The sequence below is a fragment of the uncultured Nostoc sp. genome (assembly GCF_964245445.1).
Lineage (GTDB): Bacteria > Cyanobacteriota > Cyanobacteriia > Cyanobacteriales > Nostocaceae > Nostoc.
In genome coordinates, this window is the sequence record NZ_CAXTNE010000036.1 from 1 (window position 1) to 41,687 (window position 41,687).

The window sequence follows — 41,687 nt, forward strand, 5'->3', positions numbered from 1 at the left end:
GGGGACAAGGAGGATGGAAAAGAAGAATTGGGGCAGGGGAGAAAGTTTCCCCCTTTCCCCCAGCTAAGAGCCCTTCTGCCTCTTCCCCACGCCCATTTACCGAGAACTACCCTCCAATATCATATTGGAGTCCCAAGTATAAAAGCCAATTTGGTTAGGAACCCTAGAGAATCTGCCTGTTCGATAGCCTCTAGATAATTCGTTCAGCACTTTATTTTTGACCTCTCGAAGTTGCTGAGAATCTAGTTCTCCATAAATTCCGGCAATGACTTCAGCAACGCTGAAAACTTTACCTGGATTTTCTTCAAACAGAGAGGTGAGGGCATCAATTAAGAATTGACCCTCAAAGGTTTTGAGCATCGGTACTGCTTTTGTCGGGGGTACAAAAGGCTTCTTGTTTTTGTTTTTGATGCTCTTAGAAGCACCATTACGGTTACTTGGGGCTACCAAACTTAAATCCAGAGTATAACAACCTGGCTCATCAGGAATAGTTACCCAGTAATTCCTTTCTCTGCCTTGGGTGAGGGAAGATTGAACCCGACCTTTAACTACTTTGAATAGATTGGAATCTAACTCTCCATAAAGCGATCGCACGATAAAATCGATATGACACACAGTACCTATCTGCTCTTGCAATAGCTGTTTTATGGCTTCCATTCGGGTAACAGCGTGATTATACTGGGGTAGCATGGGGATTTCGGCCACCTTTGTTGAACTATCGTTGTTCTCTGGGGCGATCTTTGGATCTGGCGATGTAATTGAAGGTTGACCCTCTTTTGTATCAACAGCAGAAAAAGAATTATCGATCTCAACCAAGTCTTTGTCTGTAAGTTCTGACTCTACAGGCTTCACCAAGTTGATTTCGTCGATATCATCAAGAGGTGATAAAAACCGCAGAGGACCTTCTTGGGGAACATCTGAAGTTTCATCAGCCGCCGTCAGACTTGATATCTGTTTACTGTCATCAGAAAAAGACCAGTTAGACAACAACGCTTCTACATGATCCAGCTGCGATCGCGCCTGCACAAAGAGGCGTTCATACTCTTCTGTGAGGCGAGCATAATAGTCTCGCAATTCCAACAATGGTGAGAGAAAAGTACCTGGAGGTGGTTCTAATTGTCCATTTTGAGTCATAAGGCTTTAATCAATTTAAATCGATGTCACTTTTGTAAGACATTGCTCTGGGTTTTGCTTTGTGAGATGCTGGCTGGGATTTCTTAGGCGGTTGGGGAGGGCGACATCTCTCACAATATAAGGGTCGAGGCCCGAAAGTCTCGCGCTTTGTCAGATCGTTACACTCTTTACAGACAAACTGGAAAACACGAGTATGAATCTGTCTTTTGTGTGCCCTGACAGTATATTCCCTAACATCAATGAATTTACTTGCCATAATCAGGATTGTGAATTGCTCTCGTATCAATGTCCTATCAATATAGCTATTCAAGCAAATCAAGCTGCATCAGTGTGTGTTTATGTAGAAGTTTTATTCAAATCAGTGAATTTGACACCTATCATAAAGTGCAGATGACGAACTTGATAGTTAGTTATTGACTATCCTCTCAGCATATAATTGGTGATGAGGAAACACCACTACCATTTTTTAGGTGCAGGCAATTTTCATTGCTATCATCAAAGAAATTGGGGTTAGGGAAGTGCAGGATTATTTACTTCCACTGTTTGTCAAATCAAGTTGTTGCCAGTTTGTCTGCATTGGTAAGGTTTACGATATTCCCGCTCTTCAATCCATCTTTGAGGGCTAGTACCGCAAGGCGGAAGTCAAAAATTTAAAGTCAAAAGTCAAAAGTATTATGGAATAAGCTCTTTAGGGATTTTAAATCTTTAGGGATTTTAAATGCTTGCTCAAATGTAATGCATTTGTCGCTGATATGCTTCCATTGTAGGGCGATCGCTTCTGATAGTCTGCACTGGGGTTGCGTAATCAAGGGATGAATTGAGGCATTCTACTGTATATTGTCCAATTCGATTATTACTTCATTATTTTAAGTATAGCGAAATACCTGTATTTGAGTGATTCATCCCGCATTTATGCAACGTCTATTTTTTTAGTTTTTCAATTTTTCCGAACAATAGCCAGTTTCTCATGTATTTGAGCTATAGCTCATATATTAGGACTCGTATTTGATTTCTGAAAAAAATCAGTACATCCCGAAAAGGCTTCTTTCCCACTCCCTACTCCCTCCCTACGCAAATAATTTCAAAAATCAAAAAGAACTATGATTTATCTCTATATTCCCAATTGCCAATAAAAGTATAGGCTAGCGTATCTATTAAAAGACCTCCTATTGGGACACAATTGCTTTGTAGGCGATCGCCTATATTTTAATTCAACAAATTTATAATTCTGGCATCTGTAGGTTACGTTTATTACCTGCGTAATGCTTGTAAATAATTTCTGGAGAGTTACCAACCCACCTTCCTACATCCTTCGCATCAATATCAGCTTCTAGGCAAAGAGTAATAAAAGTATGCCTGCATTGGTAAGGTTTGCGATATTCGCTTACTACACGTTGTTTTACAAGTTGAGTTACGATTCCATCTATATGTGTACCACGATGATTTTTATAACCTTTCCAGACATGATTGAGAAAATCTCCAAAGTTTACTATGCCGCCTTTCTTGCTTCTAAAGATAAAATCATCCGGATTACAGTTCTCAGGTTTGATAGAGTCTAAAATTTCACGTTGCTGATTATTAATCGGAAAACGTCTTTGGCTTTGGGTTTTTAATCCATCTTTAAGAGCTAACCCTTTAGTACTGATTGTAATTGCTTGCTCAAAGGTAATGTATTTATCACTGATATGCTTCCATTGTAGAGCGATCGCTTCTGATGGTCTGCACCCAGTAAAAAATAATAATTTTACTAAAGGAGCATAGTAGCTGTAGAGTTTGCTCTCCTCAAATGCTTGAATTATGCTATCCCGTTCTTCCTTAGTAAAGGGATTAATTTCATATTCTGCTGATTCTGACTTCGGCATCTGAATGTCTTTTGCCATACTTTGAAAGGGATTGGATTCAATTAGCTGACTTTTAAGTGCCCAATCACAGCAAGCATTTATATTTGTCAAAGTACGTTTGACGGCATTAGCACCGAGATTTGCAAGTAAATAGTCTCGAATTGCGATCGCATCATCTAAAGTTTTAGTTGGTAACTTAGCAATGTGATTGCGATACTTGCGGTAGTCAACCGCATAAGTAGAAGGACTAATCTGTGGTTTTTTAAACTCAGCGTATTTTTTCCATAATTCTCCCAAGTCATATTGGGGGGTAGCTGAAGGACTAATTGGCGTAATTGGGCTAACGGTGCTTAATGAAGCTGCTGGTTTGTACTTAGCTAAACTGGCATCAAACTCTCCATAGTCAATATCCCTCTGAATTGTTGCCGCTAAAGTCGATGCTTGGTGTCTTCCTAAAGGTGTATCGTAGTGCCTTGTCGAAAGGTAGAAACGCTTGGTTTTTAGCTCTCCCGTCGGTGTACAATAGGATGAGAAAAAACTAATTGGAGACTGCCGTTAGAGTTCTTAATCTACACTGAACCCCGACGGGCAATACTTTGAGATTTTTGAGATTCCATAAGGGTAATTAACTGGGGTAAACACCTTTATCCTTTCACTTTACCCCAGTTTTACCCCTGTTCTTTACCCAAACTACCCAAAATTACCCCAAAAATATTGGAAGGCTCTGGAAACAAGCCCTACAACTACCATTAAAAAAGGGCTTTTAAGCCCTGTAATGCTTATATTTCTTTGAAGGCGGCACCCGGATTTGAACCGGGGGTGGAGGTTTTGCAGACCTCTGCCTTACCACTTGGCTATGCCGCCACAGCACAATTCCTTGAACTACTTTAATATTTATAAGATATCTTAGTAGCCATAGGGCGCTAGTTAACCCATAATAGCATAGGATTCTGACGTAGAGATAATGGCTTAACTAGAGTTTCTGGTAGTCTTTAGGCGATCGCTAAATGGACATCATGAACCAAATCCAAAGTTTTTGAGGTAGAGATGGTTAGGATGGTAGTCTTTAGGCGATCGCTAAAAAGTCCTGATCCAAGTTGACCATAAATAAGTTATGAGTTATGAGTTTTAATTCCTCACTCCTCACTCTTCACTGCTAACTCCTCACTCCTCACTCCTCACACCTTGACTTCATCGGCAAAACTACCCCATCGGACAAAGTGAAATGGGCCGGCGATAGAACCCCAGAGACGTTCATCGGTGTCTAAATCTCTTCCGCGATCAAGGCTGAAAAATTCTTGAGCGTCAATCTCAAATTCGTTATCCAGATAAGTATTTTTGCCGTCACGAACCACAATGCAGCATTTTCCAGGTTCAACCCTGCCTTTAAAGCTGTTACCTGTCCACTCTACAACCATGTTGCAACCTGACATTTTTTCCAATTGGTCAACGGATAAAACTTTTAAACGTTCGGGATCACGAGATGCGCCGTAAAATTTTTGTTCTTCTTTAACCGTGTAGTGTTCAATAACAATGTGGTTTTCTGCCGGAATCAACTTCATTACCCGCATCCGGTAGGGTTGATTGAGCATAAAATCATAAGCTTGTTCGAGAAACAAACTTACTCCAGAGAACAATTCCAACGGAAGGGGACGGATACACACACGAATGTGGGCATAAAAAGGCGGATTTTCAAAAGCTTGTTCTTGATTGCTAAAGTCAGCTGCCATCCACCGGGCTAAAGTGGCAATATCAGTAGAATGAGTCACGTCGCTTCCCTCCGAATTCAAAATTCACGCATTCAAAATTCAAAATTAATAATCCCCATAAATAAATTTAGAGGCTTATATCATGAGTCTGTTTCGGTCATTACAAGATGATCAACTAGTTGTTTAAAAATTACCTAGGATTATTTTGACACTCCCCAGACTGAAAAATCCTGGCTGTGATAGCTTTAGTGGGGTTTGCCTACGCAATTTTTCAATTAGCTATTACGATCGCGTTTAGTTCCAGAGTACTTAAAATCCCATTGCTTCGGCTACTGCACCCAATTTTGCTGCAATACCCTGTTTAAATTGACTGTGATTGTGTTTAATGGCTGTATCTGGGTCTTTTAAACCATTACCAGTGAGGACACAAACCACTGTCGCCCCTGTAGGAATTTGGTCTTTTACCTGCAATAACCCGGCTACAGAAGCGGCGCTAGCAGGTTCGCAGAAGATACCTTCTGATGCTGCCAAAAGTCGATAAGCTTCGAGAATTTCGGCATCGGTAACGGCGTGGAAATTACCCTGACTTGCGGTTTGGGCTGCGATCGCTAACTCCCAACTAGCAGGGTTGCCAATCCTAATTGCTGTCGCTAGGGTTTCGGGATTTGCTACTGGCTGACCAGTCACTAAGGGGGCTGCACCTGCGGCTTGGAATCCCATCATTCGGGGTAAGCGATCGCACTTTCCATCTTGATGATATTGACAAAATCCCATCCAATATGCTGTGATATTTCCCGCATTGCCCACCGGGATACACAGCCAGTCTGGCGCATCACCCAGCGCATCGACGATTTCAAAGGCTGCTGTTTTCTGTCCTTCTAGGCGATAGGGATTGACGGAATTTACCAAAGTCACCGGATAGCTTTCAGCCATCTCGCGGACAATTTCTAGCGCTTGGTCAAAATTACCTTTAATTGCCAATACTTCTGCACCGTACAGTAAAGCTTGGGCTAATTTGCCCAGCGCTACATAACCGTCGGGAATCAGCACAAATGCATTCATGCCCCCACGCCTTGCATAAGCGGCGGCTGAGGCTGAGGTATTACCCGTGCTGGCACAAATTACTGCTTTTGCGCCAGCTTCCTTGGCTTTGGAAATTGCCATAGTCATCCCCCGGTCTTTGAAGCTGCCGGTGGGATTGAGACCGTCGTATTTTACAAAAACCCGCACTTGTCTGCCAATGCGTTCTGCGATCGCAGGCGCTGGTATTAGGGGTGTGTTACCCTCCAACAGAGTGACAATCGGAGTTTTTTCGCTAACAGGCAAATATTCTCGATAGGCTTCTATCAGTCCGGGCCAGGGTTGGCGATGAGATTTAGCTACAGACAGGCTCAAAGTCACGGGATTTAAAATTTTTTAATGTAAAGGATTGGATATTTAGAAAGGCTCGCATAGGGAAGGGCAAAATCGGGAAGAGGAAGAAAACGAATTTTTCTTTACTAATTTCCAGTTAAAAGTCCCTAATTCCAAAAGAATATTATTTAAGAATATTATTTTTTGTGGTGCAGGCGTTTGATTTTGCCATTTTTATTTTATTTCGACTGTCAGTTTATCATAACCGCCACGGCGACCTGGGGATGCTGACAAAGTGAAAAATGATAGACAAATCTGTGGTATTCACGTAATAACTCCCTGAAACACTTATTCCTACTTTGCAAAAAGCCACTTTTGTGACAGGCGAGCCGCGACTATTTTATGTGTATTTTAATACCTTATTTCATTCATTTTTGAGTTAAAATACGCAGTAACCTATGGTTTCCTTTGCGGTAGTTTTATCCTTCTCCTGACAAAGACGCTCTTGCTAACTTGCTTCTACGTTCGCGGAGTGTGCGATAGGCAAGTGGTACAAAGACTTTACACGAACGGCAAGTGGTTTGCCCTACATTTTTTTCTTATTTGGCGTAATTTAATATAATTTACAGGGAATTTTTTACGTAAATTGCTCAAGAACAGCAAGAAAAATTAATACAACTAGAATTGGCAGGCTATTAATTAAGTATTGCTAAGTACCATTGAGTGGACGGAAGCTTTGCACACTTCGGGCAATGTTTTCTCAGGAACACAGCCATTATGATCGCCGTCTCTTATGATTGAACCTGAAATCCATTAGAGTAATTGATTGAAAATATACAATATTTTAATAAAGCTTAAAAAAGCAATATTATAATATTTCTAATGGTGTGAGTTAAGTTTTGGATTTGATTAGCGATGCCTACTTGTTTACCTAGTGTTTCCGATCGCGAGTCCCAGGCTAACTGGGTCAGTAAGTTAACCAAGTCTTATTATCAAGAGGATCAGCAAGCTAAATTTATGCATTTACAAGCAGAGGTAGACTCTCTGTTGCAGCAGTTGGAAAATTTAAAGCACCAACGTCTAGCCGAAACCGACCAAAAAGAATAAGTCAGTTTTGGAGATAGCGATGTCTACGACGGGCTACGCCTACGCTTTTCCCCTCTCTAATCTAAATTTAAGTGAGGGGTAAATTTGAGTAAGGGGCGTGCTATTCAAAGCGCTGATTTTTCTCTGACCAGCGCCTCAAACTGTAGTTATGAGCATTCTCGACTAATAAAGCTAAGGATTGCACCCCTGAAAGCTTGGCGATCGCAGATAGTCTTTGTAAGTCATTTCCTGTAAAATCAGTGTAGATAACTTTATTGCTATCAGACAAAATTATAGTCCGGTCACGTCGTTGCTCTGGGTTTTTCCCCTGACTTTCAGGTGTAGGCTGATTCAAAGATGCTATTGCGCCTGCTGAAATAGTCAGTATTATTTCTGGTTGAGCATTATTTGTTAAATCAATCACTTGAACGGGCCAATCACCCAATTTTTCCTGCATCTGCTCAAAACTAGGAATAGCACCACCCGGAACTTCATCAGATTGCTGTAAAGATTTCCACACACTCGATAACATTACCTTCACCGCTTGAGGATTTTGTTGATGCAGTTGTTGTAGAGTGATGGGAGATGGTTGTACCCATTCCAGTGCTGCATTTGTCAAGGCTAAAGGTTTGGGTTGGAGAACATCGTTTTGATTCTCTGGGATTTTTGGGCCAGCAGCTAATAGGCGCAAAACTTTACCCCGTAGTTGCACCGCTTTGATAGCGGCTATAGTAATTTCTTGTTCTCCATTTGGCAACCAGACCACAATTTGAATTTCTGGGTCAGAACTAATTCCCAAAGTTTTCCATAAAAATTTGGCGGTGTCAGTTTTGGGTGGGTTGAAATTCTCAAAAGGTGAATTTAGCCAGCGTTTACCGTCATGAAATGTACTTACCTCCACCTGATACCATTGGTTATCTGTGAGTTTCAAATCTACTGAGGAATTTGGTTGTAGCCAGTCGGTGTTGGTAACTTGAGTGATTGGTTGGACTGTACCAACAATTTGACTAGGGTGAGTAGAGGATATTTGCGATGTACCCTCACCATTGAGTCTGGCTAACAGACCTTGAATATAAGCGAGATTATCTTTTGTTATTTTTGGTTGCGCCTTTAACCATGAATTAGCATGTTCTTCTCCCTGCTGAACTTTTAAAATCAAGGCGAACCAAGCTTGCACCTCTAGTCTATCTGGGTTGACCCGCAACGCCGCCACTGTGCGATTCCACAATCGTTTTTTATCAACTTTCAGTAGGGTAGCAATTTCTTGGGCGTTATGTGGCGATGCTTCAAATACCTGTAAAGCTTTCCCCCAGCGACCATCAATCAAATCTGCCAGCACTTCTTGACTAGGACTTGCCCAAATTTTCTCGGCTTGGGTTTTAGTAAGTTGAGAGTGCAAGCGAATCAAATCCATTTGTGCTTGCGCCTCCTTTAGTAGAACTCCTTTGTACTGTTTCTTGATAAATTTTAACCATTCAAAGGCTGGTGTCCACAGTCCACTACGGGCAATTGACAAAGCGTTTTGGTATGCATAATCCTTGAGAGCTGGTGATTTGAGGGTAATCGCCTCCAATTGAATTGGTTTGAGGAATAACTTTAGAGGCTTGACTTGGTAAACCTGAAGGTGGGGTTCTAAACCTATAGTTTGATCGAGAACTAACTCTTTTGTACCATCACCAGTTACCTGCCGCCATTTGGGCAATTGTCCATTAGGACTAGTCCAAGACAGCATTTGTAGTAAATTCCTGCGTTCTGGATTGTAGTAGACGACGTGACCGTAGCGGATTGCAGCAGTTCCTTGTTGGCGTTGACCGTGCAAATCAAACCAAACCCCTGGTGATGGTGTCGCACCTTCAAAGCGTTGCACTTCAGTTAAAGGTAGGGGAATGCTGATATCCTGGAGTTCTGATGTCCCATCAAGCGAAGAAGAAATTACAAAGGATTCTTCTGGCCCAGTTACAGGTAATTGAGTTGCTAAATAGTAGTAATTTTCTGACTGAGATTTAAACTCTAACTCTTCTGAGCGTTCATAAACCCTGAGTTCCACCAGTTCTTCACAATCAGATTGACAATTAGCACGCTGTTGAAAAACTGGCAATAAAAAGGAGTTTTCCACATTTTGATTTAAAGGCAGAGTTTCGCCAAATATTTGGTTTTTTTTACTCAAATCGAGTTGAATTTGTTTGAGAGTTTGGGGGCGTTCGTTCTTACCAAGAGGGATTTGTGCCCATACAGGTAAAATTTTATTTAGCCAGCTTACCTGATCTGGATTGAAGATGAAGAGAACACTAATCCAGGCAAAAGCCATAATTAGACTAGCACTACTGAAGAGAAGTGCGATCGCTAGCATTGACGACAACCAACTTCCCCGTTTTAGCTTTTTCTGGCGTTTTTTAACGACGCGTTTCACGATACCTGCATGAGGTTTATTTTGTTTAGAGGTTTTTGGCGTCAGCTTACGTGAGCGATTTGGCATATTAGTTTTCAATCAATCCAGTGGATATTTTTGGGCATTGAGCATTGAAAACAAGCAGAGGGGCGGGAAAACTCTTCTCCTTTTCTCCCTACTCCCTGCTCCCCTGCCTCTTCCCCACTCCCCATTACCTAATACCCTGTTATACTCGTCCTTTCAGAAGTTGCCCAGAAAGATTAAGTCTAATTTGGGACAAAATCCGTAAATTTTCCCATGTGAATGCTAGATAATCGCGAATACACTTTTCACTTAAGTATGTGAGCAGAGTGTAAAAAGTTGAAAGGTAGACTTATTAGCCACAGTCATAGCAAAATCTGGATGCTCGCATGGTTACTAATTGCGGGAGTAAATGGAGTTGCACAAAAAGCACTAGCACAAGAGTACACAGGAACTACTCAGGCGCAGGAGAGTATAGATTTAAATTCTTCTTCCCTCTCCCCAGTAAATCCGATGGCGCAAGTTACATCGGTTTCTCAACTCAAGGATGTACAACCCAACGATTGGGCATTCCAAGCATTACAGTCTTTGGTAGAACGTTATGGTTGTATAGCTGGCTATCCAGATAGCAACTATCGCGGTAATCGCGCCTTAACTCGGTATGAATTCGCCGCCGGGGTGAATGCTTGTTTAGATAGAGTCAACGAATTAATTACTACAGCTACCAGCGAGTTGGTCACCCGCGAAGATTTAGCAATATTACAAAAATTGCAGTCAGAATTTACACCTGAATTAGCAACTTTGCGGGGTCGTGTCGATAGTTTAGAAACCAAAACCGCCGAAATCGAAGCCAACCAATTCTCAACAACAACCAAACTCAGTGGACTACTAATAGTTGGTATTCAAGGACGGACTAGCAATCGTGGTGATGTAAATCTTAGAGATGGACAAAAAGATACAGATGATGCGGGGACAAACACTAATGTCATATCCCTGGCGCAACTATATTTAACTAGTCAAATCACTCCCCGTAGTTATTTATTTACAGGTCTTTTAGATGGTAAAGGAAAAACTACACCTAGATTTACCAATAGTGTTTCCCGGAATGATGTTTTACTTGGCTACGAATTTCCTACAGATAGCTTAATTGTAAGTGACCTCAATTTTCATTGGCTGGTGACAGATAAATTAGCAGTAATGGTGGGAACAGAAGGCGTAAGTATGCCATCTGCTTTCCGAGGCCCCAATCGGGTAGAAAGTGCTGCAACAGGGCCGTTGTCTTATTTTGCCCAAAGAAACCCAATTTTAAATATGGGATACGGTCACGGTGGTATAGCTATTGATTGGCAATTTGCTAAACGCGCTAGTTTGCAGGCAATTTATACTAGTTATCAACCAGGAAATCCCGGTAAAGGTAGCGGTTTATTTGATGGAACCACCACTACAGGTGTGCAATTGCTGCTGACACCAACCGATACTCTAGATTTAAGTTTGTATTACGTTAACAATTACTCTTCGGATGGTTGTTTGCTAACCTTTGTTGGCGATGAATGCTTAACTACAGTTAATACCACTACCGGAAAATCAGCACCACTGCAAACTAACGCCGTAGGTGCGACTGTAACTTGGCAAATTTCTCCCCGCATTAGCGCAGGTGCATGGGGTGGTTATACTAAATCTTATATTCCTGGGCAATCGGGAAATGTAGAGACGACAAATTATATGGTGTTTCTGAATTTCCCTGATTTATTTGCTAAAGGAAATTTGGGGGGAATTTATGTCGGTCAACCTCCTAAAATCACCAGTAGCAACTTACCTGTAGGGAATAATGTTCCTGATTTTATCAATACTGGTTTAGGACGTGCAGGTGGACAACCAGGTACGACCACTCAAATTGAGGCATTTTATCGTTTTCAGCTAACAGATAATATCAGCATTACACCAGGAATAATTCATATCATCGAGCCTGGTCACACACCAGATAGTGACTCAGTTACTGTTGGCATTCTACGGAGTACTTTTCTTTTTTAATTCCGTTTGCACATAAATATTATTTAACTTAAGTATTGACAAATACTTGTAGCCAATTGACCACAAAAACCAATGAAATTTCTTTTTCAATCCCCAATACTCAATTTTCTATACACCATGCCGCATTTTAAATAGATATAAAAATAAGGTTTGGCGGTGAACCAAACCTCTATATAAATCCAGTGCATAACAACATCCCGAATTAATTTACTCATTATTTATTCATGGGGCATCTTCCCATAGGATGTGTGCAAAGATCCTGAAACTTGATATAAAATTACTTTAGTATAGCCGAATACTAAAATAGAAAATCAATCTGCCATAAGCTAAAGGCTATGGCAGATTGATTAGATGTTAAATTCAATAAAATAACTAGAAGGATTTTTACGTCCAGAACTTGCATTAAAACGATTTTTCCAACTAGCAAGCCAAATAAAAGACGAGATAAATAGTATTAACCACCAGCGACAGCAGGGACAATACTTACTTCATCACCATCTTTCAGTGTTGTGTTGATACCATCTAAATAGCGGATATCTTCGCTATCAACGTAAAAATTTACAAACCGACGTAGCTTTCCTTCTTCATCGCACAACCGCGATTTTATCCCAGGAAAGCTTTGTTCTAAAGAGTCTAATAATTCAGCAATAGTGCTACCGCTAGATTCGAGAGTAGCTTGATTATTAGTCAAATTCTGAAGAGTCGTAGGAACTAAAACTGTTACAGCCATAGAAGTACAAAGTGAAAAATGAGGACTGAGGAGTTAGGAATAAAGTTAAGAGTTATGAATAAAAAACTCATAACTCTTAACTCATAACTAAACGAGGACTTGTTGCCATTCCAAGCGATCCAGAGTACGCGATCGCTCTAGCGCACGTTCAAAACTATCGAGTTTAGCATCAATAGTCAAGGGTTCGCCAACGTAGCCTTGGATTGCTTCTTGAGTTTTCAGACCATTACCGGTAATGTAAATCACGGTGGTTTCATCTGGATCAATTTTGCCAGCTTCTACAAGTTTTTTCAGCACGGCCACAGTTGTACCACCAGCTGTTTCTGTAAAGATGCCTTCGGTTTCTGCCAGCAGCTTGATGCCATCAATAATTTCTGCATCATTGACTGATTCAATGTTACCACCAGTTTTCTTAGCTAACTCCACAGCATAAATGCCGTCTGCTGGATTACCGATCGCTAACGATTTAGCAATTGTATTTGGTTTTACTGGCTTAATAAAGTCGCGTCCTTCTCTAAAGGCTTGGGCGATAGGTGAACAACCTTCAGCTTGAGCGCCACTGAAACGGACGCTCTTGTTTTCTACCAAACCAACTTCGATAAATTCTTGGAACCCTTTATAAATTTTTGTAAAGAGTGAACCAGAAGCCAAGGGAGCAACAACATGATCCGGTAGTTCCCAGCCTAGTTGTTCCGCAACTTCAAAACCTAGCGTCTTGGAACCTTCAGAGTAATAAGGACGCAGATTAATGTTGACAAAACCCCAGCCATGTGTATTAGCAACTTCCGAACAAAGGCGATTTACTTGATCGTAGTTGCCCTTGACGGCCATCAGAGTGGGACTGTAGATCAGGCTACCGATAATTTTACCGGCTTCTAAATCTGCGGGGATGAACACACAGCAGTCTAAACCGGCATGAGCTGCGATCGCAGCTGTAGAATTTGCCAAGTTACCAGTGCTAGCGCAAGAAACGGTAGTAAAACCCAACTCTCGCGCCCTCGATAGAGCAACTGAAACTACCCGATCCTTAAAGCTAAGGGTGGGCATATTAACGGCATCATTTTTTATATAAAGCTTATTTAGACCCAGGCGACGGGCAAGGCGGTGAGAACGAACCAAGGGAGTCATACCCGTTCCCACATCTATAACATTGTCAGTTGCAACAGGCAAAAAGGGACGATAGCGCCAAATTGAATTTGGCCCGGCTTGAATAGTTTCACGAGTGACAGTTAGACGGAGGGCGCTGTAGTCATACTTGACTTCTAAAGGGCCAAAACATAACTCACAAACGTTACTGGCTTTGAGTTCATATTCCGCACCACATTCTTTACACGTCAAGGCTTTAAAGTAGGCAGTGCTGGTTTGGGTTTGGGTTTGGGTTTGGGTTTGGGTTTTGATTGCCTGAGTCATAAACTAGCTTTTCCCTGTTTGTCTGTCTGCTGTCGCCTGATACTAACACGAGCAAAAATACCAGTCAAACATACCCGACTAAAAATGTCGGGTATTCTTAGTATTGAAAAAATAATTTCTGTAAATTTTTATATTCATGAACGTTATAACAAGTATCTATACTTATGCAATCATTGTTGCAAAATCAAATAATAGCTTCAGGTACTCAGTCTTAACACCGATCTTTAATATGATTAAATTGCATTACATCTATGATTAGTTTGCATTTATTGAAATCACTATCCAATTTTCAGTGATCTAGATCACTTAGTTAAACTTCTATTTTTTTATCTAAATGACTCTACAAGGTAGGAAGCATACATGATAGCAAAAACTCAAAACAATTTCTATATATAAGTTTTAGTCTTTTTAATGTCTGATTAAACCACCAAAATTGCTATATGTGTCGCCAAAATGGAGTTTATTTTTCAGCTTTGATGCACTAATTCATCGATCAAGAAATTACTTATTTCTACGGAAGTTTTTTTTTGCTACAAAAGCTACATTTCTATTTACATCAACGATTCAGCAAAACACAGTAGTTAAGTTACCCATATTTGCGATCGCTTATCTTGATAAGCAACGTTAAGCGTAAAACAAGTAGGCAATAACTTTTCTGCCTATTGCCTTAATCTAGTTTTTCAGGAGTAGCCAATAAGTTAACTCCTCAAATAGACATCCCCGAAACATTAAGGTTTTGGCTCGTCTAATCGGTAATTCTTTAAGGAATTGCCGAACTTTATCCTGTCTCAAAATCCAAGATACAAGTTCAGCAAATAAACAAACTATTTCTATGGTAAACCGAAAGAAATCTGTCAACAAGCAGCGCCAGCGTTATCAATCTCTAGTAGCAACAGCATTGTTAACTAGTAGCCTTTTCCAATTTATTGCACCTGTACTAGCTGAAGGTACAGCTGGTGGTCAATCTATCAGTAACACGGCGACAGCAACCTACGAAGATCCCAACGCGCCAGGGACAACCATAAATTCCACCTCTAACACTGTTACTGTGACTGTAGCAGAGGTTGCTGGTATTACTGTCACCGCGTCGGGTGTTACAGATAACAATGGTGGCTCTGTTGCAGTTGGTGATTTACTAACCTACACCTACACCCTAACGAACGTAGGTAACGACCCCACCAAATTCCACATTCCTAACCAAGCAACAACAACTGGGCCTGGTACAGTTTCTGGTGTACTTCCTGCTGATAAAAATAATGCAACACCAGCTAGTGGCACACTGCAATACAGTACTGATGGTGGTGCAAGTTGGACAAACGTAACAGCAGGTGGTGTAGATACACCCTCAATTCCGGTTAGTGGTACTGTGTTGGTGCGTGTGCCAGTGACTGTACAGACTGGCGCTCAATCGGGTAACCTAATTAAAGTTACCCTTGGTAACACTCCTGGTGATGCCCAAAACCAACTGCGGAGTCCCGATGGTGGTGACGTTTATACTGTAGATAACGCTGATGGAAGTGCTGGGGAAGTTACTGGCGCACCAATTAACGGTACACGAGAAGCTAGTATTACCCAGCAAATTCAAGTGGGCAACACTGTTCAAACCGTTGCTCTAGCCACAATACTCAAAACTCGGACAGGCTACAACGCTGGTGTTCCTTCCGTACTCAATGATGATGTGCTGACTTATGGCTTAAGCTTGCGAGTTGAGAGCAATGACGTAACCAATCGGGGGCTAACGCCCGCAGCTTTAGCTGGTACAAGTATCAATGTAGATAATAGTACAGTTACTCGCATCTTAGTTTCTGATGCACTTCCAGCATCCACAACTCTTAATGGGACTCCAACCGCTCCTCCAGGATGGATAGTCGTTTACACTGCCGATCCTACAACTACAACTGCTGATCAGGCTCAGTGGAACACTACAGCACCAGCCAATGTGACACGGGTTGGTTTTATTAACAATCCTAGCTCTATCTCTTCAGTTGCCACAGGGACAACCGTTACAGGCTTTACAGTCCAAGTAACGACCACTGGAATTACAGGAACGACAGCAACAAATGTTAACAACATTGCTCAAGTGTTCGGTAAAACTGCTGGTAATCCAACTAGCGCCCTACTCTTCGACGATTCAGGTGACCAAAACCCAGATAATATCAACCCCACTACTGGAGCCTTTCCTACTGCACCTGACTCTGGTTATTATGCCAGTACTCCCGCCAATACTGACACAGGTAATAACAACCAAGGTGCTAATTCTGTAACAGGAAATGTCAACGTTTATACTGTTTCAGTCGCCGCAGCAAACTCAGTTTTAAATGGGCCAAATAATGCACCGGATGCCACTGGGCTAACGGGGAACAACGACGACTTCACGAACAAATCTGCCTTTGTTCCTCCTAACACAGCACCTGGTAGTACACTTGACCCACAATCAGTTGGTTTCACTAACACAATTCAGAACAACGGTACTGCCACTAACGACATCACAATAGTGCCAACCGCACCAGCAACAGCTACAGATTTGCCAACTGGTACAAAGGTGACTGTTACCTATAACAATCAATCTGCTGTTTATACTTACAATAGTACTACTGGTATTTTTACCATAGCAACCGGTAATACACCAGTTAAAGTCTCTGGTGTTGCTGCTGGTGCCAGTGTTAATTATGGTCTAGAAGTTGACCTACCAGCTGGTACGAAACTATCGACTGATATCGGTAAGGGCTTCCCAGTATTTGTTACTGCCTTTATTGACAGTAATAGTAATGGTGCAGTTGATACTGGTGAAGTCAATAACATCTCCATTGATCGCGTCTACACTGGCTTTTTACAATTGGTGAAAGTGTCACGAGTTTTACAAGGAACTGGGCCAGCTGTTGGTGCAAATCAGGGTGATTTTGAGTCTACACCATCTTACACAAATCCTATTACTGGCGCTGTTATTGATCCAAATTCAGCAGTTGCTGATGTACCCAGAAATCCTGCTCCAGGCAACATTATTGAGTACCAGATTCGGTACAAAAATATTTCTGATGCTCAAGCTGGAACCGGTAACGTGATTTTGAATGCTAACAAAGTTGTGATTACTGAAGACGGTACAGTAGGGGCAGGAGGCAACAACTGGGCGCTAGACAACGACAACAACACTCAAATTGATACTAGCAACATTGTTGGTTCAGCTAAGGATTCTGGGGCTTCAACTATCCAATTCTTCAGTGGCAATCCAGCTAGTAACCCTGGCGTCGATCAAACTGGAACCACGGTAAACAGTGATGTCACAAAGTATGTAAATACTGCTACTGGACAGGTTGCACCTGGTGTTCAAAGAACATTTACCTTCCAACGCAAGGTTAACTAGATAGCTTGATTTCACCCCTCTTTGCAAATAAAGAGGGGTGTGATCGCACATCTGTGTTTGTAGTTAGCGCTTTAGTCCTAAATCGCCAACTACAAACTGATTATTTCCCAGCGAAAACAGGGAAAGATAAATCAGCAATCGACATTGTGAAAGTTTTTTGAGGTTATTTATATGAAGCGTCTTTCTTTTGCAGGTTTAGGAGCGATCGCACTCATTGCTACCGTTCCATTTGTCAGTCAAGTGCCGGGAATGGCTTCTCTATGGCATTCTACAAGCGCGATCGCTCAAAATGTCAAACCTCAAGGGCAGTTACAGCTGCGCTTAGAGGCAGAAAAGCAAGTAGTGGCACAGGATCAACAAGGTAAGCAAAGCAAGACATGGCAACCTTTGAAAGGTCAAGCTGTGGTACAACCAGGGGATGTGTTGCGTTATACGTTGATTGGCGAAAACAAGAGCGATCGCCCAGTGAAGAATTTGGTTCTCAATCAACCTATTCCTAAAGGAATGGTGTACGTACTGAAATCTGTATCTGCAACTAATGGTACTAAAGTTATTTACAGCATTGATGGCGGGCGCAGCTTTGTCGAAAATCCTACTGTAAAAGTTACTCTTCCTGACGGCAAAGTGGAAACAAAACCAGCACCAGCGAATGTTTACACCCATATCCGTTTGCAAGTTCCGTTAGTTGCAGCAAAGACAACAGTCAAGGCGACTTATCAAACCCAAGTGCGCTGATTCGCTATGCCTAAGATCCCCCGACCCCCTTTATAAGGGGGTAAAGGGAATGAAACAGCCCTGCTTTATAAGGAGAATCGGAGGGATCTTCGATAGATAAACAAATGCTTTTGTTAACAAAAAAAGCGGCATTCCAGAGGAGATATGTTCAGTGAGCCGTCCTCAAAACCAAAACCAAATTACTTCTAGCAGTAGCTGGTATCAAAGGTTAACGGCTACTGTTCTTCTGGCAAGTGTTTTGCATACTACTATACCTATACCAGCGATCGCGCAACCGACTAACAATCTGGCTGCGTCTGTGCCATTAACAAATCAAGCTGCTTATACTTATACAGATTCTGCTAGTAATTATAAATATGAAGGAACTTCTAGTCAGCTGAATGTTAGTCCTAACCCATTAGTTGACCCATTAGGGCGGATTTTAGGTTGCGGTGGCGAACTTTTACCTGACTATACAGGTTTTTCAGTTGGTGTATACGAAGCTAATCCCAGCGATCCAACGGGGACAGAATTGGGAAACTTAGTGCCTCTAACTCGAACAGAGTTACCTGATATTCCTAATAACAACGTTTCCGGTGGCAAATCGCCAAATATCGAAAATAGTAATCCCTATTTTATTACGAATAACCCTGCGGGTGTCTACAATTTTCTCCTCGATCCCAACAAAGGTCAAACTAATCCAGGTAGAAGCTACATTTTTGTAGTCAATCCACCAGCAAATTCTATCTACAAACAACGACGCATCAAGATTGAAATCATTGCTAGCACTGCCAGTGAAGGTAATAATCTTGTGCGGTATGTCGCTACTTCTTTAGATGGTCAGCCAATTAGTCTTCTAGGTGAGACAAGGGTCGAAGATACGGTTGTTTTAGTTAACAATGCTGAAACCCAAGCACTGAAGTTATTTGCCTTTGATTTCAGTACAAATTTGTGTCAACCCAATCAGGTGCAGATTATCAAAACAAGCGATCGCGCTACTGCTGAACCTGGAGATACAGTGATCTACCGTCTCTCGATCAAAAATATCGCTGATGCTGGTTTGAATAATTTAGTTGTCACTGACAACTTACCTTTAGGATTCCAGTTCTTGCCTAAATCTGTGCGGGGAGAGTTGGATGGTCAAGCGATAGCTATCACCTCAGAACGCAATGGCAACACTGTGACATTCCGCACAGATGTAACAATTCCTACAGAAAAAGTCTTGAATATTGCTTACGCGGCTCAATTAACAGCCGATGCTTTGCGTGGTACTGGTCGTAATAGTGCGATCGCTAATGCCCGACGAGCTGACAACGGTTTTAGCACTAAGGATGGCCCAGCAACCCACCAGTTAAAAATTCGTCCAGGAATCGTTTCTGATTGTGGCACAATCATCGGTCGCGTGTTTGTTGATAAAAACTTCGACGGTGAACAACAGCGTGGTGAGCCTGGAGTACCAAATGCGGTGATTTTTCTGGAGGATGGAAACCGCATTACCACAGATCCGAATGGTTTGTTTTCATTAGCCAATGCCTTACCAGGAAACCATACGGGTGTACTAGACCTCAGCAGTCTTCCTGGTTATACTCTGGCTCCCAATAACAAATTCCGCGAACGGAATAGCCAATCTCGTCTAGTGCGTTTAGAGCCTGGTGGCTTGGTACGCATGAATTTCGCAGTTACCCCCGCCTTTCAGGAGCCAGTCAAGAAATGAAACCTAGACTGCACTATATAAATAGATTTAACTTGAGGTTGATGGGGGCGATGCCGATAGTAGCTCTCAGCCTTATTTTGTACCCTGCAATAGTCAAAGCAGAACCTATAAGTAAAAATCTCTTTTTCTCTGATTCCCCTTCGCAAGTAGATAAGGGTGTTGAAGATCCTAAGTTTTCACCGAATCTGGAAAACCTCTCTCCAAACCTCTCCCCTACAAGGGGAGAGGCTTTGAATTCTCTTCCTTCTTTACAAGGAAAGGGCACTAGGGGGTTAGGTTCCGCTTTGGTTTTTCCAGATGACGTGAAAAGTTCCAAGCAGCAGTTTCCACCTCACAAATTTCCTTCCTCACTAACTACTGATACTTCAATTCCAGATGCCCAGGCAAATGAAACGGAAATACAACCATTTCAACCAGTACCTTCCGTAGATTTACCCAGAGGCTCACGCAAAATAGCCGAAATCAAGAACGACAGACACAAAGACACTGAGATACAGTTGCAAGCTTCTCCAAGGCAAATACAACCATTTCAACCAGCAAGTTCCGTAGGTTTACCTAGAGGCTTAAGCAAAATAGCAGGAGTAGAGAAGGGGCAAGGGGTAAATGAAAATCTTCCTGTGTCCCCCACTCCCGCCATTTCCACAGCAATTAAAATTCTGAATCCGACGGCTGACAGCGTTGTAGATGTACCAGCTACCACAGTTACTGTGCAATTTCCCGTTGGAAGTCAAGTGGAATTGCGGGTGAATGGCGTTTTGGTAGATTCTTCATTGGTGGGACGGACGGAAAGTGATGCCACTACTAATTTAGTAACGCAGATATGGTATGGTGTCTCGTTAAAAGAAGGTAAAAATATCATCTCTGCACAAGTAGTTGGAGGAAAAGAATCTCCAGTAACGGTGCAAGTCGCAGTCCGGGGAGCGCCACAGCAACTAACTTTAGAAACTGTTGAGTCTCGTATCCCAGCAGATGGACGTTCCACAGCCACAATTCGGGGTCAACTCATCGATGCAAATGGCAATCGCTCTAATCGTGATGCTGTTGTCACTTTGATACCTACTGCTGGGGAGTTTGTTGAGAAAGACTTTAAACCCGATGAACCCGGATTTCAAGTGGAGGCGAAAGCGGGGCAATTTACAGCTACGTTACGATCGCAACTCAAAGCAGAAACTGTCCGAATTCGGGCGATCGCTAATGATTTAGAAGCCTTTACTCAACTACAATTTGAAACGGCACTGCGTCCGAGTTTGGTGACAGGGGTAGTGGATTTACGTTTGGGCGCTAGAGGTACAAATTATTACGGCAGTTTCCGTGATTTCCTCCCTCCTGACAAAGACAATGGAACGCAATTAGATTTCCACTCAGCGATATTTGCCACTGGTGCGATCGGGCAATGGTTATTTACAGGTGCATATAACAGTTCTCGTAGCCTCAATGAAGATTGTGACTGCAATAATCGTCTGTTTAGAACTTACCAATTCAGTGAGCAAAATTATCCTGTCTATGGCGATAGCTCGAAAGTTGATGTCGTCGCTCCTTCCATTGACAGTGTATATCTGCGTTTGGAGCGCTCAACTGGTATCCCCGGATCTTCCCCTGATTATGCTATGTGGGGTGACTACAATACAGAAGAATTTGCGCGGCGATCGCAGCAATTTACTTCTATCACCCGTCAACTCCACGGCTTTAAAGCTAACTACAATTTAGGAAACCTACAAATTACAGGTTTGTATGGCAACCATTTAGAAGGGTTTCAACGGGATACTATCGCTCCCGATGGCACTAGTGGTTATTACTTCCTCTCTCGCAGACTCTTACAACCAGGCAGCGAAAATGTCTTTATCGAGTTAGAAGAACTCAATCGTCCTGGTACTGTACTAGAACGCAAACAGCTTAACCGAGGCCCAGACTACGAAATCGACTACGATCGCGGTACTTTATTATTCCACGAACCCATCCTCCGCACCGATATTGATCAAGTCGGACAAGTATTGGTACGCCGCATTGTTGTTAGCTATCAATATGACAGCCAAAACTCTGATAGCAATATCTACGCTGGTCGTTTGCAATATAACTTTTCCCGTAAACTTAACTCCGAAAGCTGGATTGGAGCAAGTTACGTCCAAGAAAATCAGGGAGTGCGTGACTTTCAACTCTACGGTGCAGATGCGCTGATTTCTTTGGGTAATCAGGGTAACTTAATCGCAGAATATGCCCATTCCACTAATGATTCTGATGTTGTGGGAAAGGTTAGCGGTGACGCTTACCGCTTGGAAGCTGAGGGACAGATTACTAATGGAATTCAAGGTCGTGCCTATTATCGCTTTGCTGATACAGGTTTTGCCAATAATGCCACTATCAGCTTTGTCCCAGGACAAACTCGTTATGGAGCGCAGGTTACAGCTAAACTGGCCTCAACCACTAACGTCAGAGTGCAATATGACCACGAAGACAATTTTGGGATTGCTCCCCAACCCCTAGATACCTTTGAAGAACTGTTTGCACCCCGTTATGAGGCGATACCTGGGAGCAAAGTTGATAATTCGCTGACGACAATTTCCGCCGGAATTCAACAACGTTTGGGTAGCGCCACTATTGATCTAGATTGGATTCATCGTCATCGGGAAGACCGCATCCCCGACAGCGCCTTAAGTAGTACTTCTGATCAACTGCGATCGCGTTTTTCAGTTCCCATTGCGAAAAACCTGACTTTTCAGGCGCAAAATGAACTAAGTTTATCTTCCCAAAAAGATACTGTTTACCCAGACCGTACCATCTTCGGGTTGAATTGGGCAGCAATTCCTGGTGTGAATATCAGTCTGGCCCAACAGTTTTACACTAGCGGTCAATATTCGGGTAATTCCATCACTAGTTTGAGTGTCAACGGTGAACACAAACTCGGATCAGATACTACTTTGACCGGTCGTTATTCAATTTTGGGTGGTGCTAATGAAATGACTACTCAAGGAGCGATCGGTCTCAATAATCGTTGGACTATTGCTCATGGATTGCGGCTGAACTTAGCTTACGAACACGTATTTGGCAACTTCTTCGGACGGACTGGAGCAGGTCAACAATATGCCCAACCCTTCGCTGTTGGTCAATCAGCATCTGCGATCGGATTTGATGGTGGTGATAGCTACAGTGTTGGGCTGGAATACTCTGATAATCCGCAGTTTCAAGCCAGCGCTCGTTATGAACATCGTTCTTCTTCTAATGGTGGTAATACAGTAATTACCGCAGGTGCTACGGGTAAAATTTCTCCGGCTCTCACAGCTTTGGTACGTTATCAACAAGCCGGTTCTTCCAATCAAAAGCTTTCAGGATTGGGAGATACAGCTAACTTGAAGGTGGGTTTAGCTTACCGCGACCCCAATAGCGATAAATTTAATGCCTTATTGCGTTATGAATATCGCAAAAATCCATCAACTATCCCTGACACCATTCTGTTAGGAAGTGGTACAGGTTCCCAAGACCATACCTTTGCTTTAGAAGCGATTTACGCTCCTAACTGGCAATGGGAATTCTATGGTAAGTATGCCTTACGTAACAGTACTTCTTACATAGCTAGTGATTTAGCAGGTACTAGCACAGTAAATCTGGCGCAATTACGGGCTACCTATCGTTTGGGATATAGCTGGGATTTGGTGGGTGAGGCTCGTGTAATTAGTCAGTCTAGCTACAGCGAAACAGGGTTTGTTGTAGAAACAGGCTATTACCTCACGCCTAACCTGCGCGTTTCGGCTGGATATGTATTTGGTAAAGTTGACGATCGGGATTTTTCTGGCACACGTTCTGCGGGAGGTGCGTATTTAGGCTTCACGGTTAAGCTCAATGAATTGTTTGAAGGCTTTGGACAACAAAAGATTCCGCCACGCCAGCCACAGGAATCTGCAATGAAAACTTTGGTAAGTAAACTCAAGGCCGCAACAACAGCAATGCAAAAACGTGGAATATAAAACGGTTATTTGTAGAGATTTAGTAATGCTAAATCTCTACAAAATGTCAATTTTTAGCCTAGATTTTATTAATTTTGATTATTAAGATTATTGCTTTTAAAATCAAATCTTTATTTAACTATTTAAAAGCGAGCGCCACAGGAAATCTGAATACAGATGGTAGATTATCAATGATTTTGGGCAAGCTAAAGACTGGAGCTTTATTTGAGGTAAATCAGCCCTCATTAATGATTAGGGTTAAGGTGATCAACATTTTGTAAAGGTTATTTTATGGTGATTTACTAATGAAGAATTTATGGCAAAATTTTCATATTTTTGGTTGGGGGCTGATTGGTGCGACATTAGTACTTCAACCTACCTCAGCACAAGCTCAATATATCCAGCGATCATTTTTAAATCCCAGCTTTGAGCAACCTGTTTTTGGTACTAGTTGTTACATTCAAGTGGATGAAAGCCAGATCCCTGGGTGGACGACAACCCATAGTACCAAGCAAGGAACAGCTTCTTGTGCAACTACTGGTTTCACTACATTAGGTCACATCATTGAAATTTGGACAAAAGGATTTAGTAGTGTTAACACAGCAACTGGTGCAGGAAATCAATTTGCTGAGTTAAATGCTGAAGAGAATTCTGAGTTGTATCAGAGTATATGCTTAATTCAAAATGAGACGATTACATTCTCTCTTTTACACCGTGGGCGGAATAGTTCAACCACCCGAGATGTTGCCCAATTTTTAATTGGTACAAGTATTTTTGGTACTTTCTCAACAAGTAACAGTGGAGCTACAGATCCACCTGTCGCAGGCACTGGTGCAGGTTCGATTTCCCAATCATCCGCAGCAAATGGCTGGGTGCGTTACTCTGGCACTGTGAATTATTCTGGTGGCAGTAGCAATCAAAATGTAGGATTCAAAGCCTTTTCCGCAGCGGGTGGAGCCACTCAAGGTAACTTCCTTGATGAAGTCCAATTTGCTGGTAAACCTGTGGTCGAGTTTACAGCGAGTTCGGGTGGTGCAGCAGAATCGGAAACTACCCCTACAACTAACCCTCCCAAACTCAGAATTGTTGGTTTAGTGCCAACTGGAGGGATCTCTGTTCCAATTTCTGTTTCTGGTACAGCAGTTTTGGGTACTGACTACACTACAACATCAGGCACATCTACTTTTAATCTTAATATTCCTGCGGGTAACTACGACGGTAGTGATGCCACTAGTGTCTTTACCATTCCCTTTACTGTCATTAATAACAATATTCCTCAAGGTGTGAGGACAATAGTATTCACCATACAAACTTCAACTAGTTTTTTCGCTAGTTCAACAACAACTTGTGGTGGTTCCCCAACGAGCGCTTCCAACTATACCATATATGATGATGATTTCCTTAGTGGCAAGGTTTGGAATGATGCCGACAATAGCGCTAACGGGACTTTTACTAATATTAATACTGGCTCAGAAACCGGCACTAATGCAGGTGGGTTGTTAAATGCTATTCTTGTGGATTCTAACAATAAAGTATTAAAAACAACAACTGTCGCAGCAGACGGTACTTACACTTTTCTCGATGTTCCCCTGAATCAAAGCAACGTTAAAATTCTTTTAAGTACAACTGCTGGCACAGTAGGTAATACTGCCCCTACAGCATCGCTCCCTCCTAACTGGGTCAATACTAGCCCATTAACAACAGCTGCTTTTAATACTGGCACAAACATCTCTAGTAAAGACTTTGGGATTGAGCGACTCCCGGATACAACCAACTTAAATCCAGCGTCTCAAACCAATCCTGGCGGGACGGCAACGGTTCAAGTGCCAACCTTAGCGGGAACTGACCCCGAAGATGGCGCATTGGGCAGTGGTAATAAATTCAAAATTGTTACCTTACCGACCAATGGGACGCTGACTTACAATAACGTAGCTGTAACTGCGGGGCAGATCATTAGTAACTATAACCCAACGTTATTGAAGCTTGACCCTCAAGATGGAGCGATTACCGTTAGTTTTACCTATGCGGCGATCGATGCTGCAAGCAAAGAAGATGCGACTCCTGCGACAGTGACGATACCCTTTATCACTCCTGCCAATGTTTTATTAGTCAAACGGATTACGGCGATTAATGGCGATCGCACCAAAAACCCCAATGACAACACACCGCTAAATGCCTTCGTTGACGATACCACCTCGACTCGTAAAGCCGACGATAACAATGCTAACTGGAAGTCTGGTTATCTCCTGGGGGCAATTGATGGCGGTAAAGTCAAGCCTGGAGACGAGATTGAATATACAATTTATTTCCTGAATGCGGGTAGTAGTAATGCCAATACTGTGAAAATTTGTGATCGCATTAGTGCTAACCAAAATTTTAAGGGGAGTGCTTATGGTACTAACAAAGATATCCAATTGCAGCTAGGAACGAGTACAGTACTTGATTTAACGAGTGCGTCGGATACAAGCGATCGCGCTCAATTGATTAGTGCTGGTGGTACTGTTCCCGCTAATTGTTATCTCAAGGCGGCTAATGATAACGGCACTTTAGTTATTGATGTTACTGGTAATACTGGAGTCCCAAATTTAACTACTATGCCAGGGTCAACAGCGCAGGGTTCACCTAATGATTCCTATGGTTTCTTGCGCTTTGTCACGAAGGTGAAGCCCTAACTGTTAACTAACCTCTAAGACGCGAAATTGGACTGGGCTTTGCCCCGCAACCCTTTCGGGTCTCTACAATCCAGGAAAGAATTTCAATTTTTCCACTATTACAAAACCAAAACTACTTATGTTCAAACATCAATTCATTGAGAAAAAGTCTAATAATCAACGCCAAAAAGACCAAAAGGGTAAATCCTACTCCCCTGTAATTATACTGTTATATCTATTTTTAAATAGTACTTTACTACAAGTCTTACCAGCATTAGCGGCTAGTCCGACACCTGGTACTGTAATTGATAACCAAGCAACTGGTAGTTTTGTTGATTCTACGGATAATACTGAAAAACAAATTGAATCTAATACAGTTAAAGTAACTGTGGCAGAAGTTGCAGGGATTACAATAACATCCGCGAATACACCTGGGGCTTCAACGGGTAGTACTAGCAACTTCGACTTTACAGTAACTAACGTTGGTAATGACCCAACCCAGTTCTTTATTCCCGACGCCCCATCGGCGATTAGCGGGGGTACAGCAGGGACACTGAAAATTGTTGCTTATGACCCAGACGGTACTGGCCCAGCAGCAGCAGTTGACCTGACCTCCAACAACATTACTGTGCCGAGTGGGGGTAGCAGTACAGGGACATTGTTAGGTGTGATCGCTTCTGCTAACAACGGTTCGATTCCCGCCGGTGCGTCGATTGTGGTGCGGGTTCCAGTGACCGTCACGGCAGCGGATGGCCAGACTGTGAGTGTGACACTAGGTAATACGAGTGGACAACCCAGTAATAGCAACACTCCTTATGTCGTGGGTGCGAATGGAACTGGAAGCAAGGATTTATACACTGTTGATAACGCGGATAACATTTCTGGTGAATCGGCAGGCGCACCGATAAATGGCGATACGACAAATCATCGCCAAGAAGCGAGTGCAATCCAGACGGTGACGGTAGTCAATACTGTTGTCACGGTGAGTGGAACTGTGTTTAGGGATGCCGATGGTAACGTTACCATCAATGGCAGCGATGTGGGAACCAATGCCGGATCAACTAACCTCACTATTTATGCGATCAATACTGCTGGCAATGTAGTCGATAAAGCCACAGTCGCATCTAATGGAACTTACAGTCTGCCGAATGTCCCAGTAAATTCCAGTGTGACGCTGCGGCTGTCTAACGTCTCCACTGTAGCAATTGGGGCAACGGCTCCCACAACGCCTAGCTTGCCGAGTAACTGGGTGAATACTGGTGAGAACAAAAATGGCACTACTGAAACCATTACGCCCGGTGATATTGCCATCACTACGACGACGGCCAACATCACTAATCAAGATTTTGGGATTGAGCAACTCCCGGATACGACCAACTTAAATCCAGCGTCTCAAACCAATCCCGGCGGGACGGCAACGGTTCAAGTGCCAACCTTAGCGGGAACTGACCCCGAAGATGGCGCATTGGGCAGTGGTAATAAATTCAAAATTGTTACCTTACCGACCAATGGGACGCTGACTTACAATAACGTAGCTGTAACTGCGGGGCAGATCATTAGTAACTATAACCCAACGTTATTGAAGCTTGACCCTCAAGATGGAGCGATTACCGTTAGTTTTACCTATGCGGCGATCGATGCTGCAAGCAAAGAAGATGCGACTCCTGCGACAGTGACGATACCCTTTATCACTCCTGCCAATGTTTTATTAGTCAAACGGATTACGGCGATTAATGGCGATCGCACCAAAAACCCCAATGACAACACACCGCTAAATGCCTTCGTTGACGATACCACCTCGACTCGTCAAGCCGACGATAACAGCCCCAATTGGAAGGCTAATTATCTGTTAGGGGCAATTGATGCTGGCAAAGTTAAGCCAGGGGACGAGATTGAATATACAGTCTATTTTCTGAATGCGGGTAGTAGTAATGCCAATACTGTCAGAGTGTGCGATCGCCTTAGTGCTAACCAAGATTTTAAGGGGAGTGCTTATGGTACTAGCAAAGATGTGCAATTGCAGCTAGGAACGAGTACAGTACTAGATTTAACTAGTGCTAATGACGCAGCCGATCGCGCTCAATTGATTAGTGCTGGTGATACTGTTCCCACTAATTGTTATCTCAAGGCAGCTAATAATAATGGCACTTTAGTTATTGATGTGACTGGTAATACTGGAGTCCCAAATTTAACTACTATGCCAGGGTCAACAGCGCAGGGTTCACCTAATGATTCCTATGGTTTCTTCCGATTTGTGACGAAGGTGAAGCCCTAACTTTAACTAACTCCTACGTTGTAGAGACGTAGCAGTGCTACATCTCTACAATCTAGGAAAGAATTTAAATTTTTCAGTATTGAAAAAGCAAAACTAATTATGTTAAAACATCGATTCATCCAGAAAAAGTCTAATTATCAACGCCAAAAAGACCGAAAGGGTAAATCCTACTCCTGCGTAATTATACTGTTATATTTATTTTTAAGCGGTACTTTACTACAAGTCTTACCAACATTGGCTGCTAGTCCGACACCTGGTACTGTAATTGATAACCAAGTAACTGGTAGTTTTACTGATTCTACAGATAATACTGAAAAACAAGTTGAATCAAATATAGTTAAAGTAACTGTGGCAGAAGTTGCAGGTATTACAATTACATCAGCGAATACACCCAGTGGAACAACTGGCAGTGCTGTCAACTTTGACTTTACAGTGACTAACGTCGGTAATGATCCGACACAGTTCTTTATTCCCGATGCACCTTCGGCGATTAGCGGGGGTACAGCTGGCACACTACAAATTGTTGCCTATGATCCAGATGGTAGTGGGCCAACGGCAGCAGTTGACCTTACTGCCAACAATATTACTGTTCCTAGTGGTGGTCAAAATACAGGGACGTTGTTAGGTGCGATCGCCTCTGCTAATAACGGTTCGATTCCCGCAGGCGGTTCGATTGTTGTACGGGTTCCAGTGACAGTAACGGCAGCTGGTGGACAAACTGTAAGTGTGACACTAGGTAATACTAGTGGACAACCCAGCAATAGTAACACTCCATATATTCTGGGTGCAAATGGAACTGGAAGCAAGGATTTATATACTGTTGATAACGCTGATAACGTTTCTGGTGAATCGGCAGGCGTACCGATTAATGGGGATGCGACAAATCACCGCCAGGAAGGCAGTGCAATCCAGACTGCGACGGTTTTTAATACTGTCAGTGGGACACTTTACCGGGATAATAATCGCAACAGTACGAACAATGGTGAGCCTGGGATTGGGAATGTGCGTGTGATTCTCTACCAAGATACCGACAACAATGGTGAACTTGCTACTAGTGAAATCATCCAGCAAGTAACAACTCTCGCTGACGGTAGTTATCAATTTCCCAACGTCGCTGCTGGAACTTACAAAATCAAAGTAGACATTGCTGATACAGATGTGCCTGTAGGGTACACCCTGGGTACTCCTGATAATTTGCCAGTTACGGTTAGCACTACCAATATCACCGGACAAGATTTTGGCTTCTATCCTGCTTCTACCTGTGAATGGGACGCTCAACTCTATAGTGGTCACTACCCTATTCCAAGCGCATCAGATGGAAAAGATATTGGATCTGTTGGCCTCTTTGGTCAAGGTGGATTACCGACGCTGCGTGGCACTGCTAAATTTGGAGCGGCAAGTTCTGCATTTACTTTTAACGATCAATCTATAAGTGTAACTGACCATCCGTTGAAAACAATTATCAACGGCAGCTTTCCAACTGAGGGTTATGTTCCGATTAACGGAGACTACAATTCACCAGGAAATGGTAGCGATCAACCCAACTGGGCAATCGTGTTTAAGCGGCAGGCACTCGCCAAAGGCCGAGTTAGCTTGGGGCAAACAGGAGCTTACATTGATGATTCAATGGAAGTTTATATTAATGGAGTGCGGGTCGGGAATCCTGTTCTAACTTATACTAGCAGCCTACCAGCAAGTAGCGTCTCAACAGTTTCTGTCAATGCTGGCGATATTATTGAGATTCGCCTATCGAACTATGGCAATATTGGTGGCTTTAAGGTGACTACTGATTTTGTCTCTGACTTTGGCGATGCACCAAACAGTTATGGTGAAGCTGCACATTCATTAGGCTGTAATAATCCCACCCTCGGCGCGACTGTAACTGGAGAATACAGTTCGTATTACAGTGCCAATGCGGATGGTGATAGTGGGGATGATGGTGTGACTTTACCTTCAGGACTAACTGTAGGAAAGTCTGTATCAATTACCGTTAACGCTTCGACAGCAGGATATCTCAATGCTTGGATTGATTTTAATAAAAATGGGGTGTTTGATAGTGGCGAACAGCTGAGTTTGACCAACGTCACTAAAGGCACACCTGCAACGGTTAATAATGTTCCGCTCAATGCCGGAAACAATACTTTAACGTTTACCGTACCCAGCAATGCAACCCTTGGTAGTAGCTTTGCTCGTTTCCGGTTTACGCCTAGTGCAGTTACAACACCTAGCCCAACTGGTTCAGGGGGAACTGGAGAGGTAGAAGATTACCCAGTGACGTTAACAGGCCAACCCAAGCTAGTTTTAGTTAAACGGATTACCCGCATTAATAACCAGGACTTAACCAATATAGTGGATGGTCGCAGCGACGTTTCTACTAACGCTGCTAACTACGTAGCCTCTCCTAATGACGTTGATGATGATAGCAGTAACCCATGGCCTAGTGGTTACTTGCGCGGATTGATCAACGGTGGGACAGTCAAGCCAGGAGATGAGTTAGAATACACCATCTATTTCCTTTCTAATGGCGGGGGTGATGTAACTAGTGTACAAATCTGTGACTTAGTACCTACCAATACTACTTATATTCCCACTGCTTTTAATGGTATGAGTCCTAATGATGGCGGTTTACCGGGAGCAGATCAAGGTATTGCCCTTGGGCTTGGTTCTAGCACTCCTACGGCTTATCTTACCAATGCACAGGATGGCGATCGCGGACATTTTTATACAGCTAACGAATCAGGCATACCATCATCCTGTGGTAGTAACACTAATGGGGCTGTGGTAGTGAATATCACGCGGAGTCCAGATTTGTCAAATCTACCTCCAGCAAATGGATCTGGGACTCCAGCTAATTCTTATGGGTTTGTTCGCTTCCGCGCCAGGGTGAAATAGGAGAAGGAGGCAGGGGGAAAGAGGATTTTCCGATTTTTGCATACACAGATGTAGTAACTGTAACTAATTAGCCGACATGATATCACCCCTCAAAATTGAGCGAAGGTACAGTAATAAGTCCACGGAGGTAGACGAGAGCTTGTGTAGTAGCGAATTATAATATATTGGCTCAATACTTTTACAACATTTTCTTAGACAGCCAAGGCTTGTCTGACTTCAACTGGTTCACCCGTCAAGCTAAAAGGGCGAACTTCGGTAATTTTTACCTTCACTAACTGCCCTTTCAATTCTTTGATGTCGCCAGTGAAGAATGTCAGACGATTACCGCCAGTGCGTCCCATCACTTGGGTTTGATCTTTGGGGTTTTGATCTTCTACTAAAACTTCTTCAATGCGTCCAAAGTAACGTTGCGATCGCTCGGCTACTTTCAAGTTTCCTAAATGATTTAGGCGTTGGAGGCGATCGCTTTTAACTTCTTCACTTAGCTGATTATCCCACAAAGCGGCAGGTGTCCCTGGACGCGGCGAATATGCTGCTGTATTCAACATGTCAAAGCCAATATCTTCCACCAGTTTCAGGGTATTTTCAAACTGTGCTTCTGTCTCCCCAGGAAAACCGACAATCGCATCGGCACTAATGGAAGCATCTGGCATATACCGCCGAATGGTATCGATAATCCGGCGATATTTTTCATGGGTATAACCCCGCGCCATCGCCTTTAAAAGTTCATTATCCCCAGATTGAAAGGGAATGTGGAAGTGTTTGCAAACTTTGGGCAACTCAGCACAAGCTTTAATTAATCTCTCTGTAAAATAACGGGGATGGCTAGTAGCAAATCTTAACCTTTCAATCCCTAGTACATCATGGACGTAATAAAGTAAATCTGTGAAGTTGTGCAGATACCGTCCTTCTGCTGTTGTTCCCGGTAAATCTCTGCCGTAAGCGTCAATATTTTGACCAAGTAGAGTAATTTCCTTGTACCCTTGCCTTCCTAATTCTTCCATTTCAGCCCGGATAGCTGACGGTGTCCGAGATTGTTCGATACCGCGCACATTGGGAACTACGCAATAAGTGCAACGTTCGTTACAGCCGTAAATTACATTTACCCAAGCTGTTACTTTACTATCCCGTCGCGGCTGGGTGATATCTTCAATAATATGAACGGACTCGGTTGCTATAACTTGGTTGCCGTCAAACACCGACTCCAGCAAATCTTTGAGGCGGTTGGCGTGTTGTGGCCCCATTACCAAGTCTAATTCTGGGACTCGCCGCAATAGCGCTTCACCTTCTTGCTGGGCAACACAACCAGCAACAATGAGAGTTAAATCAGGTTTCTCATGTTTGCGCTTCGCTTGTCTGCCAAGGTAAGAATATACCTTTTGCTCGGCATTATCCCGAATTGTGCAAGTATTGTAGAGAATCACATCTGCATTATTTGGATCTTCTGACCATTCAAAGCCCATGTCTTCCAAAACGCCAGCCATGCGCTCTGAGTCAGCTTTATTCATCTGACAACCGAAAGTAGTGATGTGATAGTGGCGTTTAGAAGTGGTCATGAGGAATTCTGCTTAATTAGCGTAATGTATATAAGGTTTATTTCTATTCTAACCCGCGTAACGCAGTGTCTCTTTTTTACTCGCCGTCTCAGCCGTAGTCCATTCATCTGTAAATCACTGTAATATCATATCCGGTTAATCAACCTGAGTAAAAATGTTCGTAGTCAGGACTGAAGTCCTGCTTTTGTTCGCGCAGCCCTCTTTACAAGACGCTATGCGTAGCAAGATCCCCAAAGGGCTACACTACAAACTAACGTTTTTATTATGGGAATTTTGGCCGAGATTAGATAAATTTAAATGCAGTTTTTTGCAACTTTTAGTTCTAGGTATTCTATAGGAGAATAGTCGCCTTTTTCTTGTAGTTGCATAAAGCAAGATTTTTTGGGATTTTTGATTTTGCATTGACCAGATGCGAAAAAATTATGTCCGATCAATGCTATTCGTTTTTACTGTAGCGTTGTTTTTTAACGCACCAGGTAGCTAAGGGAAACGCAGAGGGTTTGTTAGGCTGGGTTCCAAGTGCCGTGGAAGCTGTGGGGGATGACGCTGGGTAATCCTAGTTTGCAAACGGGTTCGGCATCCAGGCGATCGCTATCAAATACCCAAACTTCGCTACTATGAGAATTACCATTGTAGACAACGGTTAGCACCCAACCTTGTTCAAAGTTTTGGGTGTCTTGGGCGTGGATGGGTTCTGAAGGATAACGGTTTTCTCCTAAGTCTGCTTCAGTGAGGGTTTCGGTTTTGTGATCAAAACGAGCGATCGCATTTAATATTTCTTGGCTAATATCTGTTCCTGAACGGGATTTTGACATATATGTGTACCGAGAAGCTTGCCCCACGTTTTGCTGTGGTACATTCGGAAATTCACAATGTCCGTTTAATAGTTGCTGAATTGACGTAACTTTGCCACTTTGAGGATGCAGATGAACTCGCGTTAGTGTACTTTTAGCTGGGGTGTGAGTCTCACCTGTAGCCACTTCCTTAAGATATTGGTTAGTTTGAAAATCTTCATAACGGGCGATATCCACAATCACTGAACCGCTAGCATCTACATAACCGTTAGCAAAATGCCATTGATACCAAGGTTCGGTTTCTCCACGACTGACTACAGACAGGGAAACCCTATCAATAACTAAAATCTGAGTTCCTAATCTAGGTTGCCACTCTAGCGAATCACTATAGTTGTTTGTCCCTATTAGCACGGGTAAGACATTCAACCGCACTGGCGGAAGGAAAAATACAAGATACTGTCCTGCTAAAACAAAATCATGCACTAATGGTACACCATCTAGCTGATATGCGGCTTGTTGGATAATCCGCCCAGTCGAATCGCTTTTGTAAATATTAAGCGTTGCATTTTGTCCAGGGGTGATGCCAAAGTTAAAAATCTCCCCTGTTTGCTCGTCACGCTTACAATGCGCGGAATAGTTTAATCCTTTAGTTAACCCCCCTAAATCATCTTCGCCCCAAGTTTCTAAAGTTTGTAAATCGAGGGCGTGGGGTTTACCACCTTCCCACAGTGCCAAAAGTTTATCTGGAAGTGCTAGCACTGAAGTGTTAGCAGCATTCTTGATGGGCTTTTGCCATTGATTCCAAATTGGCCCTGGTGCAGTCATGCCATAATTGCCGTAGAGTAGTTTACCTGCTGTCGCTTCTTCTTGATAGCCAGAGGTTTGCACGTAGCGATAAACCCCGGTTGCGACTGCATCGGTAAAATTTACAGCAAGAATTGCTCCATCTCCATCAAACCAGTGTCCCATGTGAATGCCACCGCGTTCTAGCCGTGCGGGCCCATTACGGTAAAGTGTGCCACGCAAGCCATCCGGAATTTTGCCAGAAAGAATTGGCAGTTGGGTAGGGGGAAATTCTGTAGCTGGTTTGGCGATCGCACCAGCCCAGCCTTTTGTTGTTGACTTTTTATCAATGGTATGCATATCAAATTGCTTGAAAAATTATCGATGTACATATTTGCATTCTTACATTTTCATTTTTATTGCAGTTTTTTAACAATGCCACTGGCTGTAGATGTATAGAGGCTTTGACAGGATATTACTCGTTAACTGAGCTAGCTCATAGTAACCAATAAAAATAACCACTAAATTGAAGTCAATCAACATTCCAAGTGGTTCAAGATACTATGATTAGCCAACAAACAATAGATATCGTCAAATCTACAGCACCTGTTTTAAAAAAGAACGGTCAGCAAATCACAACTCGGATGTATGAAATTATGTTTCAAAATCATCCAGAAATCAGAAAACAATTTGATATGTCTGCTCAAGCAAATGGTTCTCAGCCTGCGAGGTTGGCTACAGCAGTTTATGGCTATGCTACCCAGATTGATAATCTAGGAGCTTTAAAGTCGATGGTAGAGAAGATTGCCCATCGTCATGTGCAGACTCATGTTACACCAGAGCAATATCCTATTGTCGGAGAAAGTTTACTGCAAGCAATGAAAGATGTTTTGGGAGAAACAGCTACAGAAGAAGTGATGGCAGCTTGGACTGAAGCTTATCAGGCATTGTCTGAGGTGTTTATTAACAGAGAAGATGAGATATATGTGGGTGAAGAGAAAAAACCACAGCTTTTGCATTCCTAACCACAGAACTTAGTGTCATAACGACAGAACTTAGTACAGCATTTCATTAATTTGTAGCAAATTAAATTTGGCAATATTTTACAATGCCAATGCATCCCAATGCATTGTTAATGCGTCCCGATGCAATGCCAATGCATCCCGATGCATTGTTAATGTGTTCCTCTGCAATACTAATGTATGCCAATACAATGTTAATGCGTGCCGATACAATGCCAATGCATCCCGATACAATGTTAATGCGTCCCGATGCAATGCCAATGCATCCCCCTGCATTAAAAACGCTACGCTTTTATGCAAAACTGTATTAAGCCAGAATACTAATAACTTCAGAAGCTTAAACTCTTGGGAGCTTAGGCACTGGTTATCTCAAATGTGGTTAGTAACCGACGAGGTGCTGTCTCAGGAAGTGGGAACTCTTCTAAATAAAATTCCGTTGCTTCCTGCAAATTAGCGATCGCTTCTTCTATCGTCTCTCCTTGGCTGGCGGTTCCCACCTCTGGACATTCAGCTACATAAACATCCTCTTCCCAGTGCAAGATTGCTGTAAAGATTCGAGTTTTTGTATTTTTAGCCTGTTGTAATGAACTCATAGAGCGTTTATCTAGCTATCTTTTGATTTTCCTATTGTTGATCAATCGCTTGGAACCAACAACATCTGCGCCTCAATTGCTTCCCAGGTTTGGGGCGACACCCGGACTGCTGCTTGTTTGCACTGGATTATGAGATGATTAGCGTAGAGATAATCGCGGAGTGCTTTCGCTTCTTCCTTAGATAAGTTGCCCATTTCTTGGGTGAGATTGAAAGTATTAAGTAAGGTTTCTTGGAGATGTTCAGCAAATACCCGACGCGCTTCTTGTGGCTGTTGATCATTGGGAACTTTAGCTTTCAGTGCTTCTAGTCGAGTAATTAGCACAGTAAAGTTGATGTTATTGAAGATTTTTAATTTTTCCAGTTGACGAGTGTAGTTGATGGCGTTGGCGATGGTGTCGGCATTGGCGTTGGCGTTGGCGATAGTGTTGGCGATGATGTTGGCAATAGCAATGGCATTGAAGTACATGTCGGCATCGGTGTTGGCGTAGGCATCGGCGATGGCGTAGGCGTTAACGATGGTGTCAGCGTAGACGTTGGCGTAGGCGTTGGTATTGATGATGGCGATCGCAATAGCAGCTGCACGTTTACCCACAGGTTTAAAATCCCCTGGCGATCCAACTGTTACCTGTTCTGCCCAGTTTAATAAAGCTTGTAACTTTGGGGTATTAATATACTTTTGCGTTTCCTTTTCCATCAGCAGCAGCAAATCATCTGCACCACCACGCATTAACCCAGCTACTAACAAAAACACCTCTTTCCAGCGTTTATCTATTAGGTGTTCAGTAACTAACTTCTCAACTTGGCGATGGTCATCAATATATTGTGCTGTTAAATATTCCTGTAGCGTTAGATGAGAGAAGGAAAAGACATCCTCGGCTCGTTCTACCAAAATTCCTTGTTGAACAGCAATGGCATTCAGCACTGATTCCCCATCTAAATGTTGAGGTGCATTCAGATTACTCGCCAAAAATGTTTTAATTTGCTGAACAATATCGCGCTGTGAAAAGAATAGCCTGTTAGACTCAAAACCTGTATAAGCAATCTCTGATAGTAATATCTCTTCTAATTCTGTATGGAGTCCTTGATAAATCTCATCTCTGAGAATTCGCTTTTCTGATGCCCACTCTTCTAGCAATATCCGCAGTGCCTTCCGGTAAAGAACACTGCGATTATCTGGAAAACTTTGGGAACAGTCGTATACTAAACAGAGAAATGTCAGCAATAAAGGTGTGTGTGCTAATTCTTTTGCAGCTTGATGTTCTGGTTTTTGCAGTAACTCCCAGCATTTCTCGCCTGTCTTCGCCTGTTTGTCTGCATCTGAATGAAACCAGTTATAAATAAATTGCTGAATTTGAGCATCGTCAAAATCTGCCATTGATACATCGCTAAAGCGACGAAACCCACTGCGATAAGCCGCCGTGCGACAGGAGGCAATGAAACGATTTTTATCATACTTGTCAACAAAGTTTTGAATTTCGTTAATTGCCTCAGTCAAGTTTTTTGTTGGTACTTCATCCAAACCATCCAGCAAAATTAGTAATTTACCTTCTTCTAAAGCTTTAGCTGCAAATTTCTCTGGTGATGGAAAGCCGCAAATACCAAACTCTTCAGTAATAAACGTTTCAATATTGATATTGCTGGATGCAAACCTTTTCAATTCAATAAAAACTGGAATGCAGCCGTGTTTGAATCCTCCTTTTTTACCTTTGAGCGCTTCTAGTCCCATCTTCCGCAGAAAGGTAGACTTTCCTGCACCAGGCCCACCAAGTACCATCAGATATTGCTTATCATTAGCAACTTTTATTCCTTCTTGTTTGCCACAATTTTGAGGTTGAAATCTGCGGCTGTTAGCTTGGCGATATAAATTTTCTAAATTTTCAATAGATTCAAAACTCTGAATAGCATCATCATCTAAAAACTGCACGGCTATATAAAGCGATTCTAGCTTGACATGTTCACGCATTCCTAATACTTTGATAATGCCATGCCGTTCTTGGTACTTCTTTTGATATTCTTTTGATGCATCAAAAATTAACTTCTTAGTTTTTTCATCTAGGGTTTTGCCCAATCCTCCTAAAACCTGACCACCGATTTGGAAAAACATAGCCGCGACACCGCTAACAGCTGATATCGCCCAAGGTTCCATTCCTGTCATAAGATTATCAGTTAATATACTTAAAAATTAAAGCAAAGTTGTATTATCCAACTCTAAGCTCTATTATGACAACTACACCAAGCTTCAATTCCTGGGTTATCTGTCCCCAACCAAATCCTCAAGCTAACTTGCGTTTATTCTGCTTCCCCTATGCTGGTGGAAACTCGGCAATTTTTCGCACATGGCCTAATAATCTACCTAGTAATGTCGAAGTCTGTGCTGTGGAATATCCGGGACGGGGAAGACAGATTAAGTCAGCACCCTTGACGCGATTAGAATCTCTTGTTGAAGCGATCGCTCCAGTTCTCATGCCATACTTAGACAAACCATTCGCCTTCTTCGGTCACAGTATGGGCGGATTAGTTAGCTTTGAGTTGACCCATCTACTTCGCTCTAAGTATAGTCTTGCTCCCTTTCACCTCTTCATATCTGCTCGTCGCGCCCCGCAAATCCCGTTAACCAAACCACCTCTCCACGTCCTATCAGATTCTGATTTGCTCAACGAGCTACGAAGTCTTAATGGTACACCCAAAGCAGTTTTAGAAACCCCGGAACTGATGCAGATGTTTCTCCCAATTTTGCGGGCAGATTTTGCCGTTCTGGAAACTTATATTTATACTCAAAAACAGCCACTGAAGTGTCCTATTACTGTTTTTGCTGGTTTGCAAGACCAAGAAGTTAGTCATGAGGCTCTGCAAGCATGGCGAGAGCAGACAATCGCTGCTTTCTCATTACATGAGTTCAACAGTGACCACTTTTTTATCCATTCACAGCAAGAATTATTATTAAAACTTATATCTCAAGAATTGCAGATGCGTAAGCATAGCTGGTAGTAGTCATCATACAAGAAGGAGTTAGGAGTCAGAATATAGAATTTTCCTGACTCTCTGAACTTCTTATGCACAATATTTTTAGTGTTTATCTTTGGGTAGCGATCGCTAATTTTGCCCCTTTAACTTGACGTACCCGATCCATTACAGCCACCACCCGACCATAATCAACTTTTTGATCAGCATTAATAACCACTAACACTTCTGGGTTAGAACCAACTAGAGCGCGTACTTCCGTTGCCAAATCATCAACTGCAATTGGTTTACGGTTCAGGCTTACCTGTTCTTTTTCATCTACCGTAATGGTAATTTTAGTGGGAACTTGCTGTTGTTTTGCTGTAGCTGCCTTCGGTAAATTTACTGGCAAACCTTCTGAACGAGTTAAAAACAGAGTTGACATGATGAAAAATGTCAAAATTGCAAAAATCACGTCAATCATCGGCACGATGTTGATTTGTAGTGGAAGTTCTGGTTCATCTTGTAGACGCATACGTTTTTTCTCCTCGTTCATAGCGACGGCGGTAAAGTAATTCTAGCTGTCCCCCATACTCCTGAATTAGTGCAATTTGCCGCTGATACAGTCCTCTGAAAGTATTGGCAAACATGAGTATGAAGATAGCAACTATCAATCCTGATGCTGTTGATACTAGGGCTTCACTAATCCCAGAGGTAACACCTGCCGTTTTACTACCTCCCACATCACCAAGATTTAGGGAAGCAAAGGAGGCTATCAATCCTAATACTGTACCGAGAAGACCTAACAGTGGTGCCAGACTAATAATTGTCTCGAAAATGTTTTGGAAACGTTTTAACACAGGTATTTCAGCCTGCGATTCGCTTTCTAAGGCCAAACGAAATTCCTCTGGATTTGGCTCTTCTAATTCTAAAGCCGCCAGAAAAATCCGAGCGAGTGGCAAATCTGCGTTTTTCTGAAGTTTATCCATTGCACCGACAATATTATCGAGACGGTAGAGATTCAAAACATCTCGCACCACCCGGTTTTGACGCTTATTAATCCGTACCCAAAACCTGATCCGCTCGACAATCAATGCCACACCCAATACTGAAAACGCCAACAGTGGCCACATGACCACACCGCCTGCTGCAAACAAATTTTGAATTCCCATGTAGTGCCTCTATAACGTCATCCACAACACAAAATCAGACTACCAGAATCTAGAGAAAAGTTGAAACTTATTCTCAACAAAATATCAAATATAATGATAATTTTTTCAACTGGAATCATCATAGTCATTAGACAAAAAGGGGTTTGGAATTAAGAGCCAGAATATAGAGTTTCCGTTAATCCTGGCTGTTGATGTTGTTCAAAATGGGGGATTTGAAACAGACGATTTTAGTAAATGGATAGATGTTAATTTGGTTCAAAACATCTGTGAGTCTTAAGATAAGCAATACTTATACTTATTATTTTTGGGTAGCGATCGCTAACCTTGCACCCTTCACCTGGCGTACTTGATCCATTATCCCCACTATCTCACCGTGCAAGACTTTTTGATCAGCATTAATAATCACCAATGTATCTGAGTCAGAACCAACTAAAGTCCGCACTCGCGCTGCTAAATCATTAACTGCTATTGGATCGCGGTTTAGGCTTACCTGACCTCTTTCATCTACCGTGATCGTAACTTTAGTGGGAATTTGCTGTTCCTTGGCCGTGGCTGCCTTCGGTAGATTTACTGGCAACCCTTCTGAGCGTGTTAAAAACAGCGTTGACATAATAAAAAATGTCAAAAGGGCAAACATTACATCAATCAGAGGTACTACATTTATAAATGGTGGTAAATCTGGTTCATTATCATCTAGATCCATAGGACTTCTCCTGTTGTTCGTGGCGATTGAGTTGGTCATAGCGATCGAGGAACAGTATTTCTAGCTGTCCGCCGTACTCTTGAATCATTGTTATCTGCCGCTGGTATAGTCCCCGGAAGATGCTGGCTCCTAAAAGCACAAAGATAGCCACAACTAATCCTGAGGCGGTAGCAACTAAAGCTTCACTAATACCAGCAGTGACTGCACTAGTTTTAGTACCTCCGACATCACCAATATTCAGTCCAGCAAATGAGCGAATTAATCCTAAAATTGTGCCGAGAAGTCCTAACAGAGGCGCTAAACCAATAATGGTGTCAAATACAGCTTGGAACCGCTTGAGCATAGGAATTTCTGCTTGCGCCTCGCTTTTCAAAGCCAAACGAAATTTTTCTGGAGTCGGTCTTTCTAGCTGTAGTCCAGCCAGAAAAATACGTGCTATAGGTAGATCTACATTTTTTTGTAGCTTATCCACGGCACCAACGACATTATCAAGTCGATAAAGATTTAAAACCTCTCGCACTACTCGGTTTTGACGCTTACCAATCTGTATCCAAAACTTCGCCCGCTCAATCATCAATGCCCCTGCCAACACCGAAAACGCCAGCAGGGGCAACATGACCACACCACCTGCTTCAAACAAATTCTGAATTACCATGTAGTGCCTCTAAACGTCATCAACAATACAAAATCAGACTACCAGAATCAAGCTAAAAAATGAAACTTTTTCTCAATAGAGTTTAAGATATAATGATACTTTTTTCAAATATAACTATCATTATTTTTATTTAATTTTTTTTTATTTTACATAAATTATTTTAATTGATTAATAACACAAAAATTAATTTTATCTAGAAATTATTATAATCAACAGTAT

28 protein-coding genes and 1 tRNA gene are annotated in these 41,687 nt (G+C 42.5%); 12 read left to right on the forward strand and 17 right to left on the reverse strand.

The window, feature by feature from the left end:
- Positions 1-96: 96 nt before the first annotated feature.
- The 6 genes from ACFE90_RS09010 to thrC (ACFE90_RS09035) form a co-directional block, all read right to left on the reverse strand.
- Positions 97-1,134 (reverse strand): hypothetical protein, encoded by a 1,038-nt coding sequence (locus tag ACFE90_RS09010; RefSeq protein WP_375499695.1) that lies wholly within the window; start codon positions 1,132-1,134, stop codon positions 97-99.
- A gap of 10 nt (positions 1,135-1,144) precedes the next feature.
- Positions 1,145-1,390: a hypothetical protein gene (locus tag ACFE90_RS09015; protein ID WP_099099597.1), complete on the reverse strand. Its 246-nt coding sequence runs from the start codon at positions 1,388-1,390 to the stop codon at positions 1,145-1,147.
- A 964-nt stretch (positions 1,391-2,354) separates the two neighbouring features.
- Positions 2,355-3,272, reverse strand: a complete 918-nt coding sequence (locus ACFE90_RS09020; RefSeq protein WP_375499697.1) for a tyrosine-type recombinase/integrase — start codon at positions 3,270-3,272, stop codon at positions 2,355-2,357.
- 496 nt (positions 3,273-3,768) lie between these two features.
- Positions 3,769-3,839: transfer RNA gene (locus tag ACFE90_RS09025), tRNA-Cys, on the reverse strand.
- Positions 3,840-4,153: 314 nt separating this feature from the next.
- Positions 4,154-4,744, reverse strand: coding sequence for a chromophore lyase CpcT/CpeT (locus ACFE90_RS09030; protein ID WP_375499699.1), 591 nt, complete (start codon positions 4,742-4,744; stop codon positions 4,154-4,156).
- Positions 4,745-4,993: 249 nt separating this feature from the next.
- Positions 4,994-6,085, reverse strand: a complete 1,092-nt coding sequence (gene thrC / locus ACFE90_RS09035) for a threonine synthase (RefSeq protein ID WP_375499701.1) — start codon at positions 6,083-6,085, stop codon at positions 4,994-4,996.
- A gap of 867 nt (positions 6,086-6,952) precedes the next feature.
- Between thrC (ACFE90_RS09035) and ACFE90_RS09040 the strand changes: the two genes are divergently transcribed.
- Positions 6,953-7,144 (forward strand): hypothetical protein, encoded by a 192-nt coding sequence (locus tag ACFE90_RS09040; RefSeq protein ID WP_375499703.1) that lies wholly within the window; start codon positions 6,953-6,955, stop codon positions 7,142-7,144.
- 100 nt (positions 7,145-7,244) lie between these two features.
- On the opposite strand, the gene ACFE90_RS09045 is transcribed toward ACFE90_RS09040, so the two are convergent.
- Complete coding sequence (locus ACFE90_RS09045; RefSeq protein ID WP_375499705.1) at positions 7,245-9,599, reverse strand: hypothetical protein; 2,355 nt, start codon at positions 9,597-9,599, stop codon at positions 7,245-7,247.
- A gap of 315 nt (positions 9,600-9,914) precedes the next feature.
- Here ACFE90_RS09045 and ACFE90_RS09050 point away from each other — a divergent pair, with 315 nt between their 5' ends.
- Positions 9,915-11,564, forward strand: coding sequence for an iron uptake porin (locus tag ACFE90_RS09050; RefSeq protein WP_375499707.1), 1,650 nt, complete (start codon positions 9,915-9,917; stop codon positions 11,562-11,564).
- A gap of 454 nt (positions 11,565-12,018) precedes the next feature.
- Here the strand turns inward: ACFE90_RS09050 and ACFE90_RS09055 are convergent, their stop codons facing one another.
- Together ACFE90_RS09055 and thrC (ACFE90_RS09060) are read right to left on the reverse strand one after the other, a co-directional pair.
- Positions 12,019-12,294, reverse strand: coding sequence for a ubiquitin-like small modifier protein 1 (locus ACFE90_RS09055; RefSeq protein ID WP_229474485.1), 276 nt, complete (start codon positions 12,292-12,294; stop codon positions 12,019-12,021).
- 87 nt (positions 12,295-12,381) lie between these two features.
- On the reverse strand, positions 12,382-13,704 hold the full coding sequence (thrC, locus tag ACFE90_RS09060) for a threonine synthase (protein WP_375499710.1): 1,323 nt from the start codon (positions 13,702-13,704) through the stop codon (positions 12,382-12,384).
- Between the two features lie 832 nt (positions 13,705-14,536).
- Between thrC (ACFE90_RS09060) and ACFE90_RS09065 the strand changes: the two genes are divergently transcribed.
- The 7 genes from ACFE90_RS09065 to ACFE90_RS09095 all read left to right on the forward strand — a co-directional run bounded on the left by ACFE90_RS09065 (position 14,537) and on the right by ACFE90_RS09095 (position 31,249).
- A complete protein-coding gene (locus ACFE90_RS09065; protein ID WP_375499712.1) occupies positions 14,537-17,065 on the forward strand; it encodes a beta strand repeat-containing protein in 2,529 nt (842 codons plus the stop codon).
- 171 nt (positions 17,066-17,236) lie between these two features.
- Positions 17,237-17,800 carry a hypothetical protein gene (locus ACFE90_RS09070; protein ID WP_375499714.1) on the forward strand — a complete coding sequence of 188 codons (564 nt, stop codon included), beginning with the start codon at positions 17,237-17,239 and terminating at the stop codon, positions 17,798-17,800.
- Between the two features lie 151 nt (positions 17,801-17,951).
- The gene (locus ACFE90_RS09075; RefSeq protein ID WP_375499716.1) at positions 17,952-19,493 is read left to right on the forward strand and encodes a hypothetical protein; all 1,542 of its coding nucleotides are present in this window, start codon (positions 17,952-17,954) and stop codon (positions 19,491-19,493) included.
- A complete protein-coding gene (locus ACFE90_RS09080; RefSeq protein WP_375499718.1) occupies positions 19,490-23,452 on the forward strand; it encodes a TonB-dependent receptor in 3,963 nt (1,320 codons plus the stop codon). Before ACFE90_RS09075 ends, ACFE90_RS09080 begins: the two co-directional genes overlap by 4 nt.
- Before the next feature lie 284 nt (positions 23,453-23,736).
- Positions 23,737-26,103, forward strand: coding sequence for a hypothetical protein (locus tag ACFE90_RS09085; RefSeq protein ID WP_375499720.1), 2,367 nt, complete (start codon positions 23,737-23,739; stop codon positions 26,101-26,103).
- Between the two features lie 118 nt (positions 26,104-26,221).
- Positions 26,222-28,357 carry a hypothetical protein gene (locus tag ACFE90_RS09090; protein WP_375499722.1) on the forward strand — a complete coding sequence of 712 codons (2,136 nt, stop codon included), beginning with the start codon at positions 26,222-26,224 and terminating at the stop codon, positions 28,355-28,357.
- A gap of 99 nt (positions 28,358-28,456) precedes the next feature.
- On the forward strand, positions 28,457-31,249 hold the full coding sequence (locus tag ACFE90_RS09095; RefSeq protein ID WP_375499724.1) for a GEVED domain-containing protein: 2,793 nt from the start codon (positions 28,457-28,459) through the stop codon (positions 31,247-31,249).
- Between the two features lie 191 nt (positions 31,250-31,440).
- Here ACFE90_RS09095 and miaB read toward each other — a convergent pair whose 3' ends face one another.
- The gene (miaB, locus tag ACFE90_RS09100) at positions 31,441-32,805 is read right to left on the reverse strand and encodes a tRNA (N6-isopentenyl adenosine(37)-C2)-methylthiotransferase MiaB (protein ID WP_375499726.1); all 1,365 of its coding nucleotides are present in this window, start codon (positions 32,803-32,805) and stop codon (positions 31,441-31,443) included.
- Between the two features lie 503 nt (positions 32,806-33,308).
- On the reverse strand, positions 33,309-34,742 hold the full coding sequence (locus tag ACFE90_RS09105; RefSeq protein ID WP_375499728.1) for a carotenoid oxygenase family protein: 1,434 nt from the start codon (positions 34,740-34,742) through the stop codon (positions 33,309-33,311).
- 203 nt (positions 34,743-34,945) lie between these two features.
- On the opposite strand from ACFE90_RS09105, the gene ACFE90_RS09110 reads away from it, so the two are divergent.
- The gene (locus ACFE90_RS09110; RefSeq protein ID WP_375499730.1) at positions 34,946-35,407 is read left to right on the forward strand and encodes a globin domain-containing protein; all 462 of its coding nucleotides are present in this window, start codon (positions 34,946-34,948) and stop codon (positions 35,405-35,407) included.
- Positions 35,408-35,490: 83 nt separating this feature from the next.
- Positions 35,491-35,715 carry a hypothetical protein gene (locus tag ACFE90_RS09115; protein ID WP_375499732.1) on the forward strand — a complete coding sequence of 75 codons (225 nt, stop codon included), beginning with the start codon at positions 35,491-35,493 and terminating at the stop codon, positions 35,713-35,715.
- 42 nt (positions 35,716-35,757) lie between these two features.
- Here the strand turns inward: ACFE90_RS09115 and ACFE90_RS09120 are convergent, their stop codons facing one another.
- Positions 35,758-35,997 (reverse strand): type II toxin-antitoxin system HicB family antitoxin, encoded by a 240-nt coding sequence (locus tag ACFE90_RS09120; RefSeq protein ID WP_375499734.1) that lies wholly within the window; start codon positions 35,995-35,997, stop codon positions 35,758-35,760.
- A gap of 41 nt (positions 35,998-36,038) precedes the next feature.
- Positions 36,039-38,153 (reverse strand): NACHT domain-containing protein, encoded by a 2,115-nt coding sequence (locus ACFE90_RS09125; RefSeq protein WP_375499736.1) that lies wholly within the window; start codon positions 38,151-38,153, stop codon positions 36,039-36,041.
- Positions 38,154-38,218: 65 nt separating this feature from the next.
- Here ACFE90_RS09125 and ACFE90_RS09130 point away from each other — a divergent pair, with 65 nt between their 5' ends.
- Entirely contained in the window at positions 38,219-38,986 is a 768-nt protein-coding gene (locus tag ACFE90_RS09130) for a thioesterase II family protein (RefSeq protein ID WP_375499738.1), read from the forward strand.
- A gap of 85 nt (positions 38,987-39,071) precedes the next feature.
- Here ACFE90_RS09130 and ACFE90_RS09135 read toward each other — a convergent pair whose 3' ends face one another.
- From ACFE90_RS09135 to ACFE90_RS09150, 4 genes are all read right to left on the reverse strand, one after another.
- Positions 39,072-39,473, reverse strand: coding sequence for an ExbD/TolR family protein (locus tag ACFE90_RS09135; RefSeq protein ID WP_375499740.1), 402 nt, complete (start codon positions 39,471-39,473; stop codon positions 39,072-39,074).
- Positions 39,457-40,110: a MotA/TolQ/ExbB proton channel family protein gene (locus tag ACFE90_RS09140; RefSeq protein WP_375499742.1), complete on the reverse strand. Its 654-nt coding sequence runs from the start codon at positions 40,108-40,110 to the stop codon at positions 39,457-39,459. Before ACFE90_RS09140 ends, ACFE90_RS09135 begins: the two co-directional genes overlap by 17 nt.
- Positions 40,111-40,408: 298 nt before the next feature.
- Complete coding sequence (locus ACFE90_RS09145; RefSeq protein ID WP_375499744.1) at positions 40,409-40,813, reverse strand: ExbD/TolR family protein; 405 nt, start codon at positions 40,811-40,813, stop codon at positions 40,409-40,411.
- Entirely contained in the window at positions 40,800-41,468 is a 669-nt protein-coding gene (locus ACFE90_RS09150; protein ID WP_375499746.1) for a MotA/TolQ/ExbB proton channel family protein, read from the reverse strand. Before ACFE90_RS09150 ends, ACFE90_RS09145 begins: the two co-directional genes overlap by 14 nt.
- Positions 41,469-41,687 lie beyond the last annotated feature (219 nt).

Excerpts from the sequence above, each read along its gene's own strand:
- ACFE90_RS09010 (WP_375499695.1), bottom strand. The coding sequence starts at position 1,134 with ATGACTCAAAATGGACAATTAGAACCACCTCCAGGTACTTTTCTCTCA.
- ACFE90_RS09015 (WP_099099597.1), bottom strand. The coding sequence starts at position 1,390 with ATGGCAAGTAAATTCATTGATGTTAGGGAATATACTGTCAGGGCACAC.
- ACFE90_RS09040 (WP_375499703.1), top strand. The coding sequence starts at position 6,953 with ATGCCTACTTGTTTACCTAGTGTTTCCGATCGCGAGTCCCAGGCTAAC.
- ACFE90_RS09045 (WP_375499705.1), bottom strand. The coding sequence starts at position 9,599 with ATGCCAAATCGCTCACGTAAGCTGACGCCAAAAACCTCTAAACAAAAT.
- ACFE90_RS09050 (WP_375499707.1), top strand. The coding sequence starts at position 9,915 with ATGCTCGCATGGTTACTAATTGCGGGAGTAAATGGAGTTGCACAAAAA.
- ACFE90_RS09055 (WP_229474485.1), bottom strand. The coding sequence starts at position 12,294 with ATGGCTGTAACAGTTTTAGTTCCTACGACTCTTCAGAATTTGACTAAT.
- thrC (WP_375499710.1), bottom strand. The coding sequence starts at position 13,704 with ATGACTCAGGCAATCAAAACCCAAACCCAAACCCAAACCCAAACCCAA.
- ACFE90_RS09065 (WP_375499712.1), top strand. The coding sequence starts at position 14,537 with ATGGTAAACCGAAAGAAATCTGTCAACAAGCAGCGCCAGCGTTATCAA.
- ACFE90_RS09070 (WP_375499714.1), top strand. The coding sequence starts at position 17,237 with ATGAAGCGTCTTTCTTTTGCAGGTTTAGGAGCGATCGCACTCATTGCT.
- ACFE90_RS09080 (WP_375499718.1), top strand. The coding sequence starts at position 19,490 with ATGAAACCTAGACTGCACTATATAAATAGATTTAACTTGAGGTTGATG.
- ACFE90_RS09085 (WP_375499720.1), top strand. The coding sequence starts at position 23,737 with ATGAAGAATTTATGGCAAAATTTTCATATTTTTGGTTGGGGGCTGATT.
- ACFE90_RS09090 (WP_375499722.1), top strand. The coding sequence starts at position 26,222 with ATGTTCAAACATCAATTCATTGAGAAAAAGTCTAATAATCAACGCCAA.
- ACFE90_RS09095 (WP_375499724.1), top strand. The coding sequence starts at position 28,457 with ATGTTAAAACATCGATTCATCCAGAAAAAGTCTAATTATCAACGCCAA.
- miaB (WP_375499726.1), bottom strand. The coding sequence starts at position 32,805 with ATGACCACTTCTAAACGCCACTATCACATCACTACTTTCGGTTGTCAG.
- ACFE90_RS09105 (WP_375499728.1), bottom strand. The coding sequence starts at position 34,742 with ATGCATACCATTGATAAAAAGTCAACAACAAAAGGCTGGGCTGGTGCG.
- ACFE90_RS09110 (WP_375499730.1), top strand. The coding sequence starts at position 34,946 with ATGATTAGCCAACAAACAATAGATATCGTCAAATCTACAGCACCTGTT.
- ACFE90_RS09115 (WP_375499732.1), top strand. The coding sequence starts at position 35,491 with ATGCCAATGCATCCCAATGCATTGTTAATGCGTCCCGATGCAATGCCA.
- ACFE90_RS09120 (WP_375499734.1), bottom strand. The coding sequence starts at position 35,997 with ATGAGTTCATTACAACAGGCTAAAAATACAAAAACTCGAATCTTTACA.
- ACFE90_RS09125 (WP_375499736.1), bottom strand. The coding sequence starts at position 38,153 with ATGACAGGAATGGAACCTTGGGCGATATCAGCTGTTAGCGGTGTCGCG.
- ACFE90_RS09130 (WP_375499738.1), top strand. The coding sequence starts at position 38,219 with ATGACAACTACACCAAGCTTCAATTCCTGGGTTATCTGTCCCCAACCA.
- ACFE90_RS09135 (WP_375499740.1), bottom strand. The coding sequence starts at position 39,473 with ATGCGTCTACAAGATGAACCAGAACTTCCACTACAAATCAACATCGTG.
- ACFE90_RS09140 (WP_375499742.1), bottom strand. The coding sequence starts at position 40,110 with ATGGGAATTCAAAATTTGTTTGCAGCAGGCGGTGTGGTCATGTGGCCA.
- ACFE90_RS09145 (WP_375499744.1), bottom strand. The coding sequence starts at position 40,813 with ATGGATCTAGATGATAATGAACCAGATTTACCACCATTTATAAATGTA.
- ACFE90_RS09150 (WP_375499746.1), bottom strand. The coding sequence starts at position 41,468 with ATGGTAATTCAGAATTTGTTTGAAGCAGGTGGTGTGGTCATGTTGCCC.